This is a genomic window from Prevotella falsenii DSM 22864 = JCM 15124, assembly GCF_000613945.1.
Classification (GTDB): domain Bacteria; phylum Bacteroidota; class Bacteroidia; order Bacteroidales; family Bacteroidaceae; genus Prevotella; species Prevotella falsenii.
The window spans coordinates 1-54,329 of sequence record NZ_BAJY01000017.1 but is presented as its reverse complement, the minus strand read 5'-3'; the positions used below and the strand labels follow the sequence as shown (position 1 = coordinate 54,329).

Sequence of the window (54,329 nt, the reverse complement as noted above, 5' to 3'; positions counted from 1 at the left end):
ATAGGCGTCGTGCTGATTTTATGTTTATCTCCTTATGTTTAGTTTTAAATGTTGATAAATTTTATTCTCTCATCACTGTTTTGCCTCGATGTGTTTCCACAACTCGTAAAAAACACAGAAGTAGCGACACGCTAACAAACTGAAACCTTTTCTTTTATTTTCTGTTCATATCTAAATAATCTGACACAAAGATATGAACATTTGCATATATACTCGAAATTTATTCTTTAAAATTTCTAAACCAATCTTGCTTACTTGTGTGTTTTTACGCACAAAACGAGGGTTTTATCGTTCTTCTTTAAAACTACACTAAATTATTTACACGTAAATAAATATTTTTCTACACGTAAAGAAATATTTACTTACACGTAAATAAATATTTCTTTACGTGTAAGTAATTTAACAGGGAAACGCCTTGGCACGCATAATCCCTTGTAAACGAGAAAGAAAAGCTGCACTATTGTGCTGAGAAAAAAAGAGGCAGCCAAGCATAACCGCTTAGCTGCCTTTGTTTTATTTAACTTTTTAAAGCTCTCTATTTTTACTGAACAGCTTCTTCCGGTGCTGTTTTGAAGTATTTAAGCTCATTACAGTCGAATGCCTTAATATAAGCTACGCTGCCTGCAACTTCTTCTTCGGTCATACGGACAAACACGTTTGCCGACTTTTCGAACAGTTCCGGTGCCTTGCTTGCATCTGCGATAAGGAGCAACGACTCCACGATGCCGGCTGTCATGTTATACAAACGACGTGCAAGGAAGTCGATGGTGTCTTGGCATTCGCTTGCCTTCACCTTCTCCAAAGCCTCTTCGTAAAGCGCAACAAGGCGTTCTACACGCACCTTCAAGTCTTTCATGCAGTCGCAAACTTCGCTTTCCAACATTTCTTTCATGATGTTGAGATAGGTTCCGTTGGTTATATAGCGCACCGCAGCCACCACCTGCAACTGTGTCGTGCCTTCGTAAATAGAGAAGATACGCGCATCGCGATAAAGGCGTTGGCACTTGTATTCCATGATGAAACCCGAACCGCCGTGAATGGAAATAGAGTCGTAAGCGTTCTGGTTGGCATATTCGGAGTTGATACCCTTTGCCAATGGTGTGAACGCATCGGCTAAACGAGTGTATTGCTTCATTTCTTGGCGTTCCTCCGGTGTCAGCTTTTGGTCGCGTGCAATGTCTTCCAATGCCTTGTAAATGTCTACATAGCGTGCTGTTTGATAGAGCAGCGAACGACCGGCATCGAGTTTTGCCTTCATGCGAGAAAGCATATCGTAGACAGCAGGGAAAGTAATGATTTTCTTTCCAAACTGTGCACGCTCCTTGGCATAGTTCAATCCCTCTTTATAGGCTTCGCTTGAAAGCCCTACACTCTGCGCGGCAATGCCAAGACGGGCACCGTTCATGAGTGCCATAACGTACTTGATAAGTCCCATACGGGTGTTTCCGCAGAGTTCGGCTTTCGCATTTTTGTAAACCAACTCGCAAGTTGGCGAACCGTGAATACCGAGTTTATGCTCTATATGGCGCACATCAACACCTCCGTCGCGCTTGTCGTAGATAAACATAGACAGTCCGCGACCGTCGTGCGTGCCTCTTCCGAACGGGCAAGCACCAAGTGAATGTCGGAGTCGCCGTTGGTAATGAAACGCTTTACACCGTTCAGTCGCCAGCAATTCTCTTTCTCGTCGAATGTCGCCTTGAGCATTACGCGCTGCAAGTCGGAACCTGCATCAGGCTCGGTCAAGTCCATCGACATGGTTTCGCCGTTGCAAATGCGAGGTATATACTTAGCGCGCTGCTCGTCGTTGCCAAATTCATAGAGCGTGTCGATGCACGACTGCAACGACCAGATGTTTTGGAAGCCGCCGTCGGCAGACGAAATCATCTCTGAAAGCATAGAGAACACCACGTTGGGGAGGTTCAAACCACCGTATTGGCGGGGCATGCTGACACCCCAAAGTCCTGCTTTGCGGGTAGCGTCAAGGTTTTCGTAGGTCTTGCTTGCATAGTGCATGCGGTTGTCGATGAGGTGCGGACCTTCCAAATCCACAGCTTCCGAATTGGGTTCGATGATGTTTGCTGCCACATCGCCCGTAATATCGAGAATGCGTTTATAGTTTTCTATGGCGTCCTCGTAGTTTACGGGAGCGTCGTCGTACTTGTCCTTATCAGCGTAATTGCGTTCTTTCAGCTCAACAATTCGCTTCATCAGAGGGTGTTCCAAGTGGAACGCTATCTCCGGTTGGTCTGTATAATAATTTGCCATGTCTGTTTCTCCTCTTCTGTTACTTACTGTTTTGCTTGTAATACTTAATCATTTTGGGCAGCACTTCGCCTACATCGCCGTTGATAACATAGTCGGCAATTTGGTTGATGGGTGCTTCCGGGTCGCTGTTGATGGAAATAATGATGCCCGAATCCTGCATACCGGCAATGTGTTGTATCTGTCCTGAAATGCCACAGGCAATATATACCTTCGGGTGAACGGTAACACCGGTCTGCCCTACTTGCCGATCGGTCGGTATCCAGCCCGCATCTACCGCTGCGCGCGATGCGCCCACCTCGGCGTGCAATACATCGGCGAGTTGGAAAAGCGTTTCAAAGTTTTCTTTCGAGCCTACACCGTAACCTCCTGCCACAACAATTGCGGCACCCTTGAGGTTGTTTTGGGCTGCTTCGACGTGTCGTTCAATTACCTTTACGGCGTATGCAGCCTCATCAACATACTTGCTTACTTCGGGATAAACCACTTCTTGCTTTGCCGTTCCTTCGTAAATGGCTTTCTGCATAACGCCCGAACGGACTGTTGCCATTTGCGGACGGTGGTCGGGATTTACGATTGTAGCCACGATATTGCCACCGAAAGCAGGGCGAATTTGGTATAAGATGTTGTCGTAGTGCTTTCCTGCCTTCTTGTCGTCGTATTCACCGATTTCAAGTTGCGTACAGTCGGCGGTCAAACCCGATGTCAATGACGACGACACACGAGGCCCTAAGTCACGCCCGATAACCGTTGCGCCCATGAGCGCAATCTGCGGTTGCTCCTCCTTAAATAGGTTTACGAGTATGTCGGTATGGGGTGCTGATGTGTAAGGGAACAATCCTTTGCCGTCGAACACAAAGAGTTTATCAACTCCGTATGGCAGTATTTGGTCTTCCACCTTACCTTTTATATCGGTTCCCGCCACGATGGCATGGAGTTCTACGCCTAATTGGTTGGCGAGTTTACGTCCTTTTGTGAGCAATTCCTGCGATACTTCCTGCACCGTTGCTTGCTCTATTTCGCAATATACAAATACGTTATTCATAGTTTATCCTATTATCTTCTCGTCCAACAATTCTTTCATCAAGCCGTCAATGTCTTCGTCCGAGCCACTGATGGTTTTGCTTTCTTTCGCTTGGAACACAATGTTCTGCACAGTTTTCACCTTTGTTGGCGAACCTGAAAGTCCGCATTGCGCTTCATCGCCATCTACATCGGCTACCGACCATTGGGTTAATGTAAGGTAAGGACGCTGCTCGAAGAGTTCTGCCCAAGGTTCTTTGCCTGTGCGTTCCATAGGACAGGTTGCATATTTGTACTTCATCACGAGCTTTACGTTGCACGGACGTGCCGGAGCAGCTGTGCCATTCACGGTTACAACCACCGGCAGAGGGGCTTCAACCGTTTCTACACCGCCGTCAATCATACGGCGAATGGTTGCCTTACCGTCTTCTATCTTCTGAATTTCTTCAGCGTAAGTAACCTGATTTAGTCCTAACTTCTGTGCAACCTGCGGTCCAACCTGTGCCGTATCGCCGTCGATGGCTTGGCGTCCACCAATTACAAGGTCTACATCGCCTATCTTCTGAATGGCAGTAGCCAAAGCGTAAGATGTGGCAAGCGTATCGGCACCGGCAAATTTGCGGTCGGTCAGCAACCATCCGGTATCAGCACCACGGTACAAACCCTGACGGATTATTTCGCCGGCTCGTGGAGGTCCCATTGTAAGGATACCCACTGTTGAACCCGGATATTGTTCTTTCAATCGCAATGCCTGCTCAAGCGCATTCAAGTCTTCTGGGTTAAAGATAGCGGGCAAGGCGGCACGGTTCACCGTTCCTTCTGCCGTCATGGCATCTTTTCCCACATTTCGTGTGTCAGGTACCTGCTTTGCAAGTACTACAATTTTCAAACTCATATTATATAATGTGTTGTTTAAGATACTCGTTGTTTCATTAAATTCGTGTAGCAAAAGTACGATTTTTTTATAAATCAAACAAATTTAATGCACAAAAACCGATAAAACGTGCACAAACAAGTGTATTTGCGCAATAATAGAAGCTATATTTATAGGGGTCGTTTTCTTGCTGCAACCTGTTTATATCATTGGTTTGCAGCAAGCCATCAGCTGTTCCCAACTATTGGAAAAGTCGCTGATTGTATCGAAAAGAATGTTTGCTCCCTCGTTGAGAAGGACTGTATCGGACAGCGGACCGCTATTGATGGCAACCGTGAAACACCCTGCTGCTACGCCCGAACGCACTCCCAAGGTGCATTCTCTACGACAATGCCTTCGTACGGTGCGAAATTGCCTGCTTTTTGTAAGCCTATAAGGTAAGGGTCGGGGTTCGGTTTGCCACGTTTTACATCGAAAGCGGTGGTTACTTGCGCTTCGTTGATAAAGTCTTTGAAGTCGGAAAGCAGTCTGTTAATAAGCTGTCGCTGTGCACTTCCCGTTACAATGCCTATCTTTAATCCACTGTCTTGTATCTTCTGCATTAAGTCTTTCACGCCATCGAAGATGTCTGTTTCAGGCATTTCGTGGAAGTAGCGCGCCTTTAGTTGGTACATTTCTGCCGCTTCTTCTTCAGTCAGTTCCTTTCCTAACTGCGCCTTTGCATACTTTCGCACCGTATCTACGCCTCGTGCGCCCTCCGTTGCGTATGCGTCTTCGGCAGTGAAAACAATTCCAAATTCAGCCATTGCCCTTTGCCAAGCCTTTGCGTGGTTGGGCATAGAGTTGTAGAGGACACCGTCCATATCGAAAAGAACAATCTTCGGTGCAAAAGGTTGTTCTGCCTGTTTGTTGTATTGTGCGATTGCTTTTTGAAACATTTTTGCTTGTAAAACCAAAACGCCAACCCATTAAAATAATGGTATTGGGCGTTTTTGTGTTCATAATCGTTGTCTGATAGCCTTGCTTTCTTCCTCGTAACCCGGTTTGTCGAGCAGGGCAAACATATTCTTTTTGTATGCCTCTACACCCGGCTGGTTGAACGGATTTACTTGTTGTACCAAGCCACTGATACCACAAGCCTTCTCGAAAAAGTAGATAAGCTGTCCGATATAGTACTCATTTAGCTTTGGAATGCTGATGCGAATGTTTGGAACACCGCCATCGACGTGTGCAAGGCGTGTACCTAATTCAGCCATTTTGTTTACTTCGTCCACACGTTTTCCTTCGAGGAAGTTCAGCCCATCAAGGTTTTCGTCGTCGTGTGGGAACAGCAATGTTCTGTTAGGTTCTTCGACAGAGAGCACCGTTTCAAATATCGAACGTTCGCCTTCCTGTATCCATTGTCCCATAGAATGGAGGTCGGTGGTAAAGTCGCACGCTGCAGGGAAAATGCCTTTTTGGTTCTTTCCTTCGCTTTCACCGTAAAGTTGCTTCCACCATTCTGCCATAAAATGGAGCTTTGGCTGAAAGTTTGCCATTATTTCTATCTTCTTTCCAGCCTCTGAATAGAGTGCTTGACGAATGGCTGCATAGCGTGCTGCAATGTTCTGAGCAAATGGAGCGTCTGCGCCCGTTGCCTTTTCCATGTCCTGCGCCCCTTTTACAAGCTGCCGAATGTCGAAGCCTGCCACTGCGATAGGCAACAAACCAACAGGTGTAAGCACAGAGAAACGACCGCCAACGTTGTCGGGAATAACGAAAGTTTTGTAACCTTCGCGTGTTGCTGCCGTACGTGCTGCACCCTTTACAGCGTCGGTTATGGCTACGATAACATCTTTTGCTTCTTTCTTTCCACGCTGATTTTCGCATTGCTTCTTCAACAAACGGAAAGCAAGAGCAGTTTCTGTAGTTGTTCCGGACTTAGATATGTTGATGACACCAAAGCGTTTATCTTTCAGGAACTCGGTGAGTTCGTACAAATAATCTTCGCTGATGTTGTTGCCGGCATAAAGAATGGTAGGGTTCTTCTTGTCGTTCAAGAGCCATGCAAAGCTGTTATCTAATGCTTCTATGATAGCACGGGCACCAAGATAAGACCCTCCGATGCCTGCCACCACTACAAAATCGCACTTTTCGCGCAAAATTTCGGCAACACCATTTACCTCGTTTATAAACTCTTCCGTGATGCTTATCGGCAGATGCAACCAACCTAAAAAGTCGTTGCCAAGGCAAGTAGCCTTCTCCAATGCTTCTTGTGCGGCTGCCACCTGTGGTGCATACGACTCCATTGTGCCCGGGTTTAGCACCTGAGCAGCTTTTGAAATGTCTAACTTAATACTTTCCATTTGTGTATTACCTGAATGAATCTGTTAATAATTTAATCTCTACTTTGGGACTTATACCTTCGTACAGAATGTTGTAAACGGCATCAAGGATAGGCATATTCACGTGCAAATGTCGGTTTATTTCCTTCATACACTTTGTTCCGAAATAGCCTTCGGCAATCATTTCCATTTCCATTTGTGCCGACTTAACGCTGTATCCCTTTCCTATCATCATACCGAAGGTGCGGTTTCGGCTGAAGTTGCTGTATCCCGTAACGAGCTGGTCGCCAAGATAAACACTGTCTACCATGTTGCGCTCTAAGGGATTTATGCTGGTAAGAAACCGTTCCATTTCCTGCATTGCATTTGAAATAATCACTGCTTGAAAGTTGTCTCCGTACTGCAAACCCGAACAAATGCCCGACGCAATGGCATAAACATTCTTCAAGACCGAAGCGTATTCTATGCCGAGCACATCGCGCGACACCTTTGTTTTAACGTAATTGGAAACCAATACTTCGGTCAAGGCATGCGCTTTCTGCGTATCGGTGCAACCTACGGTAAGGTATGTAAGGCGTTCCATAGCCACTTCTTCGGCATGCGATGGTCCTCCTATGACCGCTAAGTTATCTTCCGGCACCTTCATAACCTTGCGGAAATATTCCGAGCAAACCAAGTTCTCGTCCGGAACAATGCCTTTAATGGCTGTTACGATGAACTTATCGTGCAACTTGTGCTTCACTTTCTTTAATATAGCCTTCAGATAAGGCGATGGTGTTACGAAGATAAGCGTATCGTAATCCTGCACCAAACGATTGATGTCTGACGACAAACGAATTTCGTTGGTGTCGAAATGAGCACTTGTCAGATAGGTGGGATTGTGCTCCAACTTGCGAAATTGCTCTATTGTCTCGTCGCGTCGAAAGTACCAACCTATGTGATGTGTGTGTTCCACCACTATCTTGGCGATGGCTGTAGCCCAGCTTCCGCTTCCGATGATTGCTATGTTTCCTACGTCGTACATGTCTTTTTATCAAGGAAAGGCAGTGCCTTTCCTTTCTCTTGTTATTGTGCTTTGTCAATCCATTGTTGAATTTCATCAACCGATGGCTTATCGTATCCTAACTTGTACTTCTTGTTTACTTCGCCAAGTTTCTGCTGTAAGCCCTGCGCTTTTTCCTCTTTAATATTCTGTATGAGGTTGAAACCGCACTTACGCAACACGTAAACCCATTCTTCGGGTACGCCTATTTCTGCCCATTCCTTTATGCTGCTCTGCGGCATTTTGGCTTCCGGCTTCATCTGGGGGAATAGCAGAACCTCTTGAATGTACTCCTGTCCTGTCATCAACATCACCAATCGGTCGATACCGATGCCGATACCCGATGTCGGCGGCATACCGTATTGCAGGGCACGCAGGAAGTCTTGGTCGATAACCATTGCTTCGTCGTCGCCGTTGTCTGCCAATCGCATTTGCTCTTTGAAGCGTTCTTCTTGGTCGATAGGGTCGTTCAATTCCGAGTAAGCGTTGGCAAGCTCCTTCCCGTTCACCATCAATTCGAAGCGTTCGGTAAGCCCCGGCTTAGAGCGGTGCATCTTTGTGAGTGGCGACATCTCAACCGGATAGTCGATAATAAAGGTCGGTTGTATGAACGTACCTTCGCAGAACTCGCCGAATATCTCGTCGATGAGCTTGCCTTTACCAAAGCTGCTGTCGATGCCTTCGAGCTTCAGCTCGTTCACGGCGATGTTGCGGATTTCCTCTTCCGACTTTCCATAAAGGTCGAAACCGGTCTTTTCCTTGATGGCATCGAGGATTGGAAGGCGGCGGAACGGTGCTTTAAAGCTGATGATATTGTCGCCTACCTGCACTTCGGGCTTGCCGTTCACCTCCGTGCAAATCTTTTCTATCAGCTTTTCGGTAAAGTTCATCATCCAATTATAGTCCTTGTATTGCACGTAAAGTTCCATGCAAGTAAACTCAGGATTATGGAAACGGTCCATACCTTCGTTGCGGAAGTTCTTTCCAATCTCGTAAACGCCTTCAAAGCCACCCACGATGAGTCGCTTCAAATAAAGCTCGGTGGCGATGCGCATATACATTTCGGTGTTCAGCGCATTGAAGTGTGTGATGAAAGGACGCGCACTTGCACCGCCCGCAATGGTCTGCAAGGTTGGTGTTTCCACTTCGGTGTAACCTGCATCGTCGAAGAAACGGCGCATGGTTCTCAACACCGTGGCACGCTTTTGGAACGTTTCCTTCACACCATCGTTCACCACCAAGTCTACGTATCTGCGACGATAGCGAAGCTCCGGGTCGTCGAATTTATCGTAAGCCACACCGTCTTTATACTTCACAACGGGCAGTGGCTTCAAGCTCTTTGATAGTACGGTGAGCTCTTCGGCGTGCACCGAAATCTCGCCCATCTGTGTCTTGAACACATAACCCTTGATTCCGATGAAGTCGCCAATGTCCAACAACTTCTTGAAAACAACGTTGTAAAGGTCTTTATTCTCGTTCGGGCAAAGTTCATCGCGGGTGATGTAAACCTGTATTCTGCCCTTGCTGTCTTGTATTTCTGCAAACGAAGCCTTGCCCATTACACGGCGTCCCATAAGGCGACCTGCAATTACGACTTCGCGTTTCTCGTCTTCGTTAAATTCAGCCTTTATATCCGTAGAGTAAGCATTGGTTGGAAACTCTGCTGCCGGATATGGGTCGATGCCCATATTGCGCAATTCCTGCAAGCTCTGACGGCGTACAATCTCTTGTTCTGATAATTCTAAAACGTTCATTTTCTCTATTAATCGAATTATAATCTTTATGGTTTGCAAATTTAATAAATTATTTGCAATTCCTTATTGTTTTTGCCTTTTTTATGCTTTACCTACGAAGTGGGCTTACATTGCCATACAAGAAGAATTTAAACGTATGTTAAATACACGTCTTCAAAGGTTAAATTTCAATCCATGAAACACGCCGGGAAGGGCTGCTTTCTGCACAAAGAGCAAATTGTTTTTAAATAAGCCCACTTTTCACGTGCAACGCCAAGAATGCTGAACATCAGCAACTTCACTGCTTAATGGGTAGCATCGTGCTATCACGAAGCGACGTTTAGTTTGTCATTAAATATCATTAACTATATTGTTTTGATACTATAAGTTTTTCATTACTTTTGCAAAAACAAATAAGAAATCTATGACATATCGGACAAATAGAAACTTTAAAATCATAATGACATTGGCTTCAATTGCCGTTTACCTTCTTGCTATCGCCTTTTACCACTATTTCTTACGGGGAAACGATACTGCGTTTTACGCCATTTTCTGGTTTTTAGCCATAATGGCAATGTATATCGTCTACTATTACCGCATGACAATAAAGATAGAAGGCAACTTGCTGACGTACAAAACAACGAACGAAGTGAAGACACGCACGCTGCCGCTCTCCGAAATAGCAGCTGTAAGCATTCGGAAGAAGCGGTTCTACCCTGTACTAACCATCACTACGAAACAGCAAACCAAAATACGCCTCTACCCGGAACAGCCCGAACAGTTGCAGAAAGCGTTAATCGTGCAATAAAATATTAACGTTTTTATTATGACTGAATTTAGAACTATGCGGCGCAAACGCCAAGAATTAACAGAAACGGAATGCACGGAAATATTGGAAAAAGCAACCTCCGGTGTGCTTTCTTTGCTTGGCGATGACAGCTATCCTTACGGTGTACCCATCACGCCTGTACTTGTGGGACGCAAACTATACTTCCATTCGGCAATAAAAGGGCATAAAGTGGACGCTATTCGCAACACCGACAAGGCATCGTTTACGGTAATCGACCGAAACGACGTAAAGCCTAAAGAGTTTACTACCTATTTCAGAAGTGTGATATGCTTCGGAAAAGTGCGCTTGATAGAAGATGAAACGGAGAAGATGGAAGCCCTCTGTAAATTGGGCAGGCGGTACAATCCCGACGATGAAGAAGGACTCAGACACGAGATAAAGAAAGATTTCTCACACCTTGTCATGATTGAATTCACCATCGAACATATCAGTGGGAAAGAAGCCATTGAGCTTGTGAGAATGAAAAAAGCCCGATGATATTTACCTGAAGTGCCTCTGAAAGCCGGATAAAAAACTTTCAGAGGCTCTTCATTTTTATTACACTTGTAGAAAACAACGTACTTTTATAAACATTTGCACATATAATTTGCCTATTTAACGTGAAACGTTTATTCCTAAAAAAATAAAAAAGATTGGAACATTGTAAGGGATTTTATATAGAATTTAGTTATATTTGCAGACCCATTTATTAAATATAGGTAATATCTACAATAAAGAAATATGAAAAAAATCTTAATTTCAATGCTTTTGTCGGTAACATTTGCACTTCCGACACTTGCTATTCGTCCATTACAAAAGGTATGGACTGTGAAACAAAGCGACAGCACCAGTATTAAAATTCTTGTACATGGTGAAGGTGGTCGTACAGTGTTTTTCACATCACTCGATGGTAAAATCATCGTAAAAGGTGCCGACAACAATTTCTATCATGCAGTTATCCGTGACGGAGAACTTCGCCCTTCAACTTTCATTGCGCACGAAGCGGGCGACCGTACAGCAGAAGAAAAGGCATTCTTGGCTGAAACCCGAACCGAAAAGAATATGCACTTGCTAAAGCCTGCAACTACACACGCTTCGCACAAAGCACCCCACAAGGCCATCAGTGCTTCTACAGCAGACGGCTTAGGCGAGTTCAACAAGTCGGGTATGGGTGGTATCAAGAGTATTGGAAAGCCACTCGTGCCTGCCATAATGGTAGAGTTTACAAACAAAAGCTTTCAATCAACGACGACTCCGGAGAAGATGTCGCGCTATTGCAACGAACCCGGCTACAACGAAGAGCCCCTCTGTGTGGGTTCTGTAAAAGACTTCTTCGAGTCTCAGAGTCGCGGTATGTTTGTTCCAACTTTCGAGATAATCGGTCCTATTAAGGTAGACCACAGCTATTCATACTATGGCAGAAACGAGGACGTTGATAAGTTATTGAGAGACGTTGTTAAGAAAGCCAAGCACAAGGCATCAGCTTCGATAAGTTCAAAGACCCAACAACAGGTAACGTAGAGCTTACCTGCTTGTTCTATGCAGGGCGCGGACAAGCTACCGAAGACCCTAACGACCCTCTTTATGAAAACTATATTTGGCCACAAGAACAAGACATTGAGGAAGATATAGAGGGCACACACTTCAATTCTTTCTTTGTTGGAAACGAGCTTGACCATTACGGAAATCTTATAGGTATGGGCATCTTCTGCCACGAATTAGGCCACGCATTGGGCTTGCCCGACTTCTATAACACCAATCCATACGTTACCCTGCCACGCAACCCATTCGGTTTTTGGTCTATAATGGACGCCGGTCCTTACGTAAACAATGCAAATGCGCCTATCGGTTATACGGCTTACGAACGCTCTTACTTAGGTTGGTTGAAGATTAAAGAACTTACTGCGCCTGAAACTGTCAAGCTCGACCCGGTAACAAATCGGGAAGGAGAGCTCGCTGCCATTATTCGTTCAACACGCAACCGTAGCGAATACTTCATCTTAGAGAACAGAACTTCAGACACGTGGTATCCGAAAGAATACAAAGAAAGCAGAAACGGCAAGTATGAAACATTTACTTTTGGCGACGGCTTAATGCTGAGCCACTATGCTTACGACAAAAGTATTTGGTCAAACAACAGCGTGAATACCAACGCACAGAAGATGCGTGCATATATGATTCCTGCCGATAACGAAAAGCTTTACTACAGTGCACACAAAGAAAACCTCTATGGTGTGGAGAAGAAGAACATCGATAAGCTGACGTTCTACGACAACACTTTTATTGAAAACGCTGTACAAGACATCAAGGTTAATGAAGATGGAACCATTACTTTCGGCTACAGACAGCAGCCAAACAGCATTGAAAACATAAACGATAAGGTTAAAGAGAGCGTGGGCGACGGCTACTACTACGACTTACAAGGACGCAGAGTGCTGAACCCAACACGCGGTATCTATATCCACAATGGCAAGAAAATCTTGGTGAAGTAAACACCATTAATCTGTGAATACTAAGTTCCTCCCTGTCCGATGTTCATCGGACAGGGAGGATTTTTATTATTGTTGCTCTGCAACCTGTTTACCCACGCATCAAAAGCAAGGCTGAATTACTCTCTTGAAATGCAGCCTTTTATCTGCTTTAAAAGCATGTTGCCGAATTATCTACACGTTGAGAAATATTTATTTACGTGTAAATAAATTCTTACTTACGTGTAGAAAAATATTTATTTACACGTAAATAATTTGCCATAAGTAGGTGTTCATAATTAATTGACATTGTATTTACGGCTATTTTCCGGTCAGTCTGCCGTCTTGAAGAAGGAGTGTAGCGGGCTACACGACTGATGAAAGGCGACAGAATGACGGAAAAGAGACGTGAAGACGATGGCAAAGTGAAAGCATAAAAAATAAAAGCAATATAGATACGTTTAATTTTGAACACCTACTTACTGCTGAAAAACGGAGAAAGAAAAGCTGTTCAAAGGCTATTCTACAGATGTTTTTGTAAATTCAAAGTTTCACCCGACTGCAATAGAATTTCATATATTAGTTTCGTTATCTGATAGTTTATTGCTAACTTTGCAGTAGTTAGCTGCTATCAGCTATGAAGTATTAGTCATTAAACCCAAATCGGTCATTAGAGTGCTTGACCGATTTTGTTCGATTGTCGAGCAGATGTGCCGGCATTTCATCGAAGGCGTAGCGGGCTACGGCAAGATGTAAGGGCTGCGCAGATGACGGCAAGCGGACGAAACCGGTAAGGAAGCATGACGGTAATAACAGAAATTAGCAAATGCGTCCTAACGACCGATTGGGGTTAAATACATCTATTTAGACATAAAAAAGTAATGAACGTAGAGAAGTACAGTGCCCGTTTAGAGAACGAAGAGGGGTTGAGCCGCACCTTGGGAATGCATTTTATATCAACTCCCGAACCCGACACGCTGATGGCAAAAATGGCTGTTGATGATAGAAACAAGCAAACATTCGGTTTCCTTTCCGGTGGTGCTACGTTGGCATTGGCAGAGAATGTGGCAGGCTTAGGTCTATGGCACTTTGCGATGGTAAAATGGCTTTGGGCATAAACGTGAGCGGAAACCATGTGCAGGCTATGCCCTACGGTGGCACGGTTACGGCTTATGCACGCATTCTGCACCAAGGACACAAGTTGCACGTATGGCACATAGACGTAAAGAACGATGAAGGAGAACTCATTTCGTCGGTGCAGGTTACGAACTATATCGTTCATTCACAAAAGAAAGAGTAGTAAAAAGAGTATTGACCATGCGTTCGTTTGCTATTTACCGACTGCCTTTTGCCGAAGAATGCACAATGTTGGTGCAACAGTCCGCACCTTCAGAGTTGTCGTCGCTTACCGAATTAGACGGCAAGGAAGGTTTTGTAATTGCACCGTTCAGTCCGTCAGCCGATTGCCCCATACTGCTTTTGCAGCCCGACGAAGTGCGTACGATGCCCGTAAAAGAGGTGCAATCTTTGCCAAAAAAGAAACAAGAAGTAAACGAAAAAGAAACGGACAGAGCCAAATATCACAGAGATTTCGCTGCCTTTCACAAAGAATTGGCAAACAACAAGTTTGCCAAAATAGTGCTCTCGCGTTGTGTGCAAGAGCAAATTCCACACGATTTACAGCCCGAAGAGGTGTTTTGGCAGGCTTGCAAGAAATATCCACGCCAGTTTGTCGCCCTCTTTTCCACCCCACAGTCGGGCATTTGGCTGATGGCGACGCCCGAAATACTTCTCGATGGCAATGGTACGGAATGGAAAACAATGGCTTTGGCAGGCACAATGCCTTACAATGAGAACGGAACAGAATGGTCGGCAAAGAACAAGGCAGAGCAACAGCATGTTTCTCTATATATAAAAAGGTGTTTGGAACACTGTGCCGACGAGATAAAAGAAGAAGGAGCATACACCACACAGGCTGCCGACTTGGTGCATTTGCGTACCGATTTCAGTTTCAAACTGCGCCCCGATGCAGCCATAGGACAACTTTTATCCGACCTTCACCCAACGCCTGCGGTTTGCGGAATGCCCAAAGACGAGACAAAGGCATTCATTCTTGCCAACGAATCGAATAAAAGACTCTATTACAGTGGCTTTGCAGGTCCGTTAAACCTACAGGGAAACACGCACATTTATGTATCGTTACGCTGTATGCAGATGCAAACAGGACTTTGCAACCTATATGCCGGTGGCGGAATACTGAAGGAAAGCACGGAAGAAAGCGAATGGAAAGAAACCGAAGCCAAGCTATCGACAATGCGACAACTACTTCGTTAAAACGCAAAAATAAAGATGTTCAGTAACAAAGAAAACGTAAATATCCTGACGGCGTTGCTTGTTCGGCACGGCATAACGCAGGCTGTGGTGTGCCCCGGTTCGAGAAACTCGCCGCTTGTGCATAATCTTTGTGAATGCAAAGCCATAAAATGCTATCCCGTAACCGACGAACGGTCGGCAGCATTCTTTGCTTTAGGTGTTGCAATGAGTACCCACTCGCCCGTTGTTGTTTGCGTTACGTCGGGGTCGGCACTGCTGAATGTTGCGCCTGCCGTGGCAGAAGCGTATTACCAAAACTTACCTTTGATAGTGGTTTCAGCCGACCGTCCCCAACAATGGATAGGGCAATCGGACGGACAAACGATGCCACAAGCCAACGCCCTCGCTCCGTTTGTGCGCAAAAGCGTCCACCTTATCGAACCGAAAACGAAAGAAGAACATTGGTATTGCAACCGTTTGGCAAACGAAGCACTCATTGAATGCAAGCGATTTGCGTATGCTCCGGTGCACATCAACGTACCGATAAGCGAGCCGTTGTTCGATTACGATGTGGCAACCTTGCCCATAGAACGGCACATTTCTGCTACATCTGTCTGCAACGACAATGCTGCCGTAGCCGATATTGCAACAATGGTACGACAGGCGCAACGCCCTTTGCTCGTAATTGGTCAGGAAGCGTGGAACAAGATGGTTGCAGCGAAGACCGAATTGGCACAGTTGCGACAGCAAATCGTTGTGCTACAAGATAAACTTTCCGATGTTAGCGATGCCCCACCGCAACTTGTCGATGCGGCAATAGCCATTGCAGAAGACGCTGAAGCATTGCGTCCAGACCTTATTATATATATGGGCGGCACGTTGGTGAGCAAGCAGTGCAAACAATTCTTGCGGAATTGCACGCCGGCACATTCGATTTTGGTAGACCCGCGTGGCGATATTCGCGACACATTCATGAACCTTACCGACGTGGTACAGTGCCAAAGCGACGCTTTCATCAAGGCATTGGCAAGCGGTTTGGAAGGTTTTGCAACTTCAAAGTTCTATCACGATTGGCAAAAGGCATTGAACAATGCTACGACCGTTGCCCAATTGTACGTTCCTGCCTATTCGCAGATGTTGGCAGTAAGGCGTTTTCACACGCTGTTACAACAGAACAACGACGCCAAAGCATTGGTTTATGGCAACAGTTCGGCAGTTCGCTTGGGCAATTTCTACTCGTCCGACTACATTTTCGTAAACCGTGGGGTGAACGGAATAGAGGGAACGCTCTCCACAGCCGCAGGTATGGCAGCGGCAAACAAAAACAAACGCGTGTTCTGCGTTATAGGCGACTTGAGCTTTTTCTACGACCGGAACGCCTTGTGGAACAGCAATTTGGGCGACAACCTGTCTATATTGCTGCTCAACAATAGTGGTGGCGGTATCTTTCAGCAGCTGTCGGGATTGGAAAAATCGGCACACCGAGCTGCGATAATGGGTGCCGGGGCAAGCGTTACTGCCGAAGGCGTATGCCAAACACATAACATTGGCTACCTTTCAGCAGCCGATTCGGAAGATTTGGAAAGCACTTTGGCAGCGTTTCTCAACGTTAAAAACAGTTCCGTACTGTTGGAAGTGTTCACCAATTCCGAAGAAGACGCCAAGGCGTGGAGCACTTTTTACAAGCAATTAGAAAAGAAACAATAAATTAAAACTATCATAATATGGCTAACAGAGAATGGAAAACCATCGAAGGTTTCGACTTTAAGGAAATCCTTTTTGAGGAATATAACCACATAGCAAAGATAACCATCAACCGCCCACGCTATCGAAACGCATTCACACCGCTAACGGTTTGGGAAATTTCGCAGGCATTTTCGTATTGCCGCGAGGCTTTGGATATTCGTGTAGTGCTACTTACCGGGGCGGGCGACAAAGCCTTTTGCGCAGGTGGCGACATGAATGTAAAAGGTCGTGGCGGCTATGTCGGTGGCGACGGAGTACCCCGCCTGAATGTATTAGACGTGCAAATGCAAATCCGTCGCTTGCCCAAGCCGGTCATTGCTATGGTAAATGGCTTCGCAATCGGTGGCGGACACGTGCTCCACGTTATGTGCGACCTAAGTATTGCAGCCGAAAATGCAATCTTCGGACAGACCGGTCCGAAGGTCGGGTCGTTTGATGCAGGCTTCGGAGCATCGTATCTTGCACGCATAGTAGGACAGAAAAAGGCACGCGAAATATGGTTCTTGTGCCGTCAATACTCTGCGGCTGAAGCTGAACGCATGGGTTTGGTGAACAAGGTTGTACCTTTCGACCGACTCGAAGACGAGTGTGTGGAGTGGGCAGAAACCATGATGGAACGTTCGCCGTTGGCTTTGCGCATGATAAAAGCCGGACTGAATGCCGAATTAGACGGTCAGGCGGGTATTCAGGAACTTGCCGGCGATGCTACGATGCTTTATTACACAATGGACGAAGCGCAAGAAGGAGGACGTGCTTTCTTAGAGAAACGCAAGCCGGACTTTGATAAGTACCCTCAATTCCCATAAGCAGCGATGCGCAAAATAACGATTACTTCCAAGCTGTTGCACTTTCTGCAGCCGGCAGGAACATCGCGTGGGGTTTACAATACACGCCTTAGTTTCTACTTGAAACTCACTTCCGACGAACAACCGGGAGTGGTGGGAGTTGGCGAATGTGCCACGTTGCCCGACCTTTCTTGCGATGCGATGCCGCCAAACGAATACGAACGCAAGCTAAGAACGTTCTGCGATGATTACGAACGCACCGGAATAATCGATTATGAAGCGATGCGCGCCTATCCATCTATGCTCTTCGGACTTGAAACGGCAGTGGCGCAATTCAACGCTAAAGGCAGTTTAAACTTCTTCGATACGCCTTTCGGACGTGGCGAAGAAGGCATTCCAATCAATGGTTTGGTATGGATGGGAACGTTCGAGGAAATGTTTGAACGCTTAGAAGCCAAACTAAAAGCCGGTTTCCACTGCGTAAAGATAAAGATTGGAGCGATTGATTTCGAGCGAGAACTGCAGCTGATACGCCACATTCGTTCCACTTTCAGCCGCAACGACGTTGAGTTGAGGGTGGACGCCAACGGCGGTTTCACGCCCAAAGAGGCACTCTCGCGAATGGAAGCGTTGGTTCAATACGACATTCATTCCATCGAGCAACCCATAAAGCAACACCAATGGAAAGAAATGGCACGCCTTTGCGCTGCAACACCTTTGCCAATAGGACTCGACGAAGAGCTGATTGGGGTGAACGACAAGCAGAAAAAGATTGAGTTATTAGATACAATCCGTCCTCAATACATCATTTTGAAACCCGGTTTGCACGGCGGAATGGCAGGAACAACGGAATGGATACAACTCGCTCGTAAAAGAAACATCGGCTCATGGATTACTTCTGCCCTCGAAAGCAACATCGGTCTTAACGCCATAGCGCAATTGACAGCAAACGTTTACGGCACAAACATACGCCACGCACAAGGTTTAGGCACGGGACAACTGTTTGCCGACAACATAGAAATGCCTTTAAAAGTTATCGGCGACCGGCTTTGGATAGTGCAATAGCTGCGTAATCAAGTACCAACAGATAGGAAAGAAGACTTTGACAGCGGAACTTTTAAACGAGAAAACAGCAATGACTTTAGAGCAATTTCTTAACGAATGGCACAGCGAAGACCCTACTCTGCTTGTTCATACGAGTGGTTCGACGGGGCAACCGAAGCCGCTGCGTGTTGAAAAAGCACGTATGCTGAACTCCGCACGCATCACTTGCGACTTTCTCGGACTACGCCCCAACGACACAGCCTTGCTGTGTATGCCACTCGATTACATTGCCGGAAAGATGGTTGTAGTACGCAGCATGGAACGCAAACTGCGTCTGCTGAGCGTAGAACCGTCAGGACACCCGCTTTCCGACCCCTCTCTCGCCACACTGCCGAACCCTGCCGAGTCCATCACTTTTGCAGCAATGGTGCCTCTGCAAGTATTCAATACGTTGCAAAACGACAAGGAATGCGAACGATTGCAACGCATTCGACATTTAATAATAGGGGGCGGGAGCATCGATGATGGTATTTCTGCACAGTTAAAAGACTTTCCGAACGCGGTATGGAGCACTTACGGCATGACGGAAACGCTTTCGCACATTGCCCTTCGTCGCTTAAACGGAAGCGAACGCAGCGATTGGTACACGCCATTCGACGGCGTAGCGTTGTCGTTGAACGACGATGGCTGCCTCGTAATTGATGCACCGGCCGTCTGTTCTCAACATTTGGAGACCAACGATATAGCCGAATTGCGCTTAACAGAGGCGGGAAGGACAGAGTTTCGTATATTGGGACGCAAAGACAACACCATCAACACGGGGGGAATAAAGGTGCAAATGGAAGACGTGGAACAGGCATTGCGCCCTTATCTCGCTGCTCCCTTCCTGATAACGAAGCGTAAAAACAAGAAGTTTGGTGAAGAAATAGTGCTCCTGACCGAAGCTAACGACTTGGAGGAAGTGCGTGCCGTCTGTGTAAAAGTATTGCCACGATACCGGCAACCTGCACATTACCAGCACACCGACAGCCTTCCAAGCACCGAAACAGGTAAGATTGCCCGTGCAAAAGCCTTGCAGATGGTAGATGTTCCAACCGATACGGAGTAATCCTACCTATGCGAAAGTGATGCAAGCAACCTGCAAACCAACCGTAAGAACTTGGCTTTAGCCTTCTCTTAAAAAGTCTAAGGCTTCTTTCATCTCGTCTTCCGTCGCTGTCTGATTAATGGAAACCTTGCCTAAATCTTGCAATAATGTAAAGTTAATCGTGTTGTTCACATTCTTTTTATCGTGCTTCATAAGGTCGATTAACGCATCGTAATCGTTGCAGGAAATGGCTAATTCGCCGTAGTTTGCCTTGATAAAATTAACCGTTTTCCGCATTGTTTCTGTCGGAAAGCCCTGCTTTATTACGGAAAGATAAAGCTCGCAAACAATTCCGTACGCCACTGCATAGCCGTGAAGAATAGGTTTTCGCTTCATTGCCCACGCTTCAAAGCTATGCCCAAACGTGTGTCCGAAGTTCAAAGCCTTCCTTATATGCTTCTCGTGGGGGTCTTGTTCCACTATCTTTTCTTTTATTTCCACACTCTCTTTCAGCATTTCGGCAAGCTGTTGCAAGTCGAACGCATCGGTATCGAAAGTCAATAGCGTTGCCAAAGCTCCATTTTCTGCTATCAATGCGTGCTTCAACATCTCGGCATAACCGCTCAAAAGGTTTTCATGGTCGAGCGTTTGCAGCCACATAGTGTCGATAATAACAGATTTCGATGGGCAGAACACCCCTATTTCGTTCTTCAAACCGCCGAAGTTAATACCTGTTTTGCCTCCCACACCGGCATCGACCATTGCCAACAGCGTCGTAGGAACATTGATAAAGTTGATGCCACGCTTAAACGTAGCGGCTGCAAAGCCGCCAAGGTCGGTTACCATTCCACCGCCAAGATTGATGAGCAACGAACGGCGAGAGGCTTTCTCTGCCTGCAAAGTCGTCCATACATGGGTGAGCGATGCAAGGTTTTTGTTGCTGTCGGAACTCGGAATGGTAATCAGATGTGCGCTTTTAAGGCTCTCGAAACCTTTCATTCTGTTGTAACATGCACAAGCAGTATTGTCGTCGGCAAGTACAAACACCTTGTCGGGACTGCATTTTGCAATGGCTTCGGAAAGACTTTGCTCGAACTGATGAGTAAAAACAACTTGCTGCTTCATAGTTTCTTCTTATTCTAAGTGCTTACAAATATAACGCTTTTCTTTTTATCTGCGATGGTTTTAAGCTGTTTTTTAGCACACTGCCCTTCCATAAAGCAAATGGGAAACAATGTTCCTTGCGGTTCATTGTTTCCCATTTTTATTTCTTATCGGAATTGTAATGCTTACTTAACCAACTTCAAATCGTAGTTGAGTTCTTTACTTCCGCTTTCTTCCAATTGGTCGTTTACCATACGGAGAGTAGAATCGTTTACTTGAAGGAAGTAGATTGCACCGTCCTTACCGGTAGCAAACTTGTATGCAACCTTCTTTGTGCCATTTACATCTTTCTCTATTTTCTCTGCAGTTCCGGTGTAATTATTTACCGCGTCCTTGCCATTTTCAGCCTCAATATAGGTTTCTTTCATGTAGAATCCATTTGTACTGTCGGCTGCCAATGCTATTTCGTAGCGTATGCCGGGACCGTCGGCTGCCGGCACTTCACCCGTATAGCGCACTGTGTCTGCTGTTTCTACCTGTGCTGTATCGCCTGTTTTTGCTTCAGCATCTGCCTTTCCTTTTTGCTGGCATGCTACCATTGTGGCGCAAACTGCCATTAAAACGAATACTTTCTTCATTTTTACCTTCTTATAAATTAATACGGTACAAAGGTAAACGATAACTTTTTATATCGTCAAAGTATTTGTGTTAAATTCTTCTAATCGTATAAACGATATGGCAAACAACCGCCGATACAGCCGATATATCTGCCATTACACAATATTTATATACTGTTTACTTTTTGCGATTAGCGCGCTGTTGGCGGTATTTCGCTTTCTGCTTGGCACTGCCGGAGCCGTGTGCCCCTGTTATATATTTCTTTTTCTTGGCTTTGGTCTTCACTTTTCCATCGTCTGCCTTTGGTTTCGGCGCACCTCTGAAAACCATTCCGCTTTCAATTATCTCGTCTATTTCGCTCATTTTGTTTGTTTTTGATTAATGGTGGAACAAGCGTACGCCCGTGAATGCCATAGCTATGCCATACTTGTCGCAAGTGTCTATAACGTGGTCGTCGCGTATGCTGCCGCCTGCTTGCGCTATGTACTCTACCCCACTTTTGTGCGCACGTTCTATATTGTCGCCGAAAGGGAAGAATGCGTCCGAGCCTAATGCCACCTTGGTATTCTGCGAAAGCCACGCCTTACGTTCGTCTGTGGTCAGCGGTTCGGGCTTTTCGGTGAAGAAAAGTTGCCACGTGCCTTCCTGCAAGAGGTCTTCGTATTCGTCGGAAATATAGATATTGATAGAGTTGTCGCGGTCGGCACGGCGTATTCCTTCCTTGAAAGGCAGGTTCATCACCTTCGGACACTGTCGCAACCACCATTCGTCGGCTTTGCTTCCTGCCAATCGTGTGCAGTGAATGCGGCTCTGCTGCCCTGCCCCGATGCCGATAGCCTGTCCGTCTTTCGCATAGCAGACAGAATTGCTCTGTGTATATTTCAGCGTAATCAGTGCAATAATAAGGTCGCGTTTCGCCTCTTCGGTAAAGGTTTTGTTCTTGGTTGGAATATTCTCGAACAGCTTTGGGTCGTCGAGTTTTATCTCGTTGCGCCCCTGCTCGAAGGTTATGCCGAACACTTGCTTGCGTTCTATCGGTGCAGGCTGATAGTTCGGGTCTATCTTGATAACGTTATAGTTTCCTTTGCGCTTCTTTTTGAATATCTCGAGAGCCTCCGGTGTGTAGTCGGGAGCTATCACGCCGTCGCTCACCTCGCGGTTGATGAGTCGGGCGGTAGCCTCGTCGCAAGTGTCGCTCAAAGCACAGAAGTCGCCATACGAGCACATACGGTCGGCACCTCTTGCACGAGCGTAAGCCGAAGCAAGGGGCGTAAGTTCAAAGTCAATATCGTCTACGAAGTAAATCCTTTTCAGTGTGTCGCTAAGCGGCAAACCTACGGCTGCACCGGCAGGGCTGACGTGTTTGAACGATGCTGCGGCAGGCAAGCCCGTAGCGGCTTTCAGTTCCCTGACAAGTTGCCAACTGTTGAGCGCATCAAGGAAGTTGATGTAGCCCGGGCGACCGTTCAGCACTTCGATAGGCAGTTCTCCTTCGTCCATAAAAATGCGCGAAGGCTTCTGATTGGGATTGCAACCATACTTAAGTTCCAATTCTTTCATATTGCTTATGGTGTATGTGTGTGTATAGACTTTTATTATAGCTGCAAAGATAGGCAAATAAAATGAGATTTTAAGCTATCGTTCTATATTTTTCGCCATCGTTTTTTGAATATTCAGAAGTCTGTCCGGCAACAGAATAAAACTTGCAATAATCGGCAGCCACTGCGTCCAAGCCTTATCGCCGTGTAGGTTCGACAGCGTTTCCTCTATGTGTTTTCCTGCCCTTTTCCTATGCCTTACGTTGTTTTTACGGCAGCACGGTAAATTATTTACACGTAAATAAATATTTTTCTACACGTAAGTAATAATTTACATACACGTAAATAAATATTTCTTTACGTGTAAGTAATTCGTCTGACAATAGTTTTTACGGGTATAAGACTATACGAACGCAGTAAAAAGGGGACGGTAGCAGACAACGAATTTTATTCCGCCGGAAAGGGTAACGGCAACTAAGAAACACTAAAGATTGTTGAAATAATTATAAAATATGGCGGTTGAATATGAAATTATCCCTATCTTTGCAAAAGATATACATCGAATAAAAAACGCTAATATGAAGAAATATTTTAAGATTGGTATATTGTTGGTGGGCTTTTTGTTTGTCCAATCGACAATTGCGTCTGCACAATGCCCCATAAAAGAACAGATTATGGGCAGCGGCGACGAAGACAACGGCTCGGAACAAGCAAGCCAAACGTTGATAATTTATTACGACAAGGCGAAAGGCAACAAGGCTTTGATGAAGGCTATTGAAAAGAAAGACTGTGTGCTACTGTACGAACACAAGAACTTGAACAGAGTAACGATTAAGACTCCGCAAGGCTGGGACATCGAGAAAGCGGTGGCTTACTTTAACAAAGTAAAAGGCGTTACGGCAGTAAACAGAAATGGCATAAGTTTGCTAAACAGATAAACTGCGGTTACAACATAAATAATAAAAGTCAGGCAACAACGCTTTTTCGCCTTGTTGCCTGACTTTTGCTTATCGCCTTAACGCCACGTTGATACGTTGCAATGGCACGCTGCCACGCACATCGTGCGAAGGGGATTATCCCCAATCGGTCGTTAGCGTCCTTGACTGATTTTGTTCGATTGTCGAGCAGATGTGCCGGCATTTCATCGAAGGCGTAGCGGGCTACGGCGAGATGGAATGGCTGCGCAGATGCCGGCAAGCGGACGAAAGCAGTAAGGAAGCATGGCGGTAATAACAAATATAAGCAAAGGCGGCCTAACGACCGATTGGGGATAATCATTTTAGGGAATTTCCCCTTCCTTAATAGGGATTTTATCTTTCTGCATTCGCTATTTTCTTCTATCTTTGCATTATCACTTAAAAGATAAGATATGAAGAAGATAGTAGTATTAGGAGTTGCTGCAACTCTCTTGTTAAGCAGTTGCGACACTTATATGCGCAACACCTATGCGGGTGCATCGTTGGGAAGCGTGCTCGGCAGTGCGGTAGGCGGCATAGCAGGAGGCGCACGTGGCTCTGACATAGGTACAATTATCGGAATGGTGGGCGGTGCTGCCGTAGGGGCAGCGATAGACGCCAATGAACAGAAAAAGACAGAAGATGCTGTTTACGAGCATTACGAGCGGGTGCAACGAAACAAGGCAAGGGGGTACAATCCTTACAAACAGCAGGACTTTGAAACACAGACGGGAGATGAAAGTGGCTTTGACAGTACTAATTCGGGCGACGACCGACTGTACGACTTACAGATGGGAGCCGGCGATTATCCTACCGAAATGGAGCCAAATCGCATAGAATTTACCAACGAAGCAAACATCGAACGGCTCACACAGATGACAAAAGAAATGCCGAATATAGAAGTAGGCAACTTGATTTTTACGGATAACAACGGTAACAATATACTATCGCGTGGCGAAGTGGGACAAATTACTTTTGAAATACACAACAAAGGCACTCAACCGATTAGCAATTTGTATCCGACAATAACCGAAACAACAAACTCAAATCGTTTCAAAATAAGTCCGACAACACGCATCGACGTGCTGATGCCCGGCGAAATTGTAAGGTACACAGCGACGATAATGGCAGACAGGAAAGTAAAAATAGGAGAATACAGCTTTGCCATTGCTATATTGAAGGATAACAAAAGCATAGCAAGAGTAACAGAACTACGTGTGAAGACGCAAAAATAAGAAAGAACAATATACGGTAATAGGGAGAAAGAAAAGGATAAAAAGTTCGGAAAACGCAAAGATAAGAAAAGGCAAAACACCACTATATCTGCTAAATAACTCAAGGTGGGCGCATCGACAACGGTGCGTCTTTTTTTCATTTCTGCGCTTTACTACTTTTATGAAATGCTTTATTCGGTATTGGTGGTTGTTCTGCGAACGGTTTATAATAGCACCTTGGTAAATCTACAATATTGTTTTACTGAAGCTATAATGCCGTTTTAGTAAATCAATAATACCACTTTGATGAGCTATAATGCCGTTTAATAAATCAATAATACCACTTTACTGAAGATATAATGCCGTTTCAGTAAATCAATAATACCGTTTTACTGAAGATATAATGCCGTTTTAGTAAATCGACAATACCGATTCGCTAAATCTAAAATACTCCACCTTACTGAATAAAGAAGATTTATACTATCGGCAAACAGTTGCTTTGGTACATTTAACGATACACATCGGCATTATTCAAACAAACTCGTTATGCCTTTTTTTACGTTCTTAAAGAAGTTTGTCCAACTCTTTGAATTCGATTTTTGTTGTGTTGGGCGTTTGTTTTCGACAGGCTTCTGCGCCGGTTTGTTGTTGCTGTTCGTCTTTGTCGGTGGGGTTACGGTGTGTGTATTCTTCTTTGGTTGCAACGATGTTTTTACCTTTCGTTCTATGGTTTTCGGCTTATCGTCCTTGCCTTGCGCCTCCCATTCAGGTATAAACTCGTAGCAAACACCGGCAAAACCATATTCCACTTCCGGCATCTTCAAGCCATTCTGCTCGGCTGCGTATGGTATTTCGGTTTCTTTCGGCAGCACTTCCACCTTAATATAAGCCACCCCACTGGCTACCATACCTATTTCGCGAGCTGCTGCATACGATAAATCTACTATTCTGCCATGCGAATAAGGACCGCGGTCGGTAACGCGCACCTCTACTTCTTTACCATTCTTGGTATTTGTAACCTTTAGCCGAGTGCCGAAAGGCAACGTCCGATGTGCACACGTAAAGTCGTTGCGGTCGTAGCGTTCGCCATTGCTCATTCTCCGACCATGCAGGTCGTTACTATAATAAGAGGCTTTACCACTCGACTGTGCTGAACACTCTGTCGAGGCGGTAAAGCCCATTATTGTTGTTACTAAAAGGAGATTTCCGATTTTATTCATATAAATATATGTTTGTATTCGTCCTCCCCTTCCGTAAATATCTATTTCCTCTTTCCCACAAATAGCGTGGGAAAGGGGAAAGGAGAAAACTTTTATTAGATTACACCCTGCTCAAGCATAGCCTGAGCTACCTTCATGAAGCCGGCGATGTTAGCACCCTTAACGTAGTCTACTGTGCCGTCCGGCTTTTCACCAAACTTCACGCACTGCTCGTGAATGCTTTCCATAATCCACTGCAACTTCTCGTTTACTTCAGCAGGTGCCCAGTTCAAGTGAGCAGCATTCTGTGTCATTTCAAGACCGGAAGTAGCAACACCACCGGCATTTACAGCCTTACCCGGAGCAAAGAGGATACCGTTGCTTTGGAAATAGTGGATAGCACCCGGCTGGCAACCCATGTTAGAAACTTCGCAGCAGCACCAGCATCCGTTAGCAACCAATTCCTTAGCGTCGTCTTCGCTGAGTTCGTTTTGGAAAGCACATGGAAGAGCAATGTCTACAGGAATGCTCCATGCCTTCTTACCTGCTGTAAACTTAGCCTTGCTTGGGAACTTGGTAGCCATATCTTCTACCTTGTTGCGGTTAGAGTTACGCATTTCAAGCATGTAATCAATCATTTCAGGTGTAATTCCTTCAGGTATTTCGCACACACCGTCAGGTCCTGAGATTGCAACAACCTTACCACCGAGTTCGGTAGCTTTTGTTGCAGCTCCCCAAGCTACGTTACCAAAGCCTGAGAGAGAAATTTTCTTGCCCTTAATGTCCTTGCCTGCCTTCTTAAGAAGGTGCATTGTGAAGTAGAGAGCACCAAAACCTGTTGCTTCAGGACGGAAGAATGAACCACCCCATGTTAAGCCCTTACCGGTGAGAACACCTGTGTGGTACTGGCGTGTGAGCTTTTGGTACATACCATTCATGTAGCCGATTTCACGACCGCCTACACCTACGTCGCCTGCAGGAATATCTTGGTCCGGACCAATGTTATGGCGGAGTTCGAGCATAAATGCTTGGCAGAAACGCATAATCTCAGCGTCTGACTTGCCAACCGGGTCGAAGTCCGAGCCACCCTTACCTCCGCCCATTGGCAAAGTTGTAAGTGCGTTCTTGAATGTCTGCTCGAAACCGAGGAACTTCAACATTGAAGGTGTTACTGCCTTGTGGAAACGAAGACCGCCTTTGTAAGGACCAATAGCACTATTGAACTGTACGCGGTATCCAAGGTTTGTCTGAACCTTGCCACTATCATCAATCCATGTTACACGGAATGTGAAGATACGCTCCGGCTCAACCATTCTTTCGATAATCTGAGCTTTCTCAAACTCAGGGTGTTGGTTGTAAACTTCCTCGATAGACTCAAGGACTTCCTGTACTGCCTGCAAGTACTCAGACTCTCCCGGGTGCTTCTGCTCCAGGCTCTGCATAATTTTTTTGACTTCCATAGTAATTTTGATAAAACGTTTATGTTAGTGTCGTTGTTTATTAAATCTACCGCAAATGTATTCATTTTATATTAGAATGCCAAATAAAACGATGTCTTTTTATTTGCTTACTAACAATTTTTAAAGTCTCAAAGTTTTTATTTTCCTCAAATACATTGCAAAATAGCCCCTTAATGCTTGCTTTTTGCTACTTTAAGAGATGTTAGGTGGAAATATTATAATACTTTTGTCGTTTTTGGAGTTTTACTCTTGAACATTTGCTTATTTGCTCAATATTAATCTTTTTAACTTATAATACCAATTCAAAGATGATTTTATTGCGGTTAAGATTATTTTGTCTATCTTTGCGACATGAACGAGAATTTAAACATATTATATAAGGAGCGAATTGCAGAACTGGCGCAAAGCATCGGCAATTTGCGTGCGAAAAGTCGTGCGTTTGTAATGGCAGAAGTGCTGTCGTTTGCCGTTGCCATTGGTTTCGTGGTGCTTTTCACGGTTCTTGCCGATGCTTCGTGGACATTGGGAATAGCGTTATGTGTGCTATTCCTTTATTTTTATATTCGGAATTTAGATACAAAGAACGACAGAAAAATTGCCGATGCGTCGGCATTAAAGCTCGTTTACGAAAAGGAAGTAGCCTATCAGACGGGCGATTATACTAAGTTCGATGCCGGCGAACGCTATGTTCTGCCTACGCACCCGTTCACTTTCGACCTTGACATATTCGGGCAAGGTTCGCTTTTCCGGCGCATCAACCGCACCATTTCTTCGGGCGGAAGCGACTATTTAGCCGAAAGCCTGTCGGGAAAGTGGGAATCTTTGCCTGCTACGAAACTCTTAAAGCACATTGAACAACGTGTGGAAGCCATCGGCGAACTCGCCAAGAACGAGCCTTTCCTATCGCAGTTCAAGGCGCAGGGAGTAGAAAAGCCGATAGATACGGCTGCCGTAAGAGAGGCTTTCAGCAGCATTCACGCATTGCGAATACCGTCTTATTTCGCCAATCCTACCTTCCGAATACTTATTTATGCCAATCTTGTAGGCTTTTACCTCAGCATTTTCCTCTCTATCGGCAACTTTGTGCCTGCGTTTCTTCCGCTTTGGTGGGGCATTTTCAACTTTTTCCTTGCCATGTTCTGCAGTCATAAGTACATAAAATTGGTGAACGAAGCCATCTCTAAACTGAAAGACCAAGTGCGCGGCTACGTTAATATGGCGTCGCTCATAGAAAAACAGTCGTTCGAAGCTGCCCATTTATGCGAACTGAAAGCACGTTTGTCGGGCGCAATGGCATCGTTCGGACAGTTGGAGCGTATCTTGCAAAAGATAGACAATAGGAGCAACGAAATCGGTATCGTACTTTTCAACTGCTTTGGTCTGTTAGACATCACCATCGTTCGACACTTTCTGCGTTGGCAACGCACCTACAAGCCTATTACCGACCAATGGATTGGCGCATCGAGCGTATTCGATGCACTTGTGTCGATGGCGACTTTCCGTCTCAACGAAGACAAGGCGCAAGAGGCTACGGTAGTCGGCGACAACGAAGTGAGCTACAAGGCACGCAGCATTTATCACCCTTTCTTGGGCGAAAAGGCTGTGCGCAACAACTTCGACATACACAACCACGAGTATTATATCGTAACGGGGGCAAACATGGCGGGCAAGAGCACCTTCCTGAGAACGCTGGGCGTGAACTACATTCTTGCCATGAACGGACTGCCTGTGTTTGCCGAAGAGATGCACGTTTCGGTGTTCCGCCTTTTCACCAATATGCGTACAACCGACGACCTTACGCACGGCATCAGCTATTTCAATGCCGAATTGCTCCGACTAAAGCAACTTATTGCGAGTTTAGACCCGAATGTACCGAGCTTAATCATACTCGACGAAATTCTGAAAGGTACAAACTCGTTGGACAAGCTCAACGGTTCGCGCCTCTTCTTAGAGTATATTTCCGAACGAAACGTTACGGGCGTCATTGCCACACACGATTTGGAGCTATCGAAACTCGAAGACGAGAACCCGCAACGCTTCCACAACTATTCGTTTGAAATAGAACTTGGCACCGATGTTACCTATACATATAAAATAGGTAGAGGCGTTGCACGAAACCAAAACGCAACGTTCTTGCTGAAGCGGATACTCGTCTGACGCCTTCTCCAACTTTGCTTTCTCAAGAAATAAAAAGCACGACAAGCCCCTCGAAAATACCTTATTCCTTTGACGCAGAGCCGTTATATTGCAGAGAAAACGCTTGCCGAAGAAATTATTTACACGTAAAGAAATATTTATTTACGTGTATGGAAATTATTATTTACGTGTAGAAAAATATTTATTTACACGTAAATAATTTGGCTGCGCTTCGCAAACAAAAGGAAACGCAATATCATTTCTTCCGCTTCATAAGTCTTTTCTGTTATAATCGCTGCCTTTGTTTCCCATCATTATGGCAAGCCAAAGAACAGCTTTGTATTGGCAATAAGATTCAAGAAAACCCTATTTAACAATCAAACAAGTTAATTTTCCAACATTTTTTAGTACCTTTGAACCCAATTTAGAAGGATAATAATATGAGTAACAACTTATTAAAAGGTAAAAGGGGCATCATTTTCGGTGCATTAAACGAGCAGTCAATTGCATGGAAAGTTGCAGAAAGAGCAGTAGAGGAAGGAGCAACGATAACACTTTCAAACACTCCGGTAGCCGTGAGAATGGGCACAGTGAGCGCATTGGCTGAGAAATTGAATTGTGAAGTAATTGCAGCAGATGCAACAAGTGTAGAGGATTTAGAGAATGTTTTTAAGCGTTCGATGGAAGTTTTAGGTGGAAAGATTGACTTTGTATTGCACTCTATCGGTATGTCGCCAAACGTTCGCAAGCATCGTACATACGACGACTTGGACTATAACATGCTTGGCACAACGCTCGATATTTCGGCAATGTCGTTCCACAAAATGATTCAAAGTGCGAAAAAGCTCGATGCTATCAACGAGTACGGCTCTATATTGGCTTTGTCGTACATTGCTGCGCAGCGTACATTCTTCGGCTACAACGATATGGCTGATGCCAAAGCACTCTTGGAAAGCATTGCGCGCAGCTTCGGTTATATCTACGGTCGCGAAAAGAACGTGCGTATCAACACCATCTCGCAATCGCCAACGATGACCACTGCCGGTCAGGGCGTGAAGGGTATGGACAAGTTGTACGACTTCGCCAACCGTATGTCGCCACTCGGTAACGCTTCTGCTGCCGAATGTGCCGACTATTGCATCGTTATGTTCTCCGACTTAACAAAGAAGGTTACCATGCAAAACCTCTATCACGACGGCGGTTTCTCTAACATCGGCATGAGCCTTCGCGCTATGTCTACCTATGAAAAGGGCATCGACGACGAATATAAAGACGAGAACGGAAAAATCATTTACGGATAATTTCCGTTTCTCAAAACACACCATTATAAATACAGGGCGGCACAATATGTGTCGTCCTGTATTGTTTTATCTTATAATACAACAACATTATTGCTTACAAATTATAACTTTCACGTCCCCATTACGTATTGAAAAGTATATTTTCAACATCTTTTCGCCTGATTGCTTGCTTTTATTTGCGCATTCTGCAAAGCGGAACTTATAAATTAAAAGTACGTCATCTTTTTGCTGTTCTCTTAATAAATAAGGTGTAAATAGAAGTGTAACCGAATGTTTTTGCCCTCATTATTGGCAAAAAACGAAGAGCAAACAAAAAAATTACAAGGTAAAAAGCACTTTTTGAGTATTAAATACTTGTTATATCATTTAATTGATGTAATTTTGTACCGCATTTAAGCAGCCTTATCTTAATAACCATAAAAAAAGAACTAAAAGGCGCATGCATACAAACAGAGAAAACAAAAAAGTATAAAAAACAATCTAACTTAAATCGAATTTAATTATGAATCAAGATTCTAAGAAAGTCAAACCATTCTCACCTGAAGGCATTAATCAAGGTCTTGCCAAAGTAGGAGAATTGTTAAAGACAAGAAAGTTTTGGGTAGAACTGGTTATTATGACCCTTGGTATGTTCGTTGCAGCCCTCGGTGTCTACTTCTTCCTTATCCCAAGTAAACTCATTGTTGGTTCTATTACCGGTCTTTCGCTGGTAATCTCCCAGCTTTTACCATTCATTTCGGTTGGTAATGTAATATTCATTATCAACGCTATCTTGTTAATATTGTCGTTCATTCTGATAGGAAACGAGTTTGGTGCAAAGACCGTTTACACCGCACTTATACTCGGTCCGATGATTGACTTCCTTGGAACAATCTTCCCAATGTCGGAATCTATGTTCACACAACATATTGCCGGAGGTGGTATAGTTACAAATCCATGGTTCGACTTGCTTTGTTTCGTGCTTATTTTAAGTGCTTCGCAAAGTATTCTTTTCAGCATCAACGCTTCTACGGGTGGGCTTGATATTCTTGCAAAGATTATCAATAAGTACACCGGCGTCAGCCTTGGCACATCGGTAACGTTTGCAGGTGGTGCTATCTGCTGTACTGCTTTTGCCATCAATCCTCCTTACCTCGTTATCATAGGTCTTATCGGTACATGGATGAACGGCCTCATCTTGAACCACTTTATGTTGGGTATGAACATGAAGAACCGCGTCTTTGTTATTTCAAAAGACTATGAACGCATTCAAGATTACGTTATCAACACGCTCCGTCGCGGTATTACCATGCACGAAGTAGTTGGCGGTTTCAGCCATCAGAAGAACGTACAGCTCGAAATTATCTTAACCAACGAGGAGTTATCAAACTTTATGGCGTTCCTTGCCAAGGAAGAAATCGATTCGTTCTGCACCACCGACACCGTCAGCGAAGTGCGTGGCTTGTGGAACAAGAAAAAACCGGAAAAAAGGATTAAATAGGTATATACTAAAACAGAAATAAAGAGACGGCATAACAAATATGCCGCCTCTTTACGATGTATAAAAGCACATTGATACTAAGTTTATTGATTATCTATCATGAAAATTAAAAGTATTATCGCATTATTACTATTGAGTTCGACAACCGTAATGGCGCAAGAAACCAAGCCCGTTAGCTTGCAGTTCGAGGCAAGAGCCGACTATCAACGCACAAACATTGATGGCAGGAAGATTAAAGAGGAAAGCGGATTCAGGGGAAATGTAGTAAACATCATCTTGAAAGGCGACATTTCGCCAAAATTCTCGTATGCTTTTCGCAACCGTCTGAACGGTATCAACAAGGATTACAACTTCTTCAACTCTACCGACTGGCTGTATTTGAAGTATAAACCCAATAAGAATGTAGCCGTTATTGCAGGTAAATACATTGTAATGGTGGCAGGCTACGAGCTGTTGCCGGCTCCTATCGACTGCTATTTCCTATCAGAGTTTTGCTACAACTTCCCTTGCTACCAATGGGGAGTAGTGGGCGAGTTCACAACCAATAGCGGAAACGATGCCTTCTCGGCACAGATTTGCCAAAGCCCGTACCAAAAAGGCTATGAAAACAAAGCCGGAAAAGCAGCAGAAATGTATGCTTACAACGTACTGTGGAACGGTCGCCACGGTTTTTGGGAAACCTATTGGTCGGCAAATATGCTGGAATATGCCCCTCATAAGTTCATCAACTACATTTCGTTGGGCAACAAATTCCACCTTGGCGATAATGTTCAAGTTGAGTTAGACTATTGGAACCGTGCCGCTTCAGGACAAGGTTTCATCGGCAAAGACTGTTCGGTTATCGGACAAGTATCTTACCAACCCACCGAGAAACTGAACGTTTTTGCAAAGGCAAGCTACGAAGTGAACCACGCAGGAACCGAGGCTGACGTTGCCGTTCAAGACGGAACAGAACTTACCCGCGTTGGTGGCGGTGTGGAATACTACCCTTTGAAGGAGAAGAATATCAGAATACACGGCTATTACAGCTACTCATTTGGCAAGAACGCCAACCCCGCCGGTGTGGTTCAAGACAAGATGTCGGAGCTTAACATAGGTGTAACTTGGCGTGGCAAAGTGCTTTAATATACCTTTGTAATTGCAGTTGAGCCGAACGGACTCATACGAAACAGAAGCGAACCGATGCTTGCAGTGAGCGTCGGTTCGCTTTTTTGCGTTCATTCACTGCCGATAAAAAGCCGGCAGTACTTCGGTGGCAACAACCGTACAACACAAGCCTTTCCAAACAGAAAAAACACTTTCTCTCCTTCCCTACTCCTCTCCGAAGTCTTCTGCTATGGTCGGAAATAACGCCATAAAAGTATAAATATTTTTCATAAGAGTAGCCTTTGCACAACCATCTCATTATCAAAGCATTGCAAAACATACGCTTTCGCAACGTCAAAACACAGTTACCGCTTTCCAATAGTCTTTTTCTTTACAAAACAGAGCGTAGTTTTGCTGAAATCAGACCGAAACAATAAAAAGAGATTTGCTTATCCGTTAAAGAAGAATATCAAAATATCCAACCATTCCAACTATACATTTGGCAATATACAAGTTGAAATATCTCGCCTTAATGAAGATGGCATTTTCTTCCCATAACCGATACGCAGCAATATTGTAGGGTGTTCTGTTGCTATTCCAAGTTCATTAGCAAGTTCTACAGATATACTCCTTTCTTCGTTAGGCTGATTTAAATAGGCGTTGGCTATTCCCATTTTGGTAGCACGAAGAAGTACACGCTCTAACGTCCTGCCTAAATTAATCCATTGCTCAATGGTATTATCCTTTGTGGTAAACAGAACAAAATGAGAAGATGAAGCTATCTTTTTTCTATCGCTTTTATTCTGTGTTTTCTCATTAATGGCTTTAGACATTACAAACTTAGCTATGAAAAACGGAACGTTCGGAGCCCCAAACACCGCATAACTTAATCCATCTCGCGTCGTGTTTTGGTGCTTCCTGTTATAACGCATCCACTGCTGAAGCTCTGCTTTGAACCGCTTGTCGTTCATCTGCAGGCTATTACCGGCATAAACCATCTCTGCAATGGCGTTATATTCAGCCGTACCTTTCTTATAAAAATGTATGCCGATAGCCGGTTCCACACTCAATTTCTGTAATACGGCAATACTGTCATCCGGTATCATCTTACCATTATAAACACTCCGATTGGTCTGTCTTACAGCGATTTGAGAAAACAAAAGAGAGTCAATATTCTCATTCCTGTCTTTAGAAAGCGTTACCCGAATAACCCCATCATCAGCAATCTCTACTTCACTCTTATACCCTTTCTGCTTGGCTGCAATGCAAAGATTTTCTGTAGCACAGCCAAGACTAACAAATAGTTCGCGATTATCAGCATCAACCGCAGGCAAAGCCTTTGCAAAATTGGGATAAATATCAATCCCGGACTCCTCTATCTTAAACAACCACGGCTGTGTGTTATGACCGGAAGGAGCCTTTGTTGCATACTCTATCATAAACTGATAATCACTATTTTGTGCTAATACGTTACTCATAGTTTCCATAAAAACAATTAATACTATAATTAATTTCTTCATTTCTCAATACTCTTCATCCATAAATCAATCATCAATCCTATACCGTCCATTATCTGTTTCCACCCTTCTTCGCTTTGCAAATCTATGCCATTATACGTAGAAGTCTGCTCTTCCATCAATACAAGATAACTGATTGAGGCTGAAAGAATAGCAGCAAGAGAAGCTACTTCTGCATTAGAACACCCTGTTAAACGAGCAACCATTTGGATTAAATCACAACCATTCCGTTCTCTTTTATCTCGAAGCGTGCGAATATTATCGTTATCTGCAGTGAGTTCCCATCTGCAAAGTCGCTTTAATATAATATCATTACGCATCTGTTTGATTTGTTCACGAAACATATTCTTGATATTTTCCCCAACATTGGCTCGCTTCAAGATAGTTGTGTCAGTATTTGCCCAATAATCTTTTTGCATCAAATAATGGGTTAATAGCTCATCTAAGCCACCAAAATACCTATAAATAAGCATCTTAGACACACCGGCCTCAGAAGCAATCGCATTAATACCAAGCTTTTCAAAACCTTGATTTTCAATGATACATTCAACAGCATCAACTATCTTTTCTTCTGTTAGTTCTCTATTCTTCATCTTGAATAATTACTTAATGTTACCAACAAGTAACCGCAAAGATAGGTTACTCATCGGTAACATTCATCAAAATAGATGATTTTATCCTATCTTTTTACATAGTTTAACTAATATAAAAGGGACTTTAACTTGAGTTCAGTATAAGAATTACGCCGGTATATTCTTATTAAGATACTTAAAGAAAGAACCGGTTACGACTTAATATGTTTATAATCAGAAAGAAGTGAAGTATCTTTGTCCTCAAATACTTACACCGAACTCATATTATTTATAAACGAAAAGAAGACTATAAAGACGTAAATATTTTTCGCAAGTGTAACTACAGCTTAATTCCTTATCCATCAACGCATTGCAAAAGCTATTGTTTCGCGTTCCAAAAGCGTAGCTTTTGCACGGTAAAAGCGGCTCTTTTGCATCGCAAAACCTACGCTTTCGCAACGTCAAAACACAGATACCGCTTTCCAATAGTCTTTTTCTTTACAAAACAGAACGTATTTTTGCTGAAATCAGACCGAAACAATAAAAAGAGATTTGCTCAGTATCGAATTTCCGCCAAATACCCATAAGGCTCGTAATAAGCAAAAAAGTAGTGAAATATTTTGGGCATTCACACCTTTTAATGTAACTTTGTAGCAATGAATACACAAAATTCACAGAACATAAAAATGAGCGAAAACATCATCATTGTCGATGGCGACTACATCGATAGCGTGGCGTTTAACCTCATTGTGAACTTCGAGCGAATGCTCAACAGGAAGATTTCGGCAGCCGACTTCAGTCAATGGATAGTGAATATTGCGCTTGACGGACGGTTGAAACCGGGCAACCACGAAACCCAAGTGGTGGTATTGCACGATAAGAACAAAGCCAAATTAGAGAACTTCGTACCTTCCGACTTTCAAAAAGAGCTTGACAAGCAGGCATTTACCGATGAGCGGTTGGGCGAATTCATTATCAATACCATTGCTACGGGCAGTGCACTGACGGAGAAAGACGATGTATTGCTCGACGTACTGCGCATTACGTTGAGCCACGACGAAGTTCGCCGTATCATGATAGTGCCGAATGCAGAAGACAGCAACATTTACAGTGTTATCCGCAACACGCTGAAAGATGTGGACGACGAGCAGAAACACATCACAATGTTTGCCATGATGCCAATGGAAGGAGGCAACTTCAAGCAACAAATATTGGGCTATTCGCTTATGAATGCCATGGGCATAACTTCGGAAGAAATAGATAAAAACATAGAATAAAGGAAATAAGAATATGGGAAAAGTACTTATGATTGGCGCAGGTGGCGTTGCCACGGTAGCCGCTTTTAAGATTGTTCAAAATCAGGAAGTGTTTACTGAGTTCATGATAGCAAGCCGCCGTAAAGAAAAATGCGACGAGTTGGTGAAAGCAATTCACGACAAAGGCTACAAAGCCGATATTAAAACAGCACAGGTAGATGCTGACGACGTAGAGCAATTAAAGGCACTTTTCAATTCGTTCAAGCCGGAACTGGTGGTAAACCTTGCGTTGCCATACCAAGACCTCACCATTATGGAGGCGTGTTTGGCGTGCGGTTGCAACTATTTGGATACGGCTAACTACGAGCCAAAGGACGAAGCACACTTCGAATACAGCTGGCAATGGGCTTACAAAGATAAATTTGAGAAGGCAGGACTCACTGCTATCCTTGGCTGCGGGTTCGACCCGGGTGTTTCGCAGGTATTCACTGCCTACGCAGCAAAGCACCATTTCGACGAAATTCACTACCTCGACATCGTGGATTGCAACGCAGGCAACCACCACAAAGCGTTTGCAACAAACTTCAATCCTGAAATAAACATTCGCGAAATCACCCAAAAGGGATTGTATTACGAAAATGGTGAATGGATAGAAACGGAACCGTTGAAGGTGCATCAGGACTTAACATACCCCAATATCGGTCCTCGCGACTCTTACTTAATGCACCATGAAGAGTTGGAATCGCTCGTTAAGAACTTCCCAACCATTAAGCGTGCACGCTTTTGGATGACTTTCGGACAGCAATACCTTACTTATTTGGATTGCATACAGAACCTTGGAATGAGCCGTATCGACGAAATTGAGTACGAAGCACCATTGGCTGACGGTTCTGGAAAGACTGCAAAGGTGAAGATTGTGCCGCTTCAGTTCCTCAAAGCCGTATTGCCCAATCCGCAAGACTTGGGCGAAAACTACGACGGAGAGACTTCAATCGGCTGCCGTATTCGCGGTATCAAGGACGGAAAAGAGCAGACTTACTACGTTTACAACAACTGTAAGCACCAAGAAGCATACGAAGAAACAGGCATGCAAGGCGTCAGCTATACAACAGGTGTGCCTGCAATGATTGGCGCAATGATGTTCTTCAAAGGTATTTGGCGTAAACCGGGCGTGTGGAACTTGGAAGATTTCGACCCGGACCCATTCATGGAACAACTCAACAAGCAAGGTTTGCCTTGGCACGAAGTGTTCGGTGGCGACTTGGAATTGTAGAATTAGGAACATCAGAAAGGCTGAAAAGTAGAACGATATGGCGTGTTCTTTAGATTTCATCGAGTTCGTTTGCAAGCAGATAGAACCTGTTGGAAACATCAGATACCGCAAAATGTTTGGCGAATACATGATATACGCCAACGAGAAACCTGTCATCATAGCTTGCGACAATATAGCTTTCGTGAAGCAACACAAGGCTATTGAGGCTTTAATGGTAGAAGCTGAAAAAGGTTTTCCATACGAAGGAGCAAAAGAACACTACATACTTGACGTTTCAAAAGCAGACCATGCTATAAAGGTTGTTGCTATTTTGGCAGAGGTGTTGCCTTATCCTAAAAAGCGAAAGAAGAAAGAGTGAGCAGCAAAGAATTGCGCAACAAAGAATGAACATACATAAACTTTTAAATGCATATCAGCGAATAAAAAGCCCGAAAGTGAAACTTTTGGGCATTTAAGCACTCCATATAAGCAGGCAAAGATACCTCAGTATCGACATCAAACCTGCAATAGAGCGCAACGTTCACTGATAAAGAGTTTAAAATACAATATAAAATAGATTAATTATTATATGGCAAAAGAAGAAATACAAAACGCTGCTGAAGGCAAACTGAAGGCTCTGCAAGCAGCGATGTCGAAGATAGAAAAAGACTTTGGTAAAGGTTCTATCATGCGTATGGGCGACGAGCAGATAGAAAACGTGGAAGTAATACCCAGCGGCAGCATAGGTCTTGATGTTGCTTTAGGCGTAGGTGGCTATCCCCGTGGACGCATTATAGAGATTTATGGACCCGAAAGCTCGGGTAAAACAACCCTCGCCATCCACGCCATTGCCGAAGCACAGAAGGCCGGTGGCATCGCTGCATTCATCGATGCGGAGCACGCTTTCGACCGTTTCTATGCACAAAAGTTAGGCGTAGACGTAGATAACTTGTGGATTTCGCAACCCGACAACGGCGAACAAGCGTTGGAAATAGCCGACCAACTTATTCGTTCTTCAGCCATCGACATTCTCGTTGTAGACTCTGTGGCTGCGCTTACACCTAAGAAAGAAATAGAAGGCGATATGGGAGATTCTAACGTTGGCTTGCAGGCGCGCCTTATGAGTCAGGCTCTGCGCAAGCTGACATCTACCATCAGCAAGACAAACACCTGCTGTATCTTCATCAATCAGTTGCGCGAAAAGATTGGTGTGATGTTCGGAAACCCCGAAACAACCACAGGTGGTAACGCTTTGAAGTTCTACAGTTCTGTGCGTTTGGACATTCGTCGCGTTACTTCCATCAAGGACGGCGACAATGTTATCGGCAACCAAGTTCGTGTTAAGGTTGTGAAAAACAAGGTTGCGCCTCCTTTCCGCAAGGTTGAATTCGACATTCTCTTCGGCGAAGGCATCTCTAAAGTAGGCGAAATACTCGACTTGGGGGTAGAATACAACATCATTCAGAAGAGCGGAAGCTGGTTCAGCTATGGCGGAACAAAGCTCGCACAAGGGCGTGATGCCACCAAGACCATGCTGAAAGACAATCCGGAACTTGTAGAAGAGATTACAGCACTGATACAACAAGCCATTACCGCAAAGCAAAACGCATAATGGCAACATCGAAACAGGGCGAAGAAAGCTGCTGAAAAGTGGGCTTACTTCGCCCTGCTTTCTGTTCAGAAAAGAAGAAAAGACAATGCAAAAAGACACAACCACCAACTTTGAAACCATCTTCAAAGACGACCTTTATCGGTATTTGCTATCACACAACGAGGTAGACGAGCGGTTGCCCGAAGCTCCCGACTTGGACGAACTATGGCAGAAAATAGCCGAAGCCTATATGCCTGACGCCATACGCGAGTTTCCCAACTATCCAACAGTTGCACTTGGGTGGATAATGTACGTCGGAATGGCAGTTGCAAAATACTGGGACGAGGATTGGGAACTATACAGCAAGGTAGAAAACCTGTATGCCTACCTGCGCGACCAAACCGATTTCGACCATACCGACGACTATATCCGCGAAAAGGTTTTGCTGCTAAATGCCGACGAAGCCAATGCCTTGGAGCGTCTTGTGGGCGAATGTGCCGCACGAACTTACAGCCGGTTGCGCCGTTTAAACATCGAGCCAAGCACCAAAGAATCTTATCGTGCGTTTGTTGAAGCACTCCATCAGCTTTATAATTTCGGTGTAGCCATAGAGTTGAAGCGGTTAGGCTACCATATGACGGCTATGTAACAAAAGAACCAAAACTACAATCATACCGGCTGAAATATGCAGCAAGCCAACGATGTAGTTTTGTTCTATTCTTCTTGAAACAATTCTATTAAAAAGTGATAACTGCGCTCTGACTTTTCAATAGCGTAGGTTTTGCGTTGCAAAACAGCCGCTTTCGGCTCGCAAAACCTACGCTTTTACCGTGCAAAACAACTGGTTTTACAAAGCGTCGATAATAAAGACGTTACACGATAGATGTTCTTACGCAGATTTTTTGCACCATTCTCCTACTTTTCCTGTGCTTTCAACAACATACGTTGCTGCATTTCAAACGTCAGCGAACAGCAATATTCTTTTTTATACAATACTTGCGCAAGAAGTCCTCGTACTGGTTTTTATAGCCGTTAAAGACATTTATATCAACATCGCCGTGTATGCCGCTGACCTTTCCATCGGGACTCAGCTGCCAGTAAGTCAGCTTCAATTCGGGCTTGTATTCGCCATAACGGGCTATCCACACAAAGTATTCGCCTTGCAAATCAACAGCCAACGGCAAGTATTTCTTTGTAAACATCTGGCTGATGTAAAGAATAGGGCGCACACCCGTGGCACGATGAACTGCAACAAGCCAATTGCGAACGTGCTTGAATAGCACTTCGGCACCGCCCATCTTCTCAATCTGCTCGTCGGAAGGTTCGACATCGAGCACTGCGGGTAGGTCGCCTTTGCTGAAAAGGCTATTCTTCAGGAAGTAGCGAGCCTGCTCTATGCCTGCCGAAGTGGTGGAAAAGAAATGGTATGTCCCCACCCTGATGCCGTGTTTGCGTGCCTGTGCATAGTCGTCCTTGTAGTATGGATTCAGCACCGTGCAACCTTCGGTAGACTTTATATATACAAACGCAATGGGATAATCCACCTTTCCGCGTATCTTCTTTGCACTTATCTTTCCCAAACCTATGATACGGAGTTTCTCCCAATCAATGGCGAACTTCTCTTTCTTCTTCTCGTGCTGGTGTTTGGATATGTCTATGCCATAAATACGCTCGTGGTGGTGGCTGATTCGTTCGCCTTTAAACACGCCATCTTTCCACTCTCCCACCTGTAAATATTCGTGTGGCGCAATGTAGAAGCCGAAACCGTTGGGCTTTCCGTCGTCCCAATGACCGTCGTAGAAGCTGCCATTGTTGCCAAAATGCTGCCCGTAGCCATTCGGTTTTCCTTGTTTCATTTCGCCTACATAGTAGCCCAACGAATCGGGAACACCCTTTTGAAACGGCTTGTTCAGTGCTACTTCCGTGCGCTGCGATACCTTTGCCAACTCTGCCTGTGCCCTTTCAGCACCCATTACGGCAATTGTGCCAATGGGTGTGAACTTGTTATGCGTCTGCAACAGCAGGTTTCCGCTGTCTTTGTATATGGCAATGCGTTTGCAAGCGGTCGTTTTCGCCGAACCATCGCGCAACACAGTGTAGCTATTGATTTGTTTTATACGCAGTTGGGCATCGGTTGGAATGCTCACCAGCACGCCAATGACCGTTCGGAGCGAGTCGCGTTGCCGCTCAAGATGTCGGTGATAGTCAGCCACCTTGTTATATCCGTAGTCGCTTACGTTGTGCACACGCATATAATAAGTTAGCTCGTTGTGCTGCGTTTGCAAGCCTGCCAGCTCGTCGTCGGCAGTTTTCAGCTTGTCGGCTAACAGCTTGTGCAAGGCATTGCTGTTGAGACTCAAGATTGTTGAGGGCTTATTCCCCCACTTTGTTACGATGCGTCCGAAGCAACTGGGCCAGATTGGAAAGGCATTTACCCAATAGCCACGTGTGCGAACTTTGCGTGTACGGATTAATTCTTTCTGTATAACACCGCCAACGAGTTTCGAGTCTTTATAATCGGTAAAGTAAACGGTGGGCTTTCCGTTCACCTCCAATTGGTAATAGGCTTGCTGCTCCACCACCACGGCACAATCTTCAATGTCTTTTTGCGAAGGCGGAAGAAGCCGATAGACAACGAAGATAAGCAAGAAAAGGGCAAAAGTAGCTCCACCGATGCAATATTGTCGTTTACTAAGATGCCAACGAGCCATTCTCAATTTGCTTTTTCGTATTGGTTGAAATATCTTTTTATGGAGCTACTGTCTACATTTTAAAATAAGAAACAGCTGACGAGCGACAGCAATGGGAGTGTTCCTTGCTTTAAAAAGATGCGCCACCCTGCACTATATCCACCGTATGCAGCTACCCCAACACAATAGATAAGGAGAAAAACAACACACCGGCGGTCGGGAAAAACATAGAGTGCAGCCAACAGCAACAACCCAATAAGCCCATTGTAAACGCCTTGATTTTGGAAAAGACGGGCGAGCGAAGGTTGGCTAAGTTCCTCTTTGGTCAAGCCAAACACCTCTGATGTCCGTTTAGATGTGGTCGCAAAAGTTTCAAGATACATGATATAAAGAAACTCCAACGCCACGAATGTTGCTGAAACGATGGTTACGATGTGCATCTTTTCGCTGATTTTATGAAGTTAGTTATTAATCGTGAACGACTGTTCGCCTTCTGTTGTATGGAAAATAACGGTGATTTCTTCTTGCGGGAACGCATTCAAGTCCAAGTTATACTCTTTTGTCGGTTCGGCAATCGTAATGTCCTTAATATTCTTTCCTGCTGCATTCTGCACCGAAATCTTCACGATGGGTTCGTTGGAAGTAGCTGTCAGCATTCCTTTATCGCTTATCTGCACGCCTACTTTCAGCGTTTTGCGGTCGATGGTCTGCTTCGTTATCGAGGTCGTTCTGCGAACTTCGGGAAGTTCGAAGCCTATTCCTTGCAAGGCTTTGATAGCAAATTTGCGCCCAAGACCTTCAAATCCCTCTTTAGAATAATAGATTTTGTTGTCTGCCAATGGGCAATTTGCCGACGAAACAACAAACGAATATTGCAAAGCACCGTGCATTTTGCCATAGGTTTCGTTGGCAGCAGCGTACTTTCCGCCATATTCGGCATGGCCTACTTCGCCTATCAGCAACGGAACTTTTGTAGAATCGAGCGACAAATCGGCAAGTATATCATAATAAAGCCTCCTCACACGCTTCAGCCACGCTTCGTTATAGTTGTCGATACCGTCTTGTTGGAGCAATATTCCTTTCACGACGCCCTTGCTTTGGGCACTGCGTGCCATGCTGATAAGGCTGCCGTAAGGGTTGTTATCGTACTTTTCCAAAGCCTTCCTGTTGTTTTCGTCGGTTACTTTCGATACGTAGCTGCGATAGTTTTGCTTATCGAAAGCAATGATAGGGCTTACCGGCAACGTTACGGTAACGAAACCTACGCGCTTTCCTTTCGCAACTTCGCTTATTGCTTTGCTGAACGAATCGAGCAAGAAACCATCAGTATTTGTTCCCGTATCGGCTTTGCCGAGCATATCTTCTTGCCCGATAGCAAGATAAATCCAATAGTTTTGTCTTGCGCATTCATTGAAATGCCCATTATAAACAAGACCAGTGAAACGATAATCCTTCTCATTTTCTGTTTTATTTAAGGTGTTTTTAGTTTTCTCTAATTAAGTGGAAAAGAAAGGCGGAAACCTCTTCAAGGGGCTTCCGCCGTTTGTATTGATTACTGCCAAGGATTAATCGAGGTTAGCCAACTTGTTGTCTGAACCAAGAACGTCCTTAATCTTTTCAGCATAGAGTTCGGTCATATACTCGCGAGCCTTGCCGCAATACTGGCGTGGGTCGAAGTATTCAGGGTGCAATGCCAATGTTTCGCGAACACCTGCGGTGAATGCAAGACGAGAGTCAGAGTCGATATTAATCTTACATACGGCACTCTTGGTAGCCTTGCGGAGCTGTTCTTCAGGAATGCCCACTGCGTTTGGCAATGCGCCACCGTACTTATTAATCATATCAACATACTTTTGCGGCACTGAAGACGAGCCGTGAAGCACGATTGGGAAGCCCGGAAGTTCTTTCTCTACTGCTTCCAACACATCGAATGCCAATGGAGGAGGAACCAAGCGGCCGGTCTTTGGGTCACGTGTACACTGCTCCGGCTTAAACTTGTAAGCACCGTGCGAAGTGCCAATAGAGATTGCCAACGAGTCGCAACCTGTGCGCTTGGCAAAGTCTACCACTTCTTCCGGACGTGTGTAGTGCGACTCTTCAGCAACAACGTCGTCTTCAACGCCTGCCAAAACGCCGAGTTCGCCTTCTACTGTTACATCGAACCGGTGTGCATAGTCTACAACCTGCTTTGTCAAAGCTATATTTTCCTCATAAGGAAGTGCAGAACCGTCAATCATTACTGATGAGAAACCGAAGTCTACACAGCTCTTACATAGCTCGAAGCTGTCGCCGTGGTCGAGGTGCAGCACAATTTCAGGGTGCTTGCAGCCTAACTCTTTTACATATTCAACAGCACCTTCTGCCAAGTAACGAAGCAATGTCTGGTTGGCATAATTGCGCGCTCCCTTTGAAACCTGAATGATTACAGGCGACTTTGTTTGCACACAAGCTGTAACAATTGCTTGGAGTTGTTCCAAATTATTAAAGTTAAATGCCGGTACTGCCCACCCTCCGTCGATGGCTCTCTTAAACATCTCGCGTGTGTTTACGAGACCTAAGTCTTTATAATTTACTGCCATAATATTACTATGTATTTAAAATGTGAATACTGAATACTAACTAATTATCTGCAAATATAACCTTTTATTTTGTGAACACCAAACCTTATGAGAAGATAAATCGGTATGATTGTTAAATTATACGTATTTCTTGATTTAAGCGAAGAATTATCGCAAAAAACCAATAGAAAGTTCTACACACAGTAAATCCCTTGCAATACTTATTCTTACAAGGGATTTCCATTATACATTTACTGCTCGTTGAAGTTTCATCTTATTCCTTTCTACAAACGCAAATACATTCTGACGGAATAAAAGAAATTTCCTTTTTGGAGATTAGACAAACCTTTTAGAGCCTGCTCCGGTCCTCCAACACACCTTATTATATAAGCGAAAAAAAGGCTATAAAAGTGTAAATATTTATCGCAAAGATATAAAACGTATAACCATTTTATTATCAAACGCGTTGCAAAACCTATTGTTTTGCATTGCGAAAGCGGCTGTTTTACACGGTAAAAGCGTAGGTTTTACGATGCAAAACCTACGCTTTCGCAACGCAAAAACGAAATTATCATCTTGCGTTAGAATTATCTTTACAAAGTCAAGGTGGTTTCTGCATCTTTCGCAAACAAAAAAATGGGGAAATCATTCCCCAACTTAGCTTCTACCGAAGTAAAAATATGGCAAGGCAAATGCTACTCGCTAAGACGCTTAAAGGCTTTCGGCAGATAGTCGATAATGTCGCCGGCGATAAGGCTTTCCTTACCTAAATCGTTTGCAGCAAGGTCGCCCGCCAAGCCGTGCAGGTACATTCCGACGGCACAAGCATCTGCATGGTTGTAGCCACGAGCCAACAAAGCCGTTATGATACCTGTGAGCACGTCTCCACTACCCGCTGTTGCCATACCGCTATTGCCCGTAGGATTGAAGAGAATATTGCCATTTGGCAAGCAAAGTGCACTGTTGTGCCCTTTCAACAGTATATATGCGGTGAGGCTTTGCGCCAAGGCTTGCGCTTGCTCCAAGCGTTCGTAGTCGCCTGTGGAAGGCGTTCCGTTCAGTCGGTCGAACTCTGCTGCGTGCGGCGTCATGATGATATTCTTCGGCAACTGCTGCAGCCACGCACGATGAGAAGCCAACATATTCAGTGCATCGGCATCGGCAACGACGGGGCACTGTGCTCTGCGGATTTGCGAAATCATAGCAATGGCTGTGTTTTCCTGCTGCCCCAAGCCCGGACCGATGCCCAATGCGTCGAAGTCTTCTACGTTTACGGCTTCCGAGAAGTAAGTTTCCTCGTGGTCTATCTGCATTACGGCTTCCGGAACAGCAGTCTGCATAATGTCGTAGTTCTTTTTTGGTGTGTGCACGGTTACCTTTCCTGCACCCGAACGCAAACACGCACGCGTTGCAAGCACTGCCGCACCTGCCATTCCGTAGCTTCCTGCTATGAGCAAAGCATTGCCCATAGTGCCTTTATGGACGAAATCGTCGCGCTTAAGCAACTTTGCCCGCACTTCGTTTTCCTCTAAAATGGCGTATTGTGCGCCTGTTTTGCTGATAAATTCCCTACTCAATCGTATGTCGAGCACCTTTACACGCCCAAGGAACTGTTGCGATTCGCCAAGCAGGAACGAAAGTTTCTTCTGGTGTAACGTCAGCGTCAGGTCGGCTTGGATAATGTTTGCACGCACATTACGCGAGTTATCTTCTGCCAAAAGCCCCGAAGGCACGTCGATACTGACCACTTTCGACGGACTTTGATTGATGTATTTCACAAGCGAAGCAAAGCCTCCTGCAAGAGGTTTGTTCAGTCCGATGCCGAACAAACCGTCTATTACCAAGGTTTCGGCAGTAAGTTCGGGTGGGTCGAACGACACGTTTACTTCCGTGAAATCCTTGAAATGCTTTGTATCTATCAGCCTGCTTTTGTTCAAAGCACAGTTCTCTGACAAACGGTTGGAGATATTAAACAACACCACCTTTACCTGATAGCCTTCGGCAAAGAGCAAACGTGCCACTGCCAAGGCATCGCCACCATTGTTTCCGGCCCCTGCAAAGACCACTATGGGAGTATTGTTGCTCCATTCTTCCATAATGGCATGGGTCAGTGCTTTGGCTGCCCGCTCCATCAAATCTATCGATCTTATGGGTTCATGTTCTATCGTGTATTGGTCAAGCTCGTGTATCTGAGCACTTGTAAATATCTTCATAATAGTGGCAAATTTACAAAATAAATGCTAATCCTATGAGTTTGTTTGGTTTAATTTTCGTAATTTTGCGCAAAATAACCGATTTTGCACAATGAGTCGCATAACAATTAAAGATAAAACATTCGAGACTTCAATCCCGGAAGCAGTAATTCTTGAGAAGGTGGAACGTGTCGCTGAAAGGCTGAACAAGGACATGGCAGGCAAGACTCCCTTATTTCTTGCAGTCCTCAACGGGTCGTTCATGTATGCTGCAGACTTGATGAAGTTTATTGATATACCTTGCGAAATAAGCTTTGTAAAGGTTGCTTCTTATGCAGGAACTGAGTCGTCGGGAAAGATTACCGAAATTATTGGCTTGAACGAAGATATTTCCGGACGCGAAGTAGTAATCGTAGAAGACATCGTAGATACGGGCAGAACTATGGAACGCATGCTCGAAACACTGCGCAAGAAGAACCCTGCACATATCCATATCAGTACGTTGCTGCTGAAACCGGGCAAGTTGGAAGCGGCTTTAAATATAGAATATGCTGCAATGGAAATACCTAACGACTTCATTGTGGGCTACGGTTTGGACTACGATCAGCAAGGACGAAATCTAAGAGACATATATACTTTAGTACAAGAATAATGAAAAATATCGTAATTTTCGGTGCTCCCGGTGCAGGAAAAGGCACACAGAGCGACAAAATGATTGAGAAGTACGGCTTCGGACACATCTCTACGGGCGATGTATTGCGTGCCGAAATCAAGAACGGTACAGAACTTGGCAAAACCGCCAAAGGCTATATCGACAATGGTCAGCTTATCCCTGACGAACTCATGATTGACATTCTTGCCGGCGTCTACGACAGTTTCGGCAAGGAACACAAAGGTGTTATCTTCGACGGCTTCCCCCGTACAATCCCACAAGCTGATGCTTTGAAGGCTATGCTTGCAGAACGTGGACACAAGATTGCAGCCATGATAGAGCTTTTTGTGCCGGAAGACGAGCTTATGAAGCGTCTGCTGCTCCGCGGAGAGCAAAGCGGACGTTCCGACGACAACGAAGAAACTATCAAGAAGCGTCTGAATGTGTACCACACACAGACCTCTCCGCTCATCGATTGGTACGAAAAAGAGGGCATTCACCACCACGTTGAAGGTCTTGGAACTATCGACGACATCTTCGGTCGCATCGAAACTGTTATCGACGCACTATAATATAAAAAGGTGATAGGCAACGGGAAGTATCGCCATACGCATACTTTTACCCGCTGCCTATCATCTTTTTTGTTCCATAAAACTTCTTTTTTATTCAATAAAACTGCGCCACTTATTGGCTTTTTTATGATTATTCATTGGTAAAACTCCACCCATTCATTATTTAAACTCCCCATCAAGCTATGGCAGAAACAAACTTTGTAGACTACGTTAAGATATATTGCCGTTCCGGAAAGGGCGGTAAGGGTTCTATGCACTTGCGCCACGTGAAGTATAATCCTAACGGCGGACCTGATGGAGGAGACGGCGGAAAGGGCGGAAGCATTATTCTGCGTGGCAACCACAACTACTGGACACTGCTCCACCTGCGCTATCAACGCCACATTTTCGCCGAACACGGAGGCAACGGAGGGCGCGACAAGTGCCACGGAAGCGACGGTAAGGACGTTTATATCGATGTTCCGTGCGGCACAGTGGTCTACAATGCCGAGACAGGAAAGTTTGTTTGCGACATCTCGTACGACGGTCAGGAAGTGGTATTGCTGAAAGGCGGTCGTGGCGGATTGGGCAATTTCCAGTTCCGTACTGCCACCAACCAAGCTCCACGCTATGCACAACCGGGCGAACCGTTGCAGGAAATGACCATCATTCTCGAACTTAAGCTCTTGGCTGACGTAGGTTTGGTAGGCTTTCCCAACGCCGGCAAGTCTACATTACTGTCGTCGTTGTCGAGCGCAAAGCCCAAAATCGCTAACTATCCCTTCACTACAATGGAGCCATCGTTGGGCATTGTGAGCTATCGCGACCACCAAAGCTTCGTCATGGCAGATATTCCGGGTATCATCGAAGGAGCAAGCGAAGGCAAAGGACTGGGGTTGCGCTTCCTCCGACATATAGAACGCAACTCGCTTTTATTGTTTATGGTGCCCGGAGATACCGACGATATAAAGAAGGAATACGAGATTTTGCTCAACGAACTCCGCCAATTCAACCCCGAAATGCTCAGCAAACACAGAGTATTGGCTGTTACAAAGAGCGACTTATTAGACGATGAACTGATAGAAATGCTAAAGGAAACACTGCCCACCGACCTGCCTGTGGTGTTTATTTCAGCAGTGGTCGGCAGCGGAATTGACGAACTGAAAGACTTGCTGTGGAAGGAACTCAACTCGGAAAGCAACAAGTTGAACGACATTGTAGCTGAAGACACGCTTGTGCATCGCGATAAAGACATGGCTCGCTTCGAGGCAGAGATGCACGAAGAGGGTGCTGATGTGGAAGACGCAGAGCTTTACGACGAGGAAAACTTCGATGGAATAGACGAACTTGAGGACTTTGAATACATCGATGACTAAGCCCGAACTGCATTATTACGCACTTTCCGACAACGTTGTAGCGTTCTCTTCCACCCGCCACGGCGGTGTTAGCAAAGGCAATTACGCCGCATTCAACATCAATCGCTATTGCAATGACGTGCCCGAAAACATAGAAGAAAACCGAAAAGCCTTAGCCAACAGCTTGGGAATAGCGGTTAGCAGGCTCATCGTTCCGCACCAAATACACAGCGACAACTCGCGTTTGATAGCCGGTGAATACTTCAACTTGCCCGAAAACATTCGCCATCAAATCATTGAAGGCGTCGATGCGGTAATGACAAACGAGCCGAATGTGTGCATCGGAGTGTCTACCGCCGACTGCATTCCCGTGCTTCTTTACGACACCGAGCACCATGCTGCCGCTGCCGTACACGCCGGTTGGCGTGGCACAGCGAAGCATATTGTGTTGAAAACCATTAAGGAGATGGGCACAGTCTTCCACACCGACCCACAAAAACTTAAGGCTGTAATTGGTCCCGGTATATCATTGGAGAACTTTGAAGTGGGCGACGAAGTTTACGAACACTTTGCCAATGCCCATTTCGATATGGAACAAATTGCCAAACGCTATCGTGCCATGCAGCCAAAAGAGGGCGAACAGCCTTTGAAATGGCACTTAGACCTTAAACTTGCCAACCGTATGGATATGGAAACAATGGGCGTTTTGCCTGAAAACATTATAGACGAAGGCATTTGTACCTACGATAGCACGACCGATTACTTCTCTGCACGCAAGCTTGGCATCGACTCCGGACGCATCTATAACGGCATTATGTTGAAGTAATTAGGGTTTTCTCACCCTCTTTGTTCTGATCTATAGGATTTGCCACAAATATAAAATCATCTTCCTCCGGGCAGACATTTCTCTATCATACTTGCTCTCGGAACTACTTAAAAAAACATTACAGAAAAATCTCTGCTTTTCTTTTGCTTTCCAAAACCTACGGTTTGGTGCGGTAAAAGCATAGGTTTTGGAAAGCAAAACAGCCGCTTTTGGAACGCAAAACAACAGGTTTTGAGAGACAAAAGCGTAGTTATTAATTATCAATTACTTACGAACGTTGCGATAATAACGTCTTTTGTAACGTTTTTTTTAATGGTTTTGCCGACAAGTTCTATTATATAATATATAAGGTATAGGCACACATGGCTTACACCAAACCACCCAACTGAGTTTTTAAATCTTTGAGTTGGTCGCGTACCGACATCAGTGCTTCAAGCACTTTTTGGCTCTTATCGGCACCGCTGCGGTTCTCTTGCAACATCTTTCTTGCTGCGGCAATCTTAAATCCACGCACTTTCACAAGATTGTAGATAATCTTTATCTGCTCAATATCCTTGTCGGTATATTGGCGAACACGATTACCGGTGGTCTTCGGACGAAGATGTGGGAACTCTGTTTCCCAATAACGGAGCAAACTTTCCGATACGTCCATCATCTGTGCCACCTCTTTTATGGAATAATATAGTTTGCGTGAATTATCTGCCATAGTTCAATCAATTTACAATTCACTTGCAAAAATAGTGAAAAGTCAGTATCTTTGCAACACTTTTGAATGAATTTTATAAAATTAAGAGTATGAAAATGATGACAGCAAATGAAATCCGCGACTCGTTCAAGAACTTTTTCGAGTCGAAAGGACACGTCATCGTACCGTCCGCACCTATGGTTATAAAGGACGACCCTACGCTGATGTTCACCAACGCTGGTATGAACCAGTGGAAAGACATAATTCTTGGCACGAAAGAACCGGAACCACGACGCCGTGCCGACTCGCAGAAATGCCTGCGCGTGAGTGGCAAGCACAACGACTTAGAAGAGGTTGGACACGACACTTACCACCATACGATGTTCGAAATGCTTGGCAACTGGAGCTTTGGCGACTACTTTAAGGAAAGTGCCATCGACTATGCGTGGGAATATTTGGTTGATGTTTTGAAGCTGAACCCTGCCGATTTGTATGTTACCGTGTTTGAAGGCAGCCCTTCAGAGGGTATCCCACGCGACGACGAAGCTGCACAATACTGGAGCAAACATTTGCCGGCAGACCACATTATCGACGGAAACAAGCACGACAACTTCTGGGAAATGGGCGAAACAGGGCCCTGCGGACCTTGCTCGGAGATACATATAGACTCTCGTAGCGATGAAGAAAAGGCGCAAATACCCGGCCGTGAACTTGTAAACAAAGACAATCCGCAGGTTATTGAAATATGGAACATCGTCTTTATGCAGTTCCAACGCAAGTCAGACGGCTCGCTCGAACCTTTGGCAATGAACGTTATCGATACGGGTATGGGCTTCGAACGCCTTGTACGCATGCTGCAAGGAAAGAACTCGAACTACGATACCGACATCTTCCAACCTGTTATTAAGGAAATAGAACGTTTGAGCGGAAAGAAGTACGGCTTTACTACTCCATCGGGAAAAAACGGAGAAGCAAAGAACGAACAAGAGAAAATAGACATTGCCATGCGCGTTGTAGCCGACCACATGCGTGCCGTTGCATTCTCAATCGCCGACAGTCAGTTGCCCGGCAATGCGAAAGCGGGTTATGTTATCCGCCGTATCTTGCGCCGTGCCGTGCGTTATGCCTACACCTTCTTAGACCAAAAGGAGGCGTTTATCTATAAGTTGCTCAACACGTTTATCCGCGAAATGGGCGATGCCTACCCTGAATTGCCGGCTCAACGCGAACTTATTGCGCGTGTTATCAAGGAAGAAGAAGACTCGTTCCTGCGCACTTTGGAGAAGGGTATCAACCTTTTAACCAACGCAATGGACGAAATGAAGGCGCAAGGAAAGACCGAACTCAACGGCAAAGAGGCATTCCGCCTGTTCGATACCTACGGCTTCCCACTCGACCTCACCGAACTGATTTGCCGTGAACACGGCTTCAGCGTCGATGAAAAACAGTTCGAGGAGGAAATGGCACTGCAAAAGGCACGTGCCCGCAATGCTGCCGTTGTTGAAAACGGCGACTGGGTGGTGCTGAAAGAGGGCGAACAAGAGTTCGTCGGCTACGACTATACCGAATACGGATGCCGCATTCTGCGTTACAGAAAGGTAACACAGAAGAAGAATACTTTCTTTGAGTTGGTGTTAGACCACACGCCTTTTTACGGCGAAATGGGCGGACAAGTTGGCGACCAAGGCGTTTTGGTGAACGAAGAAGAAACCATCGACATCGTTGATACTAAGCGCGAGAACAATCAAAGCATACATATCGTGAAGCAACTGCCCAAGAACGTTGAGGCAGACTTCATGGCTTGCGTCGATACCGACAAGCGCGATGCTTCGGCAGCCAACCATACGGCAACCCACTTGTTGGATTATGCACTGAAACAAGTGTTGGGCGAGCACTGCGAACAAAAGTTCGTATGTCAGTGCAGACACTTTGCGTTTCGATTTCTCGCACTTCCAGAAAGTAACCGACGAAGAATTGCGACAGGTAGAACGCATTGTGAACGACATGATACGTCAGGACTTGCCTCGTGGAGAGTATCGCGACACGCCATTGGAGGAAGCAAAGAAGATGGGTGCAGTGGCTTTGTTCGGCGAAAAGTATGGCGACAAGGTGCGTGTCATCAGCTTTGGTCCTTCGTGCGAGTTCTGCGGCGGTATCCACGCTACTTCTACGGGGCGCATCGGCTTCTTCAAGATAATCAGCGAAAGTAGTGTTGCTGCAGGCATTCGCCGCGTAGAGGCTCTCACGGGGAAGAATTGCGAAGAAGCAATCTATACTCTTGAAGACACCATACGCAATTTAAAGGCGATGTTCAACAATGCGAAAGACTTGAGAGATGTTGTAAAAAAATACATTCAAGAGCACGACGCAATGAAAAAGGAAATGGAAAGCTTCCGCCAACAAAACGTTAGCCGCTTTACAAACCGCTTGGTGGAACGTGCAGAAACCATAAATGGCATCACAGTGGTGAAAGGTGTGCTGCCTATTCAACCTGCTTCGGCGAAAGACATCGTATTCAAGGTGCGCGAAGCCTTTCCCGAAAAGCTCGTCTGCGTATTGGGTTCAACCCACGAAAACAAACCTTTGCTCTCTATCATGTTGAGCGATGATATGGTGAAAGACCACGAAATGGACGCAGGAAGAATTATCCGCGAAGCTGCAAAGCTCATCAAAGGCGGCGGTGGAGGGCAACCCCACTACGCACAAGCAGGCGGTAAGGACGTTGAAGGTGTAACCGCTGCAGTAGACAAAGCCATTGAACTGGCAAACCTGTAATAAGGGTTCAACCCGGCACAGCTGCCAAAATACATTATAAAACAAGGAGGGTATGCAGAAAATCTCATCTGCATACCCTCCTTTCTTTATCTACCAAAACCACAGCCACGACCTTGCACGGCTGCATTCCTACGCCAGTTCGGGATAAGTTTATTATGCAAATAGTTCTAACTGCCTTGATTTTTCTACATATACTGGCAGTGCCTCGGGCTTATTCTCATAAAAGCAATAC

Annotated in this window: 47 protein-coding genes and 4 pseudogenes; 27 read left to right on the top strand and 24 right to left on the bottom strand. The window is 45.0% G+C overall.

Features of this window, described 5'->3' with window-relative positions:
* Positions 1-541: 541 nt before the first annotated feature.
* The 7 genes and pseudogenes from JCM15124_RS13765 to lysS all read right to left on the bottom strand — a co-directional run bounded on the left by JCM15124_RS13765 (position 542) and on the right by lysS (position 9,282).
* A pseudogene (locus JCM15124_RS13765) lies at positions 542-2,268 on the bottom strand (acyl-CoA dehydrogenase family protein).
* Positions 2,269-2,287: 19 nt separating this feature from the next.
* Positions 2,288-3,310 (bottom strand): electron transfer flavoprotein subunit alpha/FixB family protein, encoded by a 1,023-nt coding sequence (locus tag JCM15124_RS07800; protein ID WP_024998976.1) that lies wholly within the window; start codon positions 3,308-3,310, stop codon positions 2,288-2,290.
* 3 nt (positions 3,311-3,313) lie between these two features.
* Positions 3,314-4,183: an electron transfer flavoprotein subunit beta/FixA family protein gene (locus tag JCM15124_RS07795; protein WP_024998975.1), complete on the bottom strand. Its 870-nt coding sequence runs from the start codon at positions 4,181-4,183 to the stop codon at positions 3,314-3,316.
* 180 nt (positions 4,184-4,363) lie between these two features.
* A pseudogene (locus tag JCM15124_RS13760) lies at positions 4,364-5,100 on the bottom strand (inorganic diphosphatase).
* Between the two features lie 60 nt (positions 5,101-5,160).
* Positions 5,161-6,507, bottom strand: coding sequence for a glucose-6-phosphate isomerase (locus tag JCM15124_RS07785; RefSeq protein ID WP_024998974.1), 1,347 nt, complete (start codon positions 6,505-6,507; stop codon positions 5,161-5,163).
* 7 nt (positions 6,508-6,514) lie between these two features.
* On the bottom strand, positions 6,515-7,510 hold the full coding sequence (locus tag JCM15124_RS07780; RefSeq protein ID WP_024998973.1) for an NAD(P)H-dependent glycerol-3-phosphate dehydrogenase: 996 nt from the start codon (positions 7,508-7,510) through the stop codon (positions 6,515-6,517).
* Positions 7,511-7,551: 41 nt separating this feature from the next.
* Complete coding sequence (lysS, locus tag JCM15124_RS07775) at positions 7,552-9,282, bottom strand: lysine--tRNA ligase (RefSeq protein ID WP_024998972.1); 1,731 nt, start codon at positions 9,280-9,282, stop codon at positions 7,552-7,554.
* A 439-nt stretch (positions 9,283-9,721) separates the two neighbouring features.
* Here lysS and JCM15124_RS07770 point away from each other — a divergent pair, with 439 nt between their 5' ends.
* From JCM15124_RS07770 to JCM15124_RS16600, 4 genes are all read left to right on the top strand, one after another.
* A complete protein-coding gene (locus JCM15124_RS07770; protein ID WP_232220128.1) occupies positions 9,722-10,069 on the top strand; it encodes a hypothetical protein in 348 nt (115 codons plus the stop codon).
* Positions 10,070-10,087: 18 nt separating this feature from the next.
* Positions 10,088-10,588 (top strand): pyridoxamine 5'-phosphate oxidase family protein, encoded by a 501-nt coding sequence (locus JCM15124_RS07765; protein ID WP_024998970.1) that lies wholly within the window; start codon positions 10,088-10,090, stop codon positions 10,586-10,588.
* 243 nt (positions 10,589-10,831) lie between these two features.
* Positions 10,832-11,611 (top strand): metallopeptidase domain-containing protein, encoded by a 780-nt coding sequence (locus tag JCM15124_RS16605; protein ID WP_232220127.1) that lies wholly within the window; start codon positions 10,832-10,834, stop codon positions 11,609-11,611.
* Positions 11,569-12,582, top strand: coding sequence for a M6 family metalloprotease domain-containing protein (locus JCM15124_RS16600; RefSeq protein ID WP_232220129.1), 1,014 nt, complete (start codon positions 11,569-11,571; stop codon positions 12,580-12,582). Before JCM15124_RS16605 ends, JCM15124_RS16600 begins: the two co-directional genes overlap by 43 nt.
* Before the next feature lie 211 nt (positions 12,583-12,793).
* On the opposite strand, the gene JCM15124_RS15920 is transcribed toward JCM15124_RS16600, so the two are convergent.
* Both JCM15124_RS15920 and JCM15124_RS16955 read right to left on the bottom strand, forming a co-directional pair.
* The gene (locus tag JCM15124_RS15920) at positions 12,794-13,033 is read right to left on the bottom strand and encodes a PDZ domain-containing protein (protein WP_156930691.1); all 240 of its coding nucleotides are present in this window, start codon (positions 13,031-13,033) and stop codon (positions 12,794-12,796) included.
* A 170-nt stretch (positions 13,034-13,203) separates the two neighbouring features.
* Complete coding sequence (locus tag JCM15124_RS16955) at positions 13,204-13,335, bottom strand: hypothetical protein (RefSeq protein WP_262499272.1); 132 nt, start codon at positions 13,333-13,335, stop codon at positions 13,204-13,206.
* 104 nt (positions 13,336-13,439) lie between these two features.
* Between JCM15124_RS16955 and JCM15124_RS13750 the strand changes: the two are divergent.
* From JCM15124_RS13750 to JCM15124_RS07730, 6 genes and pseudogenes are all read left to right on the top strand, one after another.
* Positions 13,440-13,858, top strand: a pseudogene (locus JCM15124_RS13750) (PaaI family thioesterase).
* A 17-nt stretch (positions 13,859-13,875) separates the two neighbouring features.
* Complete coding sequence (locus tag JCM15124_RS07750) at positions 13,876-14,892, top strand: isochorismate synthase (protein WP_024998969.1); 1,017 nt, start codon at positions 13,876-13,878, stop codon at positions 14,890-14,892.
* A 15-nt stretch (positions 14,893-14,907) separates the two neighbouring features.
* On the top strand, positions 14,908-16,578 hold the full coding sequence (gene menD, locus JCM15124_RS07745) for a 2-succinyl-5-enolpyruvyl-6-hydroxy-3-cyclohexene-1-carboxylic-acid synthase (RefSeq protein WP_024998968.1): 1,671 nt from the start codon (positions 14,908-14,910) through the stop codon (positions 16,576-16,578).
* Between the two features lie 17 nt (positions 16,579-16,595).
* Positions 16,596-17,423, top strand: a complete 828-nt coding sequence (menB, locus tag JCM15124_RS07740) for a 1,4-dihydroxy-2-naphthoyl-CoA synthase (protein ID WP_024998967.1) — start codon at positions 16,596-16,598, stop codon at positions 17,421-17,423.
* A gap of 6 nt (positions 17,424-17,429) precedes the next feature.
* Entirely contained in the window at positions 17,430-18,467 is a 1,038-nt protein-coding gene (locus JCM15124_RS07735; RefSeq protein WP_024998966.1) for an o-succinylbenzoate synthase, read from the top strand.
* A 70-nt stretch (positions 18,468-18,537) separates the two neighbouring features.
* Positions 18,538-19,554, top strand: coding sequence for an AMP-binding protein (locus tag JCM15124_RS07730; RefSeq protein WP_024998965.1), 1,017 nt, complete (start codon positions 18,538-18,540; stop codon positions 19,552-19,554).
* A 57-nt stretch (positions 19,555-19,611) separates the two neighbouring features.
* Here JCM15124_RS07730 and aroB read toward each other — a convergent pair whose 3' ends face one another.
* The 4 genes from aroB to JCM15124_RS07705 all read right to left on the bottom strand — a co-directional run bounded on the left by aroB (position 19,612) and on the right by JCM15124_RS07705 (position 22,851).
* Positions 19,612-20,658, bottom strand: coding sequence for a 3-dehydroquinate synthase (aroB, locus tag JCM15124_RS07725; protein ID WP_024998964.1), 1,047 nt, complete (start codon positions 20,656-20,658; stop codon positions 19,612-19,614).
* Between the two features lie 164 nt (positions 20,659-20,822).
* Positions 20,823-21,275, bottom strand: a complete 453-nt coding sequence (locus JCM15124_RS07715; protein WP_024998963.1) for a copper resistance protein NlpE N-terminal domain-containing protein — start codon at positions 21,273-21,275, stop codon at positions 20,823-20,825.
* A 157-nt stretch (positions 21,276-21,432) separates the two neighbouring features.
* Complete coding sequence (locus tag JCM15124_RS07710; protein ID WP_024998962.1) at positions 21,433-21,618, bottom strand: hypothetical protein; 186 nt, start codon at positions 21,616-21,618, stop codon at positions 21,433-21,435.
* Positions 21,619-21,633: 15 nt separating this feature from the next.
* Positions 21,634-22,851: a phosphoribosylaminoimidazolecarboxamide formyltransferase gene (locus tag JCM15124_RS07705; protein WP_262499273.1), complete on the bottom strand. Its 1,218-nt coding sequence runs from the start codon at positions 22,849-22,851 to the stop codon at positions 21,634-21,636.
* Between the two features lie 520 nt (positions 22,852-23,371).
* Here JCM15124_RS07705 and JCM15124_RS07700 point away from each other — a divergent pair.
* Positions 23,372-23,731, top strand: a complete 360-nt coding sequence (locus tag JCM15124_RS07700; protein ID WP_024998960.1) for a hypothetical protein — start codon at positions 23,372-23,374, stop codon at positions 23,729-23,731.
* 28 nt (positions 23,732-23,759) lie between these two features.
* Here the strand turns inward: JCM15124_RS07700 and JCM15124_RS13745 are convergent, their stop codons facing one another.
* On the bottom strand, positions 23,760-24,029 hold the full coding sequence (locus tag JCM15124_RS13745) for a hypothetical protein (RefSeq protein ID WP_036885244.1): 270 nt from the start codon (positions 24,027-24,029) through the stop codon (positions 23,760-23,762).
* 133 nt (positions 24,030-24,162) lie between these two features.
* Here JCM15124_RS13745 and JCM15124_RS07695 point away from each other — a divergent pair, with 133 nt between their 5' ends.
* A complete protein-coding gene (locus tag JCM15124_RS07695) occupies positions 24,163-24,984 on the top strand; it encodes a YMGG-like glycine zipper-containing protein (RefSeq protein ID WP_024998959.1) in 822 nt (273 codons plus the stop codon).
* Between the two features lie 506 nt (positions 24,985-25,490).
* Here the strand turns inward: JCM15124_RS07695 and JCM15124_RS07690 are convergent.
* Both JCM15124_RS07690 and gdhA read right to left on the bottom strand, forming a co-directional pair.
* Positions 25,491-26,183 (bottom strand): septal ring lytic transglycosylase RlpA family protein, encoded by a 693-nt coding sequence (locus JCM15124_RS07690; RefSeq protein ID WP_024998958.1) that lies wholly within the window; start codon positions 26,181-26,183, stop codon positions 25,491-25,493.
* Between the two features lie 95 nt (positions 26,184-26,278).
* Positions 26,279-27,622 (bottom strand): NADP-specific glutamate dehydrogenase, encoded by a 1,344-nt coding sequence (gene gdhA / locus JCM15124_RS07685; protein WP_024998957.1) that lies wholly within the window; start codon positions 27,620-27,622, stop codon positions 26,279-26,281.
* A gap of 351 nt (positions 27,623-27,973) precedes the next feature.
* Here gdhA and JCM15124_RS07680 point away from each other — a divergent pair, with 351 nt between their 5' ends.
* The 4 genes from JCM15124_RS07680 to JCM15124_RS07665 all read left to right on the top strand — a co-directional run bounded on the left by JCM15124_RS07680 (position 27,974) and on the right by JCM15124_RS07665 (position 33,664).
* Positions 27,974-29,779 (top strand): MutS-related protein, encoded by a 1,806-nt coding sequence (locus tag JCM15124_RS07680; protein ID WP_024998956.1) that lies wholly within the window; start codon positions 27,974-27,976, stop codon positions 29,777-29,779.
* Between the two features lie 419 nt (positions 29,780-30,198).
* A complete protein-coding gene (locus JCM15124_RS07675) occupies positions 30,199-31,059 on the top strand; it encodes an enoyl-ACP reductase FabI (RefSeq protein WP_024998955.1) in 861 nt (286 codons plus the stop codon).
* Between the two features lie 502 nt (positions 31,060-31,561).
* On the top strand, positions 31,562-32,539 hold the full coding sequence (locus tag JCM15124_RS07670; protein ID WP_024998954.1) for a YitT family protein: 978 nt from the start codon (positions 31,562-31,564) through the stop codon (positions 32,537-32,539).
* A 99-nt stretch (positions 32,540-32,638) separates the two neighbouring features.
* Entirely contained in the window at positions 32,639-33,664 is a 1,026-nt protein-coding gene (locus JCM15124_RS07665; RefSeq protein ID WP_024998953.1) for a porin, read from the top strand.
* 452 nt (positions 33,665-34,116) lie between these two features.
* Here JCM15124_RS07665 and JCM15124_RS07660 read toward each other — a convergent pair whose 3' ends face one another.
* Both JCM15124_RS07660 and JCM15124_RS07655 read right to left on the bottom strand, forming a co-directional pair.
* Positions 34,117-35,145 (bottom strand): Acg family FMN-binding oxidoreductase, encoded by a 1,029-nt coding sequence (locus JCM15124_RS07660; protein ID WP_024998952.1) that lies wholly within the window; start codon positions 35,143-35,145, stop codon positions 34,117-34,119.
* Positions 35,142-35,735, bottom strand: a complete 594-nt coding sequence (locus JCM15124_RS07655; RefSeq protein WP_024998951.1) for a TetR/AcrR family transcriptional regulator — start codon at positions 35,733-35,735, stop codon at positions 35,142-35,144. Before JCM15124_RS07655 ends, JCM15124_RS07660 begins: the two co-directional genes overlap by 4 nt.
* 635 nt (positions 35,736-36,370) lie before the next feature.
* Here JCM15124_RS07655 and JCM15124_RS07650 point away from each other — a divergent pair.
* From JCM15124_RS07650 to JCM15124_RS07630, 5 genes are all read left to right on the top strand, one after another.
* A complete protein-coding gene (locus JCM15124_RS07650; RefSeq protein ID WP_024998950.1) occupies positions 36,371-36,991 on the top strand; it encodes a DUF6621 family protein in 621 nt (206 codons plus the stop codon).
* Positions 36,992-37,004: 13 nt separating this feature from the next.
* Positions 37,005-38,243, top strand: coding sequence for a saccharopine dehydrogenase family protein (locus JCM15124_RS07645; RefSeq protein WP_024998949.1), 1,239 nt, complete (start codon positions 37,005-37,007; stop codon positions 38,241-38,243).
* Between the two features lie 37 nt (positions 38,244-38,280).
* On the top strand, positions 38,281-38,601 hold the full coding sequence (locus JCM15124_RS07640) for a TfoX/Sxy family protein (protein ID WP_024998948.1): 321 nt from the start codon (positions 38,281-38,283) through the stop codon (positions 38,599-38,601).
* 210 nt (positions 38,602-38,811) lie between these two features.
* On the top strand, positions 38,812-39,834 hold the full coding sequence (gene recA, locus JCM15124_RS07635; RefSeq protein ID WP_024998947.1) for a recombinase RecA: 1,023 nt from the start codon (positions 38,812-38,814) through the stop codon (positions 39,832-39,834).
* Between the two features lie 85 nt (positions 39,835-39,919).
* On the top strand, positions 39,920-40,462 hold the full coding sequence (locus JCM15124_RS07630) for a hypothetical protein (protein WP_024998946.1): 543 nt from the start codon (positions 39,920-39,922) through the stop codon (positions 40,460-40,462).
* Positions 40,463-40,775: 313 nt separating this feature from the next.
* Here the strand turns inward: JCM15124_RS07630 and JCM15124_RS07625 are convergent, their stop codons facing one another.
* From JCM15124_RS07625 to JCM15124_RS07610, 4 genes are all read right to left on the bottom strand, one after another.
* Positions 40,776-42,524 (bottom strand): GH25 family lysozyme, encoded by a 1,749-nt coding sequence (locus JCM15124_RS07625; protein WP_024998945.1) that lies wholly within the window; start codon positions 42,522-42,524, stop codon positions 40,776-40,778.
* Between the two features lie 59 nt (positions 42,525-42,583).
* On the bottom strand, positions 42,584-42,943 hold the full coding sequence (locus JCM15124_RS07620) for a DUF1304 domain-containing protein (RefSeq protein ID WP_024998944.1): 360 nt from the start codon (positions 42,941-42,943) through the stop codon (positions 42,584-42,586).
* A 21-nt stretch (positions 42,944-42,964) separates the two neighbouring features.
* Positions 42,965-43,861 carry a sialate O-acetylesterase gene (locus tag JCM15124_RS13740; RefSeq protein WP_232220126.1) on the bottom strand — a complete coding sequence of 299 codons (897 nt, stop codon included), beginning with the start codon at positions 43,859-43,861 and terminating at the stop codon, positions 42,965-42,967.
* A gap of 207 nt (positions 43,862-44,068) precedes the next feature.
* Positions 44,069-45,082, bottom strand: coding sequence for a class II fructose-bisphosphate aldolase (locus tag JCM15124_RS07610; protein WP_024998943.1), 1,014 nt, complete (start codon positions 45,080-45,082; stop codon positions 44,069-44,071).
* A 421-nt stretch (positions 45,083-45,503) separates the two neighbouring features.
* Here JCM15124_RS07610 and JCM15124_RS16595 point away from each other — a divergent pair, with 421 nt between their 5' ends.
* Entirely contained in the window at positions 45,504-45,722 is a 219-nt protein-coding gene (locus JCM15124_RS16595) for a hypothetical protein (RefSeq protein WP_084608959.1), read from the top strand.
* A 34-nt stretch (positions 45,723-45,756) separates the two neighbouring features.
* Here the strand turns inward: JCM15124_RS16595 and JCM15124_RS07605 are convergent, their stop codons facing one another.
* Positions 45,757-47,274, bottom strand: coding sequence for a bifunctional ADP-dependent NAD(P)H-hydrate dehydratase/NAD(P)H-hydrate epimerase (locus JCM15124_RS07605; protein ID WP_024998942.1), 1,518 nt, complete (start codon positions 47,272-47,274; stop codon positions 45,757-45,759).
* A gap of 91 nt (positions 47,275-47,365) precedes the next feature.
* Here JCM15124_RS07605 and hpt point away from each other — a divergent pair, with 91 nt between their 5' ends.
* The 4 genes from hpt (at position 47,366) to pgeF (ending at position 50,637) form a co-directional block, all read left to right on the top strand.
* Complete coding sequence (hpt, locus tag JCM15124_RS07600) at positions 47,366-47,905, top strand: hypoxanthine phosphoribosyltransferase (RefSeq protein WP_024998941.1); 540 nt, start codon at positions 47,366-47,368, stop codon at positions 47,903-47,905.
* Positions 47,905-48,477, top strand: coding sequence for an adenylate kinase (locus JCM15124_RS07595; RefSeq protein ID WP_024998940.1), 573 nt, complete (start codon positions 47,905-47,907; stop codon positions 48,475-48,477). Before hpt ends, JCM15124_RS07595 begins: the two co-directional genes overlap by 1 nt.
* Before the next feature lie 182 nt (positions 48,478-48,659).
* Positions 48,660-49,832, top strand: coding sequence for a GTPase ObgE (gene obgE / locus JCM15124_RS07590; RefSeq protein WP_024998939.1), 1,173 nt, complete (start codon positions 48,660-48,662; stop codon positions 49,830-49,832).
* Complete coding sequence (gene pgeF / locus JCM15124_RS07585) at positions 49,825-50,637, top strand: peptidoglycan editing factor PgeF (protein WP_024998938.1); 813 nt, start codon at positions 49,825-49,827, stop codon at positions 50,635-50,637. Before obgE ends, pgeF begins: the two co-directional genes overlap by 8 nt.
* A gap of 367 nt (positions 50,638-51,004) precedes the next feature.
* Here pgeF and JCM15124_RS07580 read toward each other — a convergent pair whose 3' ends face one another.
* Positions 51,005-51,343, bottom strand: a complete 339-nt coding sequence (locus JCM15124_RS07580) for a MerR family transcriptional regulator (protein ID WP_024998937.1) — start codon at positions 51,341-51,343, stop codon at positions 51,005-51,007.
* Positions 51,344-51,438: 95 nt separating this feature from the next.
* Here JCM15124_RS07580 and alaS point away from each other — a divergent pair.
* Positions 51,439-54,097 (top strand): annotated as a pseudogene (alaS, locus tag JCM15124_RS13735) (alanine--tRNA ligase).
* Positions 54,098-54,329 lie beyond the last annotated feature (232 nt).

What these genes read in the sequence shown, in the direction of transcription:
- JCM15124_RS07690 (WP_024998958.1), bottom strand. Translation starts at nt 26,183, where the DNA reads ATGAATAAAATCGGAAATCTCCTTTTAGTAACAACAATAATGGGCTTT.
- JCM15124_RS07610 (WP_024998943.1), bottom strand. Translation starts at nt 45,082, where the DNA reads ATGGCAGTAAATTATAAAGACTTAGGTCTCGTAAACACACGCGAGATG.
- JCM15124_RS07605 (WP_024998942.1), bottom strand. Translation starts at nt 47,274, where the DNA reads ATGAAGATATTTACAAGTGCTCAGATACACGAGCTTGACCAATACACG.
- JCM15124_RS07630 (WP_024998946.1), top strand. Translation starts at nt 39,920, where the DNA reads ATGCAAAAAGACACAACCACCAACTTTGAAACCATCTTCAAAGACGAC.
- pgeF (WP_024998938.1), top strand. Translation starts at nt 49,825, where the DNA reads ATGACTAAGCCCGAACTGCATTATTACGCACTTTCCGACAACGTTGTA.
- JCM15124_RS07695 (WP_024998959.1), top strand. Translation starts at nt 24,163, where the DNA reads ATGAAGAAGATAGTAGTATTAGGAGTTGCTGCAACTCTCTTGTTAAGC.
- JCM15124_RS07670 (WP_024998954.1), top strand. Translation starts at nt 31,562, where the DNA reads ATGAATCAAGATTCTAAGAAAGTCAAACCATTCTCACCTGAAGGCATT.
- aroB (WP_024998964.1), bottom strand. Translation starts at nt 20,658, where the DNA reads ATGAAGCAGCAAGTTGTTTTTACTCATCAGTTCGAGCAAAGTCTTTCC.
- JCM15124_RS07765 (WP_024998970.1), top strand. Translation starts at nt 10,088, where the DNA reads ATGACTGAATTTAGAACTATGCGGCGCAAACGCCAAGAATTAACAGAA.
- JCM15124_RS07785 (WP_024998974.1), bottom strand. Translation starts at nt 6,507, where the DNA reads ATGGAAAGTATTAAGTTAGACATTTCAAAAGCTGCTCAGGTGCTAAAC.
- JCM15124_RS07710 (WP_024998962.1), bottom strand. Translation starts at nt 21,618, where the DNA reads ATGAGCGAAATAGACGAGATAATTGAAAGCGGAATGGTTTTCAGAGGT.
- JCM15124_RS07640 (WP_024998948.1), top strand. Translation starts at nt 38,281, where the DNA reads ATGGCGTGTTCTTTAGATTTCATCGAGTTCGTTTGCAAGCAGATAGAA.
- JCM15124_RS07780 (WP_024998973.1), bottom strand. Translation starts at nt 7,510, where the DNA reads ATGTACGACGTAGGAAACATAGCAATCATCGGAAGCGGAAGCTGGGCT.
- JCM15124_RS16605 (WP_232220127.1), top strand. Translation starts at nt 10,832, where the DNA reads ATGAAAAAAATCTTAATTTCAATGCTTTTGTCGGTAACATTTGCACTT.
- JCM15124_RS07730 (WP_024998965.1), top strand. Translation starts at nt 18,538, where the DNA reads ATGACTTTAGAGCAATTTCTTAACGAATGGCACAGCGAAGACCCTACT.
- JCM15124_RS07660 (WP_024998952.1), bottom strand. Translation starts at nt 35,145, where the DNA reads ATGAAGAAATTAATTATAGTATTAATTGTTTTTATGGAAACTATGAGT.
- JCM15124_RS07650 (WP_024998950.1), top strand. Translation starts at nt 36,371, where the DNA reads ATGAATACACAAAATTCACAGAACATAAAAATGAGCGAAAACATCATC.
- JCM15124_RS07680 (WP_024998956.1), top strand. Translation starts at nt 27,974, where the DNA reads ATGAACGAGAATTTAAACATATTATATAAGGAGCGAATTGCAGAACTG.
- JCM15124_RS07770 (WP_232220128.1), top strand. Translation starts at nt 9,722, where the DNA reads ATGACATTGGCTTCAATTGCCGTTTACCTTCTTGCTATCGCCTTTTAC.
- JCM15124_RS07675 (WP_024998955.1), top strand. Translation starts at nt 30,199, where the DNA reads ATGAGTAACAACTTATTAAAAGGTAAAAGGGGCATCATTTTCGGTGCA.
- JCM15124_RS07595 (WP_024998940.1), top strand. Translation starts at nt 47,905, where the DNA reads ATGAAAAATATCGTAATTTTCGGTGCTCCCGGTGCAGGAAAAGGCACA.
- menB (WP_024998967.1), top strand. Translation starts at nt 16,596, where the DNA reads ATGGCTAACAGAGAATGGAAAACCATCGAAGGTTTCGACTTTAAGGAA.
- gdhA (WP_024998957.1), bottom strand. Translation starts at nt 27,622, where the DNA reads ATGGAAGTCAAAAAAATTATGCAGAGCCTGGAGCAGAAGCACCCGGGA.
- hpt (WP_024998941.1), top strand. Translation starts at nt 47,366, where the DNA reads ATGAGTCGCATAACAATTAAAGATAAAACATTCGAGACTTCAATCCCG.
- recA (WP_024998947.1), top strand. Translation starts at nt 38,812, where the DNA reads ATGGCAAAAGAAGAAATACAAAACGCTGCTGAAGGCAAACTGAAGGCT.
- JCM15124_RS07645 (WP_024998949.1), top strand. Translation starts at nt 37,005, where the DNA reads ATGGGAAAAGTACTTATGATTGGCGCAGGTGGCGTTGCCACGGTAGCC.
- JCM15124_RS07580 (WP_024998937.1), bottom strand. Translation starts at nt 51,343, where the DNA reads ATGGCAGATAATTCACGCAAACTATATTATTCCATAAAAGAGGTGGCA.
- JCM15124_RS07715 (WP_024998963.1), bottom strand. Translation starts at nt 21,275, where the DNA reads ATGAAGAAAGTATTCGTTTTAATGGCAGTTTGCGCCACAATGGTAGCA.
- JCM15124_RS13740 (WP_232220126.1), bottom strand. Translation starts at nt 43,861, where the DNA reads ATGCTCGGCAAAGCCGATACGGGAACAAATACTGATGGTTTCTTGCTC.
- JCM15124_RS07665 (WP_024998953.1), top strand. Translation starts at nt 32,639, where the DNA reads ATGAAAATTAAAAGTATTATCGCATTATTACTATTGAGTTCGACAACC.
- JCM15124_RS07655 (WP_024998951.1), bottom strand. Translation starts at nt 35,735, where the DNA reads ATGAAGAATAGAGAACTAACAGAAGAAAAGATAGTTGATGCTGTTGAA.
- JCM15124_RS07700 (WP_024998960.1), top strand. Translation starts at nt 23,372, where the DNA reads ATGAAGAAATATTTTAAGATTGGTATATTGTTGGTGGGCTTTTTGTTT.
- lysS (WP_024998972.1), bottom strand. Translation starts at nt 9,282, where the DNA reads ATGAACGTTTTAGAATTATCAGAACAAGAGATTGTACGCCGTCAGAGC.
- JCM15124_RS07795 (WP_024998975.1), bottom strand. Translation starts at nt 4,183, where the DNA reads ATGAGTTTGAAAATTGTAGTACTTGCAAAGCAGGTACCTGACACACGA.
- JCM15124_RS07625 (WP_024998945.1), bottom strand. Translation starts at nt 42,524, where the DNA reads ATGGCTCGTTGGCATCTTAGTAAACGACAATATTGCATCGGTGGAGCT.
- JCM15124_RS07750 (WP_024998969.1), top strand. Translation starts at nt 13,876, where the DNA reads ATGCGTTCGTTTGCTATTTACCGACTGCCTTTTGCCGAAGAATGCACA.
- JCM15124_RS07735 (WP_024998966.1), top strand. Translation starts at nt 17,430, where the DNA reads ATGCGCAAAATAACGATTACTTCCAAGCTGTTGCACTTTCTGCAGCCG.
- JCM15124_RS07800 (WP_024998976.1), bottom strand. Translation starts at nt 3,310, where the DNA reads ATGAATAACGTATTTGTATATTGCGAAATAGAGCAAGCAACGGTGCAG.
- obgE (WP_024998939.1), top strand. Translation starts at nt 48,660, where the DNA reads ATGGCAGAAACAAACTTTGTAGACTACGTTAAGATATATTGCCGTTCC.
- menD (WP_024998968.1), top strand. Translation starts at nt 14,908, where the DNA reads ATGTTCAGTAACAAAGAAAACGTAAATATCCTGACGGCGTTGCTTGTT.
- JCM15124_RS07620 (WP_024998944.1), bottom strand. Translation starts at nt 42,943, where the DNA reads ATGCACATCGTAACCATCGTTTCAGCAACATTCGTGGCGTTGGAGTTT.